Source organism: Nocardia sp. NPDC002869, from assembly GCF_046764065.1.
Taxonomy (GTDB): Bacteria; Actinomycetota; Actinomycetes; order Mycobacteriales; family Mycobacteriaceae; genus Nocardia; species Nocardia rhamnosiphila.
In genome coordinates this window covers 1-54,361 of the sequence record NZ_JBKOOL010000020.1, presented here as the reverse complement: position 1 = coordinate 54,361, position 54,361 = coordinate 1, and the positions used below count along the sequence as shown (strand labels likewise).

61 protein-coding genes and 1 pseudogene are annotated in these 54,361 nt (G+C 68.6%); 36 read left to right on the top strand and 26 right to left on the bottom strand.

Annotated elements, in window-relative coordinates:
- Positions 1-147: 147 nt before the first annotated feature.
- From ACLML9_RS06330 to ACLML9_RS06315, 4 genes and pseudogenes are all read right to left on the bottom strand, one after another.
- On the bottom strand, positions 148-1,812 hold the full coding sequence (locus ACLML9_RS06330) for a pyruvate, phosphate dikinase (protein ID WP_411944594.1): 1,665 nt from the start codon (positions 1,810-1,812) through the stop codon (positions 148-150).
- A gap of 2 nt (positions 1,813-1,814) precedes the next feature.
- Entirely contained in the window at positions 1,815-2,447 is a 633-nt protein-coding gene (locus ACLML9_RS06325; protein WP_411944593.1) for a MarR family transcriptional regulator, read from the bottom strand.
- On the bottom strand, positions 2,444-2,731 hold the full coding sequence (locus ACLML9_RS06320; protein ID WP_411944592.1) for a hypothetical protein: 288 nt from the start codon (positions 2,729-2,731) through the stop codon (positions 2,444-2,446). Before ACLML9_RS06320 ends, ACLML9_RS06325 begins: the two co-directional genes overlap by 4 nt.
- A gap of 212 nt (positions 2,732-2,943) precedes the next feature.
- Positions 2,944-3,650: pseudogene (locus tag ACLML9_RS06315) on the bottom strand (SDR family NAD(P)-dependent oxidoreductase).
- Between the two features lie 111 nt (positions 3,651-3,761).
- Here ACLML9_RS06315 and ACLML9_RS06310 point away from each other — a divergent pair.
- Positions 3,762-3,941, top strand: coding sequence for a hypothetical protein (locus ACLML9_RS06310; RefSeq protein ID WP_411944591.1), 180 nt, complete (start codon positions 3,762-3,764; stop codon positions 3,939-3,941).
- A 28-nt stretch (positions 3,942-3,969) separates the two neighbouring features.
- Here the strand turns inward: ACLML9_RS06310 and ACLML9_RS06305 are convergent, their stop codons facing one another.
- Entirely contained in the window at positions 3,970-4,197 is a 228-nt protein-coding gene (locus ACLML9_RS06305) for a hypothetical protein (protein WP_411944590.1), read from the bottom strand.
- Entirely contained in the window at positions 4,169-4,354 is a 186-nt protein-coding gene (locus tag ACLML9_RS06300; RefSeq protein WP_411944589.1) for a hypothetical protein, read from the bottom strand. Before ACLML9_RS06300 ends, ACLML9_RS06305 begins: the two co-directional genes overlap by 29 nt.
- A gap of 44 nt (positions 4,355-4,398) precedes the next feature.
- Here ACLML9_RS06300 and ACLML9_RS06295 point away from each other — a divergent pair, with 44 nt between their 5' ends.
- Entirely contained in the window at positions 4,399-4,791 is a 393-nt protein-coding gene (locus ACLML9_RS06295) for an iron chaperone (protein ID WP_411944588.1), read from the top strand.
- A 417-nt stretch (positions 4,792-5,208) separates the two neighbouring features.
- Here ACLML9_RS06295 and ACLML9_RS06290 read toward each other — a convergent pair whose 3' ends face one another.
- Positions 5,209-5,781: a TetR/AcrR family transcriptional regulator gene (locus ACLML9_RS06290; RefSeq protein ID WP_411944587.1), complete on the bottom strand. Its 573-nt coding sequence runs from the start codon at positions 5,779-5,781 to the stop codon at positions 5,209-5,211.
- An 88-nt stretch (positions 5,782-5,869) separates the two neighbouring features.
- Between ACLML9_RS06290 and ACLML9_RS06285 the strand changes: the two genes are divergently transcribed.
- From ACLML9_RS06285 to ACLML9_RS06275, 3 genes are read left to right on the top strand one after another with little or no spacing between them, the layout of a single operon-like run.
- Complete coding sequence (locus ACLML9_RS06285) at positions 5,870-6,685, top strand: NAD(P)H-binding protein (protein ID WP_411944586.1); 816 nt, start codon at positions 5,870-5,872, stop codon at positions 6,683-6,685.
- Entirely contained in the window at positions 6,682-6,906 is a 225-nt protein-coding gene (locus tag ACLML9_RS06280; protein WP_411944585.1) for a pyridoxamine 5'-phosphate oxidase family protein, read from the top strand. Before ACLML9_RS06285 ends, ACLML9_RS06280 begins: the two co-directional genes overlap by 4 nt.
- A gap of 9 nt (positions 6,907-6,915) precedes the next feature.
- Positions 6,916-7,281: an alpha/beta fold hydrolase gene (locus ACLML9_RS06275; RefSeq protein WP_411944584.1), complete on the top strand. Its 366-nt coding sequence runs from the start codon at positions 6,916-6,918 to the stop codon at positions 7,279-7,281.
- Here ACLML9_RS06275 and ACLML9_RS06270 read toward each other — a convergent pair.
- Positions 7,270-7,476, bottom strand: coding sequence for a recombinase family protein (locus ACLML9_RS06270; RefSeq protein ID WP_411944583.1), 207 nt, complete (start codon positions 7,474-7,476; stop codon positions 7,270-7,272). The two genes, ACLML9_RS06275 and ACLML9_RS06270, sit on opposite strands and share 12 nt — an antisense overlap.
- Before the next feature lie 379 nt (positions 7,477-7,855).
- Here ACLML9_RS06270 and ACLML9_RS06265 point away from each other — a divergent pair, with 379 nt between their 5' ends.
- On the top strand, positions 7,856-9,181 hold the full coding sequence (locus ACLML9_RS06265; protein ID WP_411944582.1) for a family 1 glycosylhydrolase: 1,326 nt from the start codon (positions 7,856-7,858) through the stop codon (positions 9,179-9,181).
- Positions 9,182-9,585: 404 nt separating this feature from the next.
- Positions 9,586-10,788: an AI-2E family transporter gene (locus tag ACLML9_RS06260; RefSeq protein ID WP_411944581.1), complete on the top strand. Its 1,203-nt coding sequence runs from the start codon at positions 9,586-9,588 to the stop codon at positions 10,786-10,788.
- Between the two features lie 30 nt (positions 10,789-10,818).
- Here the strand turns inward: ACLML9_RS06260 and ACLML9_RS06255 are convergent, their stop codons facing one another.
- Entirely contained in the window at positions 10,819-11,514 is a 696-nt protein-coding gene (locus ACLML9_RS06255; RefSeq protein WP_411944580.1) for a TetR/AcrR family transcriptional regulator, read from the bottom strand.
- 117 nt (positions 11,515-11,631) lie between these two features.
- Between ACLML9_RS06255 and ACLML9_RS06250 the strand changes: the two genes are divergently transcribed.
- The gene (locus ACLML9_RS06250; protein WP_411944579.1) at positions 11,632-13,350 is read left to right on the top strand and encodes a GMC family oxidoreductase N-terminal domain-containing protein; all 1,719 of its coding nucleotides are present in this window, start codon (positions 11,632-11,634) and stop codon (positions 13,348-13,350) included.
- A gap of 10 nt (positions 13,351-13,360) precedes the next feature.
- Here ACLML9_RS06250 and ACLML9_RS06245 read toward each other — a convergent pair whose 3' ends face one another.
- On the bottom strand, positions 13,361-14,200 hold the full coding sequence (locus tag ACLML9_RS06245) for an acyl-CoA thioesterase (protein WP_411944578.1): 840 nt from the start codon (positions 14,198-14,200) through the stop codon (positions 13,361-13,363).
- A 91-nt stretch (positions 14,201-14,291) separates the two neighbouring features.
- Here ACLML9_RS06245 and ACLML9_RS06240 point away from each other — a divergent pair, with 91 nt between their 5' ends.
- Positions 14,292-14,873 carry a TetR/AcrR family transcriptional regulator gene (locus ACLML9_RS06240; RefSeq protein ID WP_411944577.1) on the top strand — a complete coding sequence of 194 codons (582 nt, stop codon included), beginning with the start codon at positions 14,292-14,294 and terminating at the stop codon, positions 14,871-14,873.
- A 5-nt stretch (positions 14,874-14,878) separates the two neighbouring features.
- On the opposite strand, the gene ACLML9_RS06235 is transcribed toward ACLML9_RS06240, so the two are convergent.
- Complete coding sequence (locus tag ACLML9_RS06235) at positions 14,879-15,520, bottom strand: hypothetical protein (protein WP_030519895.1); 642 nt, start codon at positions 15,518-15,520, stop codon at positions 14,879-14,881.
- Between the two features lie 139 nt (positions 15,521-15,659).
- Here ACLML9_RS06235 and ACLML9_RS06230 point away from each other — a divergent pair, with 139 nt between their 5' ends.
- Positions 15,660-17,246, top strand: coding sequence for a GMC family oxidoreductase (locus ACLML9_RS06230; RefSeq protein ID WP_411944576.1), 1,587 nt, complete (start codon positions 15,660-15,662; stop codon positions 17,244-17,246).
- Positions 17,247-17,480: 234 nt separating this feature from the next.
- Here ACLML9_RS06230 and ACLML9_RS06225 read toward each other — a convergent pair whose 3' ends face one another.
- The 3 genes from ACLML9_RS06225 to ACLML9_RS06215 form a co-directional block, all read right to left on the bottom strand.
- Positions 17,481-18,509: an alpha/beta hydrolase gene (locus tag ACLML9_RS06225; RefSeq protein WP_411944575.1), complete on the bottom strand. Its 1,029-nt coding sequence runs from the start codon at positions 18,507-18,509 to the stop codon at positions 17,481-17,483.
- A gap of 40 nt (positions 18,510-18,549) precedes the next feature.
- Entirely contained in the window at positions 18,550-19,575 is a 1,026-nt protein-coding gene (locus ACLML9_RS06220) for a transcriptional regulator (protein ID WP_411944574.1), read from the bottom strand.
- A gap of 186 nt (positions 19,576-19,761) precedes the next feature.
- Complete coding sequence (locus ACLML9_RS06215) at positions 19,762-20,637, bottom strand: helix-turn-helix domain-containing protein (protein WP_411944598.1); 876 nt, start codon at positions 20,635-20,637, stop codon at positions 19,762-19,764.
- Positions 20,638-21,038: 401 nt separating this feature from the next.
- Between ACLML9_RS06215 and ACLML9_RS06210 the strand changes: the two genes are divergently transcribed.
- From ACLML9_RS06210 to ACLML9_RS06195, 4 genes are all read left to right on the top strand, one after another.
- Positions 21,039-21,284, top strand: a complete 246-nt coding sequence (locus ACLML9_RS06210; RefSeq protein WP_411944573.1) for a hypothetical protein — start codon at positions 21,039-21,041, stop codon at positions 21,282-21,284.
- A 137-nt stretch (positions 21,285-21,421) separates the two neighbouring features.
- Positions 21,422-21,928: a DUF2599 domain-containing protein gene (locus tag ACLML9_RS06205; protein WP_411944572.1), complete on the top strand. Its 507-nt coding sequence runs from the start codon at positions 21,422-21,424 to the stop codon at positions 21,926-21,928.
- A 16-nt stretch (positions 21,929-21,944) separates the two neighbouring features.
- Entirely contained in the window at positions 21,945-22,604 is a 660-nt protein-coding gene (locus ACLML9_RS06200) for an SDR family oxidoreductase (protein WP_411944571.1), read from the top strand.
- 122 nt (positions 22,605-22,726) lie between these two features.
- Positions 22,727-23,092, top strand: coding sequence for a hypothetical protein (locus ACLML9_RS06195; protein ID WP_411944570.1), 366 nt, complete (start codon positions 22,727-22,729; stop codon positions 23,090-23,092).
- A gap of 19 nt (positions 23,093-23,111) precedes the next feature.
- Here the strand turns inward: ACLML9_RS06195 and ACLML9_RS06190 are convergent, their stop codons facing one another.
- Both ACLML9_RS06190 and ACLML9_RS06185 read right to left on the bottom strand, forming a co-directional pair.
- Complete coding sequence (locus ACLML9_RS06190; protein ID WP_411944569.1) at positions 23,112-23,999, bottom strand: helix-turn-helix domain-containing protein; 888 nt, start codon at positions 23,997-23,999, stop codon at positions 23,112-23,114.
- 82 nt (positions 24,000-24,081) lie between these two features.
- Complete coding sequence (locus tag ACLML9_RS06185) at positions 24,082-24,300, bottom strand: DUF397 domain-containing protein (RefSeq protein ID WP_030519885.1); 219 nt, start codon at positions 24,298-24,300, stop codon at positions 24,082-24,084.
- 351 nt (positions 24,301-24,651) lie between these two features.
- Between ACLML9_RS06185 and ACLML9_RS06180 the strand changes: the two genes are divergently transcribed.
- From ACLML9_RS06180 to ACLML9_RS06170, 3 genes are all read left to right on the top strand, one after another.
- Positions 24,652-25,449 (top strand): SAM-dependent methyltransferase, encoded by a 798-nt coding sequence (locus ACLML9_RS06180; RefSeq protein WP_411944568.1) that lies wholly within the window; start codon positions 24,652-24,654, stop codon positions 25,447-25,449.
- A gap of 293 nt (positions 25,450-25,742) precedes the next feature.
- Positions 25,743-25,961: a hypothetical protein gene (locus ACLML9_RS06175; RefSeq protein WP_411944567.1), complete on the top strand. Its 219-nt coding sequence runs from the start codon at positions 25,743-25,745 to the stop codon at positions 25,959-25,961.
- 118 nt (positions 25,962-26,079) lie between these two features.
- Positions 26,080-26,514, top strand: a complete 435-nt coding sequence (locus tag ACLML9_RS06170; protein WP_411944597.1) for a CBS domain-containing protein — start codon at positions 26,080-26,082, stop codon at positions 26,512-26,514.
- A 4-nt stretch (positions 26,515-26,518) separates the two neighbouring features.
- Here ACLML9_RS06170 and ACLML9_RS06165 read toward each other — a convergent pair whose 3' ends face one another.
- Positions 26,519-26,938: a pyridoxamine 5'-phosphate oxidase family protein gene (locus ACLML9_RS06165; protein ID WP_356953613.1), complete on the bottom strand. Its 420-nt coding sequence runs from the start codon at positions 26,936-26,938 to the stop codon at positions 26,519-26,521.
- A gap of 158 nt (positions 26,939-27,096) precedes the next feature.
- Here ACLML9_RS06165 and ACLML9_RS06160 point away from each other — a divergent pair, with 158 nt between their 5' ends.
- The 4 genes from ACLML9_RS06160 to ACLML9_RS06145 are packed head-to-tail and all read left to right on the top strand — an operon-like array spanning position 27,097 to position 32,478.
- Positions 27,097-28,395, top strand: coding sequence for an aminotransferase class V-fold PLP-dependent enzyme (locus ACLML9_RS06160; protein ID WP_411944566.1), 1,299 nt, complete (start codon positions 27,097-27,099; stop codon positions 28,393-28,395).
- Positions 28,392-29,669 carry a heavy-metal-associated domain-containing protein gene (locus ACLML9_RS06155; RefSeq protein ID WP_411944565.1) on the top strand — a complete coding sequence of 426 codons (1,278 nt, stop codon included), beginning with the start codon at positions 28,392-28,394 and terminating at the stop codon, positions 29,667-29,669. Before ACLML9_RS06160 ends, ACLML9_RS06155 begins: the two co-directional genes overlap by 4 nt.
- Entirely contained in the window at positions 29,666-31,162 is a 1,497-nt protein-coding gene (locus tag ACLML9_RS06150; RefSeq protein ID WP_411944564.1) for a decarboxylase, read from the top strand. Before ACLML9_RS06155 ends, ACLML9_RS06150 begins: the two co-directional genes overlap by 4 nt.
- Positions 31,159-32,478: a pyridoxal-phosphate dependent enzyme gene (locus tag ACLML9_RS06145; protein ID WP_411944563.1), complete on the top strand. Its 1,320-nt coding sequence runs from the start codon at positions 31,159-31,161 to the stop codon at positions 32,476-32,478. The genes ACLML9_RS06150 and ACLML9_RS06145 overlap by 4 nt, the downstream gene beginning before the upstream one ends.
- A 9-nt stretch (positions 32,479-32,487) precedes the next feature.
- Here the strand turns inward: ACLML9_RS06145 and ACLML9_RS06140 are convergent, their stop codons facing one another.
- Positions 32,488-33,267 (bottom strand): phosphatase PAP2 family protein, encoded by a 780-nt coding sequence (locus ACLML9_RS06140; RefSeq protein WP_411944562.1) that lies wholly within the window; start codon positions 33,265-33,267, stop codon positions 32,488-32,490.
- On the opposite strand from ACLML9_RS06140, the gene ACLML9_RS06135 reads away from it, so the two are divergent.
- From ACLML9_RS06135 to ligD, 7 genes are all read left to right on the top strand, one after another.
- Positions 33,266-33,586: a DUF6191 domain-containing protein gene (locus ACLML9_RS06135; RefSeq protein WP_411944561.1), complete on the top strand. Its 321-nt coding sequence runs from the start codon at positions 33,266-33,268 to the stop codon at positions 33,584-33,586. The genes ACLML9_RS06140 and ACLML9_RS06135 overlap by 2 nt on opposite strands.
- 71 nt (positions 33,587-33,657) lie before the next feature.
- Positions 33,658-34,281: a TetR/AcrR family transcriptional regulator gene (locus tag ACLML9_RS06130; protein WP_265805964.1), complete on the top strand. Its 624-nt coding sequence runs from the start codon at positions 33,658-33,660 to the stop codon at positions 34,279-34,281.
- A 66-nt stretch (positions 34,282-34,347) separates the two neighbouring features.
- Positions 34,348-34,575 (top strand): hypothetical protein, encoded by a 228-nt coding sequence (locus ACLML9_RS06125; protein ID WP_030519873.1) that lies wholly within the window; start codon positions 34,348-34,350, stop codon positions 34,573-34,575.
- Between the two features lie 23 nt (positions 34,576-34,598).
- On the top strand, positions 34,599-35,705 hold the full coding sequence (locus ACLML9_RS06120) for an SPFH domain-containing protein (RefSeq protein ID WP_411944560.1): 1,107 nt from the start codon (positions 34,599-34,601) through the stop codon (positions 35,703-35,705).
- Between the two features lie 26 nt (positions 35,706-35,731).
- On the top strand, positions 35,732-36,115 hold the full coding sequence (locus tag ACLML9_RS06115) for a cold shock domain-containing protein (RefSeq protein WP_411944559.1): 384 nt from the start codon (positions 35,732-35,734) through the stop codon (positions 36,113-36,115).
- A 106-nt stretch (positions 36,116-36,221) separates the two neighbouring features.
- Positions 36,222-37,307, top strand: coding sequence for an ATP-dependent DNA ligase (locus ACLML9_RS06110; RefSeq protein ID WP_411944558.1), 1,086 nt, complete (start codon positions 36,222-36,224; stop codon positions 37,305-37,307).
- Positions 37,304-38,314 (top strand): non-homologous end-joining DNA ligase, encoded by a 1,011-nt coding sequence (gene ligD / locus ACLML9_RS06105; RefSeq protein WP_411944557.1) that lies wholly within the window; start codon positions 37,304-37,306, stop codon positions 38,312-38,314. Before ACLML9_RS06110 ends, ligD begins: the two co-directional genes overlap by 4 nt.
- 26 nt (positions 38,315-38,340) lie before the next feature.
- On the opposite strand, the gene ACLML9_RS06100 is transcribed toward ligD, so the two are convergent.
- The 3 genes from ACLML9_RS06100 to ACLML9_RS06090 all read right to left on the bottom strand — a co-directional run bounded on the left by ACLML9_RS06100 (position 38,341) and on the right by ACLML9_RS06090 (position 41,099).
- Positions 38,341-39,093 carry a DUF4190 domain-containing protein gene (locus tag ACLML9_RS06100; protein WP_411944556.1) on the bottom strand — a complete coding sequence of 251 codons (753 nt, stop codon included), beginning with the start codon at positions 39,091-39,093 and terminating at the stop codon, positions 38,341-38,343.
- A 169-nt stretch (positions 39,094-39,262) separates the two neighbouring features.
- Positions 39,263-39,853, bottom strand: a complete 591-nt coding sequence (locus ACLML9_RS06095) for a TetR/AcrR family transcriptional regulator (RefSeq protein ID WP_411944596.1) — start codon at positions 39,851-39,853, stop codon at positions 39,263-39,265.
- Between the two features lie 100 nt (positions 39,854-39,953).
- On the bottom strand, positions 39,954-41,099 hold the full coding sequence (locus ACLML9_RS06090) for an acyl-CoA dehydrogenase family protein (RefSeq protein WP_411944555.1): 1,146 nt from the start codon (positions 41,097-41,099) through the stop codon (positions 39,954-39,956).
- A 231-nt stretch (positions 41,100-41,330) separates the two neighbouring features.
- On the opposite strand from ACLML9_RS06090, the gene ACLML9_RS06085 reads away from it, so the two are divergent.
- The 3 genes from ACLML9_RS06085 (at position 41,331) to ACLML9_RS06075 (ending at position 44,629) form a co-directional block, all read left to right on the top strand.
- Positions 41,331-42,761 carry an SDR family NAD(P)-dependent oxidoreductase gene (locus ACLML9_RS06085; protein ID WP_411944554.1) on the top strand — a complete coding sequence of 477 codons (1,431 nt, stop codon included), beginning with the start codon at positions 41,331-41,333 and terminating at the stop codon, positions 42,759-42,761.
- A 40-nt stretch (positions 42,762-42,801) separates the two neighbouring features.
- Entirely contained in the window at positions 42,802-43,185 is a 384-nt protein-coding gene (locus ACLML9_RS06080; RefSeq protein WP_411944553.1) for a DUF2784 domain-containing protein, read from the top strand.
- Between the two features lie 97 nt (positions 43,186-43,282).
- Positions 43,283-44,629 (top strand): CoA transferase, encoded by a 1,347-nt coding sequence (locus ACLML9_RS06075; RefSeq protein ID WP_411944595.1) that lies wholly within the window; start codon positions 43,283-43,285, stop codon positions 44,627-44,629.
- A 21-nt stretch (positions 44,630-44,650) separates the two neighbouring features.
- Here the strand turns inward: ACLML9_RS06075 and ACLML9_RS06070 are convergent, their stop codons facing one another.
- The 4 genes from ACLML9_RS06070 to ACLML9_RS06055 all read right to left on the bottom strand — a co-directional run bounded on the left by ACLML9_RS06070 (position 44,651) and on the right by ACLML9_RS06055 (position 48,966).
- Positions 44,651-45,421, bottom strand: coding sequence for a hypothetical protein (locus ACLML9_RS06070; protein WP_411944552.1), 771 nt, complete (start codon positions 45,419-45,421; stop codon positions 44,651-44,653).
- Between the two features lie 500 nt (positions 45,422-45,921).
- Positions 45,922-46,569 (bottom strand): hypothetical protein, encoded by a 648-nt coding sequence (locus ACLML9_RS06065; RefSeq protein WP_411944551.1) that lies wholly within the window; start codon positions 46,567-46,569, stop codon positions 45,922-45,924.
- A gap of 146 nt (positions 46,570-46,715) precedes the next feature.
- Positions 46,716-47,684 carry a transglycosylase SLT domain-containing protein gene (locus tag ACLML9_RS06060; RefSeq protein ID WP_411944550.1) on the bottom strand — a complete coding sequence of 323 codons (969 nt, stop codon included), beginning with the start codon at positions 47,682-47,684 and terminating at the stop codon, positions 46,716-46,718.
- Between the two features lie 262 nt (positions 47,685-47,946).
- Positions 47,947-48,966 carry a phage tail tip lysozyme gene (locus tag ACLML9_RS06055; RefSeq protein WP_411944549.1) on the bottom strand — a complete coding sequence of 340 codons (1,020 nt, stop codon included), beginning with the start codon at positions 48,964-48,966 and terminating at the stop codon, positions 47,947-47,949.
- A gap of 218 nt (positions 48,967-49,184) precedes the next feature.
- Between ACLML9_RS06055 and ACLML9_RS06050 the strand changes: the two genes are divergently transcribed.
- The 3 genes from ACLML9_RS06050 (at position 49,185) to ACLML9_RS06040 (ending at position 50,960) form a co-directional block, all read left to right on the top strand.
- Positions 49,185-49,736: a dihydrofolate reductase family protein gene (locus tag ACLML9_RS06050; protein ID WP_411944548.1), complete on the top strand. Its 552-nt coding sequence runs from the start codon at positions 49,185-49,187 to the stop codon at positions 49,734-49,736.
- Positions 49,737-49,885: 149 nt separating this feature from the next.
- Positions 49,886-50,518, top strand: a complete 633-nt coding sequence (locus tag ACLML9_RS06045; RefSeq protein ID WP_411944547.1) for a fibronectin type III-like domain-contianing protein — start codon at positions 49,886-49,888, stop codon at positions 50,516-50,518.
- Positions 50,519-50,705: 187 nt separating this feature from the next.
- A complete protein-coding gene (locus ACLML9_RS06040) occupies positions 50,706-50,960 on the top strand; it encodes a hypothetical protein (protein WP_411944546.1) in 255 nt (84 codons plus the stop codon).
- 216 nt (positions 50,961-51,176) lie between these two features.
- Here the strand turns inward: ACLML9_RS06040 and ACLML9_RS06035 are convergent, their stop codons facing one another.
- Positions 51,177-51,815, bottom strand: a complete 639-nt coding sequence (locus ACLML9_RS06035; RefSeq protein ID WP_411944545.1) for a hypothetical protein — start codon at positions 51,813-51,815, stop codon at positions 51,177-51,179.
- Between the two features lie 541 nt (positions 51,816-52,356).
- On the opposite strand from ACLML9_RS06035, the gene ACLML9_RS06030 reads away from it, so the two are divergent.
- Both ACLML9_RS06030 and ACLML9_RS06025 read left to right on the top strand, forming a co-directional pair.
- Positions 52,357-53,442, top strand: a complete 1,086-nt coding sequence (locus ACLML9_RS06030; protein ID WP_411944544.1) for an ADP-ribosylglycohydrolase family protein — start codon at positions 52,357-52,359, stop codon at positions 53,440-53,442.
- Positions 53,443-53,571: 129 nt separating this feature from the next.
- Positions 53,572-54,333: an SDR family NAD(P)-dependent oxidoreductase gene (locus ACLML9_RS06025; RefSeq protein ID WP_411944543.1), complete on the top strand. Its 762-nt coding sequence runs from the start codon at positions 53,572-53,574 to the stop codon at positions 54,331-54,333.
- Positions 54,334-54,361: the final 28 nt, after the last annotated feature.

The following is a 54,361-nucleotide window of genomic DNA, read 5'->3' as shown; positions in this document are numbered from 1 at the left end:
GGTGAACTGGCCAGTTCACCGGACCCCGTACTCGTATAGGCGGTGTGTCCCTCCCGCACGGGAGCGGCGGCGAGCGCGACTCGGCGATCAGCCCGACACACGCGCTGCGTTTCGGAATGGAGCGAATCCTCGACGGTGTCGCCGATCTCATCGTCCGGCGCGGAACCGGGACCCCGCAGTAGATTCGACCGATCCGGCGCTGCCGAGGAGCGCGGAGTGCGCGGCGGCGAGGCGTTCGGTGTCCTCACGCCGGGTGTGATCGCCGGATACCCGGTCGGCCCATTCGAGTAATCGATGCAGGTGGGGATCGGTCGCGGGGGTGTGGATGTGCGGGGTACCGGCAGTGACCTCACCGGTGGTTCCGTCGATGGCGATAAGGGTGCCTTCGGGGAAGGTGTTCTCCGGTGTTCGTATCGACGTGGCGTCGACCGAGAGGCCGGTGACCCGCACAACGGCGGGTTTGCCCAGGGCCCGGGCGACGACGGCGGCGTGGCAGGCGGGTCCGCCGCGGGTGGTGAGGATTCCGGCTGCGGCCGCGAGGCCGGGCATATCGTGCGGGGAGGTATCGGGCCGCACCAGGATGACCGGACCGGCGGCAGCCATGCGGACCGCGGCGCCGGAGGAGGTCGCTATGCGGCCGACCGCGACACCCGGGCAGGCGCCCAGTCCGCGGACGAGGAGGTCTTCCGGGCTGTCGAGAACCATTCGCGGGGTACGAGCGTGCCGAAGCTGCTGCGGGGTGATTCGCAACAGCGCCTCCCGCCGGTCGATGAGTCCTTCGCCGGCGAGGTCCACCGCGAGACGGACTGCGGCGCCGGCGGCCACCTTGCCGCGGTGGACCTGCAGGATCCAGAATTCGCCTGCTTCGACGGTGAATTCGAGACAGCACGAGTCGCGGACGTGTGCTTCGACCCGAGCCAGCGCCGCGACCAGACAGGACCATACGGCCGGCTCCCGCGCGGCCAGTTCGTGCAGCGGCAGCGTCGGCGATCGCCCGGCGACCACATCATCGCCCTGACCACCGAACAGAACATCGCCGAAGGGCACCGGTTCGCCGGTGTTGGGGTTGCGGCTGAACGCGACACCGGCACCGCTGTGGTCGTCACGATGCCCGTACACCATCGCCTGCACGGTCACCGCTGTCCCGAGGTCGGACGGGAGATCGTGGATCGCGCGGAATGTCCGCGCTCGCGGTGTGTCCCAGGAAGAACACACCGCGGCGATCGCCAGCTCCAACTGCCGGAACGGACGGTGCAGGACTTGCTGCCCGGCGTGCCGGGAGATGACGTCCTCGGCAGCTCGGATCGCGTGGTGGATGACTGTGAGCCCGCCGGCGTCCTGGTGGATCGCTCGGTCCGCACCGGAGTTCGTTCCGGCTGCACCGGCGATGGCGGACGCGAAGCTCGACAGGAATCGCAGCCGGGTGGCCAGGGCGAACCCGGGATCGCCGGTCTCTGCGGCCAATCCGCATGCGGCCCCGGCGGTGAGTCCGAGGTTGAGCACGGTATCCATCATGCCGGGCATCGACACTGCCGCACCGGAGCGAACAGACACCGTCAGCGGCTTCTCGGTGTCGCCGAGCCGGCGGTGGGTGGCGGCTTCGAGGCCGGCGAGGGCGGCGGCGAGCTCGGAATGGAAGCCGTCGGGAAAGTGTCCGTCACGCAAGAAGGCGCGGCAGACCTCGGTACCGACGACGAAGCCGGCGGGAACGGGCAGACCCAGGCGGCGCAGCTCGATGAGCCCGTGCGCCTTGGCGCCCAGGACTTCCGCCGGTTGTTCGGTCGCCGCGGCCAGCGGGTGGATGTATCGCATCGTCAGAATCTCGGAATGCCCAGGGTCACCAGGAGATCTTCGTGCAGCTGGAACCACACTGTGTGATACGACGAGGTATCGGTCGCCACGTACTCCGTCTCGCCGGCCCGAGCGCGCGCGAGCGCGTCGGCGAGACGGGGACCGTATCGCCGGAATCGGGGCAGAGCCGCCGACAGATGCGCGCAGATGCGCTGCGCGCGCCTGTCCAGGTCGGTCAGCCGATCGAGAATGCGGGCGTCGTAGCCGGGATCGGTGTGGTCGTTCGAGGTCACGATCCCCTGTGCGGAGCGCATCTGCCATGCCGTGCACAGGTCGAGCATTTCCGGGTTGAGGGTGAGAAAGCGGTGGTACGCCGCGGTGACGGCGTCGCCTGTTTTCGTGGTGCCCAGCTCGTGGGCGATCTGTTCGGCGTTCAGCACCCGTCCGGCGTCGGTCGGGCCCCACCCTCCGAAGTCACCACTCGAATGCGTGACGAGGCCGTTCGCGGACAGGGCAATCAGCTCTGCTTCGACCACACGTTCCGGTATCCCCGTCGCTGCCGCGAGCCGGGCGACGCCGGCATGACCGATACAGCGCAGGGAATGAAGTACGAGCCGGCCGGCATCGGCCGGACCTCGTGATGCGGGGGGCGTCATGACGGGGCTCCCCGCATCGGACGAGTGGTTTCCGGATTCTCGCCGGCCCGGTCGGCGAACCGCTGCTGCGCCGCTTGCCTGGATACGCCGAGGTGGGTGCCGATCTCGGCCCACGACAGGCCCGCCCGCCGCGCCCGGCCTACGACATGGTCGAGTAGGCGGTCGGCCACCTGCAACCAGTCCGCCCCGTTCGACGCCGCTTCGGACAGCCGTTCCAGGGCGTCACCGGGGTAGGCCTGGTCGATCGTGGCGACCACGCTACGTAGCGGCAGTTGACTATCCATTCGTCAACTTTAAGTTGACGGAGATCCCGCCGTCAACCGAACGTTGACGAGTGGTTGATTCCGAAATCGGCAATCGAAACAACTCACAATTTCTAATTTGATAATCGTGGCGTGTCGCGGCGCGAGCTGTGGATCAAGTGGTGTGAGTCGACCGACACAAGAGGGCGGCCGGTATCGGCGAGAAAGGCCGAAGTGTCAGCGGCGGACAGGGTTCAGACCATGGGCGCGGGGACCGCGGCGATCAGCCCACCATCCACCAGCACATCCTGGCCGTTGATATAGGACGCCTCGTCCGACGCCAGAAAAGCGACCGCGGCGGCGATATCCGCCGGGGAACCCAACCGTGCCGCGGCCACCGACGAGATCGCGGCGGCCTGCGCCTCCGCCGAGACCTCGGCCCGATACGAAGGAGTGTCGATATAGCCCGGGCTGATCGAATTGACCCGGATCCGGCGCGGGGCCAGTTCGGCGGCCAACGCCTGCGCCAGATTCCGGACAGCCGCCTTGGTCGCCGAATACAGTGCCGCCGCCGGGACACCGCGGTGCACCGCCCACGACGAGTCACCACGATCGCACCGTGATCGGGAACCAACGGCAACGCCTTCTGAACGGTGAAGAAAACACCCTTCAAGTTCGTGCCGATCACACGATCGAAGTAGTCCTCGGTGATGTCGGGCACCGGGCGGAACGCGGCGGTCCCGGCGTTCGCGAACACGACATCGAGCCGGCCGAAGCGGGAACGCGCCGTATCCACGAGCGCATCGAGGTCGGCCGGATCCGCGACATCACCCTGTACGGTGACCAGTCGGTCACCGGCGTCCAGTTCCGCCGCGGCGGCATCGAGGCCCGCCCGGGCGCGGCCGGTGATGATCACCCGCGCGCCCTCGTCGAGCAGTCGGCGCGCGGTCGCCAGACCCATACCGCTGCTACCACCGGTGACGAGCGCGGTCCTACCGTCGAAACGAAAACGAGCACTGGACATCACAGAACCTTTCCCACGGAGCGAATGGTTCGATGAACATCCAACCGGATGGGAACATTCCGGCGCCCACCGCGCCGCTCACGACCCCGCTACGCGAGCCAGTTCCTCACCTCCGCCGCAGGCCGGATGACCGCCGCGGCCATCGACCTCGATGGCCGCGACACCAAACGCTATCCGGACATCGTCGCGCGCATCGCGGATATGGCAGGCGACAACAGCGCACCGTGACAGGCGGTGGCCCGGCCCACCGCCCGCATCAGCGACTCCGGGGCGCAGTGCAGCCGAGTACCGCGAACTCGGCCGCACCCGCCGCGGCGGAACTCCCGCCCGCCAGCACCAGCGTCCGGGCCCGCTGATACCCGCACCGCGCCGCCTCGAAAGCGGCCGCCACCGCCGGCAACAACTCGGAACTGCCCAGCGCAGCGGCGCGGTCGACGATCGCACCCGCCACCGGATCACCGGCCACTGCCGTCCGAGCCGTCACCAGATGCTCCCACGCCGACGGCCTCGGCACGCAACGCGAAATACCAGTGCCGCCACACCCACACGACCCGCTGATCCATCTCGTCCGGGTCGGCCGCCAACCCCGACAGCGCCTCGGCGGCCCGCCCCTCGTGCAGCAACACCACCGCATCGAACACCGCGCGGTAGGCGACCTGCTGCCTCCGCCGAGGAGCGGGCCGCGATGAAGGAGCACGTGCAGGAGCTGAAGACCGCGGCCCGCCGCGGCTCCCGCGCCGCCAAGGCCGACGGCGAAGGCGACGTGCTCGCCAAAATCGCGGAGATGTCGGAGAACGACCGCGCTCTGGCCGAACGGATCCACGCCCTCGTCAAGACCAGCGCACCGGCGCTGTCCCCGAAGCTCTGGTACGGCATGCCGGCCTATGCCAAGGACGGCAAGGTCGTCTGCTTCTTCCAGAGCGCGGCCAAGTTCAAGGCCCGCTACGCCACCCCCGGTTTCAACGACTCGGCCAACCTGGACCACGGGGCCCTGTGGCCGACCGCCTTTGCGCTGACGAGACTCACCCCGGCCGACGAGAGCCGGATCGGTGAACTGCTCGCCAAATCGGTCGGCTGAACTATCCGAGGCCTGACTGTCCCACCGTGGCGGCGGGCCACGGACAACGTGACAGCCCACCCGAGCGCAACACTCGGGTGGGCTCTCCCCCCTGTTCGTTTTTGGGTCGCTTTTTGAGTCAGGTTGGGTGTGATGAATTGGACATGTTTAGATGCGCATATCTACGTATCCTTCTTTAAATGCTGGGATGCGCCGCGGCGAGTGGTTCGTGCCGATGGCTCCGCGTTCAGGTGGTCGGACCCGCATGGTCGGTAGACACGCTAGATGATTGATTCCAAGGGGTGGGACGGTGGTCGAAGGCGGTAGCGCCCCAGTTCGGCCGGTTCGCGGCCTCTTGGACGGCCCACCGGTTGCTATCGGAACATATAGCGCTCCAGCCGTGCGCGAAGCGGACCCGGTATGACTACCAGGAGCGGGTTAGAGGGAGTCGATCCAGCGTTGCAGGCGGCGGCCCTCGGTGGCCATCAGCTCGGGCTCGCGGAAGGTGTTGGTCAGCACCGAGATCCCCTGGTATGCCGCGATCAGCGCGACGGCCAGCTCGCGCGCGTCCTGTCCGTGGCCCATCTCGCGGAACTGCCGTTCGGCCCAGTCGACCAGGCTGCGCATGTGCTCGGCCAGTTTGCGGTCCAGACCGTCGGCGCGCTTGTCCAGCTCCGAGGCCAGCGTGCCGGTGGGGCACCCGTACCGTGCCGCGAGGTCGCGCTGGTCGACCCAGCCGCGGACGAGCGCCTTCAGCCGCTCGCGGGGGGTGGGTAGGGTGTCGAGGTCGGCGAGCAGTGCGCGCAGCGCCTCGCCGTGGGTGCCGATGGCGGCCTCGACCAGTTCGCCCTTGGTCTTGAAGTAGTAGTAGACGTTCCCGATCGGTACGTCGGCGGCGCGCGCGATATCGGCAAGCGTCGTCTTCTCGACCCCCTGCTCGTGCAGGACAGTGGCCGCGGCGGCGGTGAGCCGTTCCCGCTTACCCGGCGTCGACGTTGGTGAGTGAGTCACCTGACTAAGTGTAGACAAGCCAGTGCGGGTCGGCTAGCGTGTCATGGGTAAGTCAGTCAACTAACTAATTGCATGCGAGAGGTACACGATGATCGTGGTAACGGGCGCGACCGGAAATGTCGGCGGCGAGCTGGTTCGGATCCTCACAGCCGCCGGCGAGGACGTAGTCGCCGTATCCCGCCGCCCCGGGCCGCTGCCGGACGGTGTACCGCACCGGTCGGCCGACCTGGGCGACCCACACGGTCTGCGGACCGCGTTCGAGGGAGCCACCGCCTTGTTCCTTCTTGTCGCCGGCGATGATCCGGCGGCGATCCTCGGTGTCGCCGAGGAGAAGGGTGTCCGGCGGGTCGTTTTGGTGTCGTCCCAGGGCGTCGGCACCCGACCGGCGGCGTACGGCCATGCAGCGGCGTTCGAAGCCGCGGTGCGCGACTCCGGGCTGGACTGGACAATCCTGCGCTCCGGCGGCCTCGACTCCAACGCCTACGCGTGGGCCGAGTCCATCCGCGCCAACCTCACCGCCGCCGCGCCGTTCGGCAGCATCGGGCTGCCGACCGTCGATCCCGCCGACGTCGCCGCGGTCGCCGCAGCGACGCTGCGCGAGGACAAACATGCGGGCCGGACCTACGAGCTGACCGGCCCGGAGCTGGTCACCCCACGTGACCGGGCCGCCGCAATCGGCGCCGCGCTCGGCACACCGGTGCGCTACGTCGAACAGACTCGCGACGAGGCGCGTGCCCAGATGCTCACATTCATGCCCGAACCGGTCGTCGACGGCACCCTCGCCATCCTCGGCGACCCGCTGCCCGCCGAACAGCGCATCAGCCCCGACGTGGCACACGTCCTCGGTCGCGCCCCGCACACCTTCGCCGACTGGGCCACCCGCACCGCCGCCGCCTTCCGATGAAACCCACGGTCCAGGCGTTCCTCACCGAGCCGCGGATCGCGACCTTCACCACGATCCGCGCGGACGGCACACCGCACGTCGCACCGGCCCGGCTCACCTGGGACGACCCGGCGAGCACGGCCCGCCGGTACCACCGACGCTATCGCTGTGCCCCGCCCGACCCCGCCGGTCGCGTCGTCATCGAGATCGCGGTCGATCGCATCCTCACCCTCGACCTCTGAAGGATATCCATGCCCGACACCCACATACTCGACTCGACCATGCACCATCGCGAGACCGGCACCGGCGCACCGATCGTGTTCCTGCACGGCAACCCGACCTCGTCGTACCTGTGGCGCAACGTCCTGCCCATCGTCGGCCCCGGACGGCTGCTCGCCCCGGACCTGATCGGCATGGGTGAGTCGGGCAAGCCGCCGATCGACTACACGTTCGCCGACCGCGCGGTACCTGGACGCCTGGTTCGACGCACTCGGGCTCGGCAAGGTCGTGCTCGTCGGACACGATGTGGGGCGGTGCGCTCGCGTTCGACTGGGCAGCCCGCCATCCCAGCCGGGTACGCGGGGTCGCGTTCACCGAGACCATCGTCAAACCGATGAGCTGGGACGAGTTCCCCGAGGCCGGCCGGGACCTGTGGCAGGCCATCCGGACCATCGGCGTCGGCGAGTCCATGTTCCTGGACGACTCGTTCGTCCAGGACGGCCTGCGCGCTTCTTGCACCCGGCCACCTTCAGCGCGCGGGTCTGCCGATCGAGGTTCTGGTCGCGGGTCGAGACGCGGGCGTACCCGATCAAGGCCCCTCCCCCGCCGATCGGATCCAGGGCATCGCCGTCGAGGGAAAGTGGCTCGAGCGCATCGGTCAGGGCAGCAGGCAGTAGTTAGATGCGCATATCTAGATATCGACAGATTAATTAATCGTTGGTGGCAGGCGGGTGTGACGGACACCCCAGCAGTTCCAGTAGCCCGAATCGACCGACGAGACCCGATCTGTTCGCCACCCACGGCACGCGCCTTTCCGGGAGGCACAGGCCCGGCACCTGCCACTCCCCCCTTGCACCCGGCCGAGGCCGCTGGGGCGGGATACGAACGGTCCGGACCGAATCCGATGCCGCGCCGCTAGTCTGGTGCGAACGCCGCGAGACGGAGACGAACAGAGGACAGGAGACCGATCCGATGGGTCCGGTGAACCGTCGACGATTTCTGACCACCAGCGCGGTAGCCGCCGGCGCTGTCGTCCTGGGAACAGGACGAGCCGGTGCGCGCCCCGCGCCCCCGGTCGAGGTCGCCCCGCTGGGTGCCGGCTTCCTGTGGGGGGTCGCCTCTTCGGGATTCCAGTCCGAAGGACATGCGCCGGACAGCAACTGGACCCGTTATATCGCGGCCGGGAAAACCGAGGACCCGTATCTCGACTCGGTCGATTTCTACTCGCGCTACCGGTCCGATATCGCCCTGGCCGAACAACTCGGGGTGCGCGCCTACCGGATCGGTATCGAATGGGCCCGGGTACAACCGCGTCCGGGCGAATGGGACGAGGACGGTTTCCGGTTCTACGACGAGGTCGTCGAGGCCATTCGCGCGGCGGGGATGCGCCCCATGCTCACCCTCGACCATTGGGTCTATCCGGGCTGGCAGGTCGATCGCGGCGGGTGGCGGCGCGCCGGAATGGTCGAGGACTGGCTCACCAACGCCCGCCGGGTCGTCGACCGGTACGCCCGGTTCGAACCGCTGTGGATCACCTTCAACGAGCCCGCCGCCTACCTCATGAACGAGGTGCGTCACGGCGGGATCGGTGTCCCGGATATCCCGGCGATGCAGGACCGGCTGGCCGACGCCCACAATGCGATCTACGACCACATCCACCGAGTACAGCCGGGGGCTATGGTGAGCAGCAATGTCGCTTATATCCCCACCGCCGAAGACGCCGTGAACGGCGCGTTCATCGGCCGGGTCGGCGCGAAACTGGACTACATCGGGATCGACTACTACTACGGGTTCTCCCCCGCCGAGGTTCTCGCCCGGATCCCCGACCCCGGCAAGATGTGGACACTGTCGCTGCAATCGGAGGGTATCTACTACGCGCTCGATCACTATGCGCGGCGCTTCCCGGGCAAACCCCTCTACATCGTGGAGAACGGGATGCCGACCGAGAACGGGCACCCGCGGGCGGACGGCTACCTCCGCGCCGACCTCCTGCGGGACACCGTGTACTGGATACAGCGCGCGGCGGCCGACGGCATAAATGTCATCGGATACAACTACTGGAGCCTCACCGACAACTATGAATGGGGCTCCTACACACCGAGATTCGGGCTGTACACCGTCGACGTACTCGGCGATCCCGCCCTCACCCGGCGGCCCACCGACGCCGTGGCCGCCTACACGGCCCTCACCCGGCGCGGCGGCGTCCCCGGCGATTACCGGCCGACCCGCGCGCCGGCCGCCTGTTCGATCGTGGACGGACTCACCAGCTGCACCGATCAGGTCACCGTGCCGCGCTGATCCGCGCACGGCGACCTGATCGGCCGGGGCGATACCTCGCCGGGTAGTTCGGCCGACCTCGACGGGCCGCGCCGCTGTTCCGTCCGGTTTCGCGGCCGGGTTCGGTCGTCCCGGGCGCGTCGCCGCCGAGCGTTCGCCGGCGAACGCGATCACCGCCGACAGCGCGGACAGGTCGGCGATCGGCGAGAGACCGGTGTCGTCGCCGGCGGTGAGATCCTCGAACCAGCCGAAGAGGCAGGGACCGGCGAATCCGCCGAGATTGCCGACCGTGTCGACCAGGGCGAGACGTGAACTGCGCCGGGCCTTCGACCCCCGCGCCATCCTGAACCCCGGCGTGGTGCTGTGACCCGTTCGGCCCGGACCGGTGCGATGCCGGATCGGGCCGGTCGTGCGAGACTGGCCGGGTGAACGGGGAGAAGGAAGTCCGCGCCGACCGCACTCGCGCCACCAGCACCACGCGACCTCCCGATCGGGGGGACGTCTTCGGCTCCGGCGTGTTGTGGCTGGCCAAATGGGCGTTATGCGTCGTCGCCATTGCGGCGGGCGCCTGGGTACTGGGTTTCCTGGCGGCCCGGCTGTGGGTGGTCCTGCTGCCGGTGCTGCTCGCGATCGTGGTCTCCACGGTGCTCTGGCCGCCCACCCGCCTGCTGGTGAAAGCGGGGTTGCCACCGGCCGCGGCGGCCTCGCTCACGCTCATCGGTTTCATCGGGGTGCTGGCGGGTGGGGTCGCGTTGATCGTGCCCTCGGTGGTGGATCAGGTGCCCGAACTCTCCGACAAGGCCACCACGGGTATCAACACGGTCCGGGACTGGCTGCAGGGCCCACCACTGAACATCCGCGACGAACAGCTCAACTCGGCCGTCGACGCGGTGGTGTCGCGGGTGCAGTCCAGCGCCGAGCAGATCGCCTCCGGTGTCTTCACCGGGGTCAGTACCGCTACCTCCGTGCTGGTCACGATATTCCTGGTGCTGATCCTCAGCTTCTTCTTCGTGAAGGACGGGCCGAAATTCGTCCCGTGGATGCACAAGTTCACCGGCGGGCGCAGCGGCCGGCATTTCGAGGAAGTACTGGTGCGGGTCTGGGATGTGCTCGGCGGATTCATCCGCACCCAGGCGCTGGTCAGCTTTATCGACGCGTTCTTCATCGGGCTCGGGCTGGTCCTGCTCGGCGTGCCGCTGTGGGGTGTGCTGACCGCACTGACATTCCTGGGCGGCTTCATCCCGATGGTGGGCGCGTTCGTCGCCGGTGCGCTGGCGGTGCTCGTGGCGCTGGTCGGTAACGGGTTCACCACCGCGCTCATCGTGCTCGTCATCATCATCGCGGTGCAGCAGCTCGAGGGTAATGTGCTGCAACCGGTGCTGCAGAGCCGCACCATGAAACTGCACGCGGTCGTGGTGCTGCTGGCAGTCACCGGGGGCGGCACCCTGTACGGCATCACGGGAGCGTTCCTGGCGGTACCGGTGGTCGCGGTGGTGGCGGTCGTGGTCCGCTACATCAGCGAACAGATCGACGTGGCCGTGTCCGAAGGGGATCCGGCAGCGAAGGCAGCCGCGGATCCGGTGACACCCGAGGTCGATACCGAAAAGTCCGCGGAACCCGGCCGGTAGCGCCGAGCCCGAGCTACCACGAGATCCGGTTCACGCCACGCCGAGCAGCGTTTCCAGGCCGGCGATATGGGTTTCGAAGACCTGCGTGCGGTCGCGGAAGGTGTCCGCGCCGTACATATCGAAGACATCGAAGTTCACGGCGCCGAACAGCGCGCACCAGACGGTGAGCCCGCGCGCCAGCACCCAGTCCGGCACCTCGAGCCCGAATTCGGCCCGGATCCGGACGAAATCATCGGCGAGCGGCCCGGTGAGCGGCGGCCGGTCCGTCGCCGGAGGCACAAGCAGTCCACGGCGATGGGCCGCGGCAAAAATCCCCATCAGCGTCACGATCACCCGGGTGCCCGGGGTGACCGTGCGATCGGCCGGGGCGGCGTATCCGGGTACCGGAGTGCCGAACAGCAGGCCGTACCAGGCGGGTTCGGCGAGCGCCCAGGCGCGGACGGTGCGCGCGGTGACCCGGAACTGTTCGATCGGATCGTCGGGTGCGGCGGCGAGCGCGGCGTCCACGGCATCGCCCAGCGCGTCGTATCCGTCGACCACCAGCAGGGTCAGCAATTCGTCCCGGCTGCGGACATAGCGGTAGACCGCGGAGGAAACCACGCCCAGGTCACGGGCCACCGCGCGTAACGACAGGGCGGCGGCGCCGTCGGTGGCAAGATGTTCGCGCGCGATCCGCTTGATATCGATCATCGTCTGGGCCCGGGCGCGGGCACGGGGGGTGGTCATAGGACCACCCTGGCCAATTCAGAGAGCACTGTCAACAGTAGTGAGCATTGCTCCACTTCGGCTGTGTTAATGTTACCGCAAGTCACTGCTGACCATCCGAACCCAAGGAGAAGTCCCATGTCCGAGGCGGCCACGGATTTCGATGTTCTCATCGTCGGTTCCGGGTTCGGTGGCAGTGTCACCGCCCTGCGGCTGATCGAAAAGGGCTATACCGTCGGCGTCCTGGAAGCCGGCCGCCGCTACGCCGACGACGAACTGCCCAAGACCAGCTGGGATCTGCGCAAGTTCCTGTGGGCGCCGAAACTCGGCTGCTACGGCATCCAGCGCATCCATCCCCTGCGCAATGTGCTCATCCTCGGCGGCGCGGGGGTCGGTGGCGGATCGCTCAACTACGCCAACACTCTCTACGTCCCGCCGGAGCCGTTCTTCCAGGACCCGCAGTGGCGCGATATCACCGACTGGCGTGGCGAACTCACGCCCTACTACGAGCAGGCGAAGCGCATGCTCGGCGTGGTGCAGAACCCGCATATGACGCCGGCCGACGAAGTCTTCAAACAGGTCGCCGAGGATATGGGCGTCGGCGACACCTTCGTCCGGACCCCGGTCGGCGTGTTCTTCGGTGAACCCGGCGAGACCGTGGACGACCCCTACTTCGGCGGCGTCGGCCCGGCCCGCACCGGGTGCCTGGAATGCGGCGACTGCATGGTCGGATGCAAGTTCGGGGCGAAGAACACCCTCGTCAAGAATTACCTGTACCTGGCCGAACGCGCCGGGGCGCAGGTGGTGCCGATGACGACGGTGACCGAACTGCGGCCGCAACCCGACGGCAGCTGGGTGGTCTCGGCGCAGCGCACCGGCGCCTGGGTGCGCACACAGCGCACCACCTACACCGCCCGCCAGGTCGTGGTCGCCGCCGGCACCCTCGGCACCCAGCGCCTCCTGCACGAGATGCGGGACCGGCGGGTGCTCCCGGAACTGTCCGACCGGCTCGGCCTGCTCACCCGCACCAACTCCGAATCCATCGTCGGCGCCGCCACCAAGAAGCTCGCGCCGGGCCAGGACTTCACCCGGGGCGTCGCGATCACCTCGTCGATCCACCCCACCCCCGACACCCATATCGAGCCGGTGCGATACGGGCGGGGTTCCAACGCGATGGGCTTGCTGCAGACGCTGATGGTCGACGGCGGCGGCCGCCTTCCGCGGTGGCTGCGGTTCCTGGGTACCGCGCTGCGTCACCCCCTGTTGCTGCTCAGCTTCCTGAGCGTCCGCAACTGGAGCGAACGGACCATCATCTCGCTGGTGATGCAGCATCTGGACAACTCCATCACCACCTACACCACCCGCGGACTCTTCGGCCGCAAACTGACCAGCAAGCAGGGGCACGGCGAGCCGAACCCGACCTGGATCCCGGCGGGCAACGAAGCCACCCGCCGGGTCGCCGAGCAGATCGGCGGCACCGCGGGCGGTACCTGGGGCGAAGTGTTCAATATTCCGCTCACCGCGCATTTCCTCGGCGGCGCCGCGATCGGCGCCGACCGCGATACCGGGGTGATCGACGCCTACCACCGGGTCTTCGGCTACCCGACCCTGAGCGTGGTGGACGGCGCCGCGGTCTCGGCGAACCTGGGGGTCAATCCGTCCCTGACCATCACCGCCCAGGCCGAGCGCGCCGCCGCGTACTGGCCGAACAAGGGCGAACAGGATCCCCGGCCCCCGCAGGACGCGCCGTACCGCCGGATCGCGCCGGTGGCACCGAAATCCCCGGTCGTCCCCGAATCGGCGCCGGGCGCGCTGCGGTTGCCGATCACACCGGTGACCGACCCGGCCGCGAGCTGAACCGGCGGTCTCAGCCCTTGAAGTAGACCAGCTGATGGCTGGTCGCCAGCAAGGTGCCGTCGTGACCCCACAGGTGGGCGATCTGATCGAAGTGACCGTGCCCGAAGCGGTTCGCGCGGGCGCGGCCCAGCAGATATTCGGTGCCCTGGGCGGCCAGTTCCTCGGCGGTGGCGTGGAAGTACACGGTGAGTGAGATCGTGCCGGCCGGTAGGTAGCGCCCGCGCCGCAGGAACACGCGGGGATAGAACGCGTCCGACATAGCGGTGAGCGAGGCGAAGTCCACCGGCCGGGCCGGGGTGTCGCGGAGCCACAGGGTGCTCACCGAGTCGGGATTCTCCGGAATCTCGGCGGTGGGCTCGACATCGGGGACGGCGCCGGCGACGAACCGCAGATCATAGTTGCGGCCCCAGGCGATGAAATCCGGGAAAATCTGCGGTTCCACGCCCTCGGCGTCCGGCCCCGGCACCGACGGCATGCTCAGCTCGAGATCCGACCAGGTATCGCGACGGATGCCGAATACCGCGGTCGCGGTGGTGGTGACCGTCCCGTCCTGGGTGAGTTCGAGCTGCCAATGCTGATTCGTGCGATTGGTGCGTACCGGCCGCGCGGTGATCTCGAAGGGCCCGTCGGCGATCGGTCCCGCGTAGTTCACCGTCAGCGACAGCGGATCACCGGCCCGTTCGGGATGCCGTTCGACCGCCCGCAGCAGCGCCGCCGCGGTAACGCCGCCGAACGGGCCGACCATATTGGCGTAATCGGGGCAGGTGTGACCGGCCAGCCGGTGCCCGTCGGTGTATTCCACAGCGATAGCCGTATCGAAAGGATGGGTCGGCGCGTCGATCCCGGTCACGGATCCTCCAGAAAAATCGGGCCGCTGACACGGCGAGACATCGATAAGTATGACAACATGCATAGTAATCACGGGCAAGAGGGAGCAGCGCATGCCACGACCGAAGGATCCCGACGGGCCCCGGGCGGCCATGATCGACAGCGCGATATCACTCATCCGGCGGCGCGGAGTCGCGGCCGTCTCGTTCACCGACGTACTCCAGGCCAGTGGCGCACCGCGCGGATCGGTGTACCACCATTTCCCCGGCGGCCGGGCACAGCTGATGACCGAGGCCACCGGGGCCGCGAGCAGCCGGGTGACCCGCGGAGTCACCAAAGCGCTGACGGCGCCGCGGGCCTCGGCAGCCCTGCGCGCACTCGCCGATATGCTGTCCCGCGGGCTGGACAAACACGACTACGCGCTCGGGTGCCCGATCGCCGCCGCCGCACTCGGCAACGAACCCGGCGCCGTCGCCGCCGCCGGATCGGCGTTCGATACGTTGCGCGAACTCATCGCCGCCAAACTCGTCGAGGACGGGGCCCGGCCGGAGCGGGCCCGTTCCATCGCGCTACTGGTGATCAGCGCACTGGAAGGCGCGCTGATCGTCGCCCGTACCGAACGCGGACCGGCCGCGCTGAATACGGTGGTCGAGGAGTTGAGCGAAATCTGCCGGGCCGCGATCGAGAACCGGTAGCGCGCTCACTCCACCGCGCGGGTCTTGATGGCGTCGCGCGAGATGAACACGTCGTATTCGCCGGGCGTCGCGATCACCGCGTTGCCGTAGGCCGACCGGACGAACGGCGAGGTGAACCAGCGGTTTTCGCTCATATCCTCGAAGAAGTCGCGATCCCCGCCGTTGAGGAAGATGTGGTTCTGCGCGGTGGCCACCCCGTCGAGCCGCTGCCCGTACAGACGCGACACCTTGTACCCGGAATGGAAGCCGAGGGCATTGACCCACGGTTCCAGCTCCACCAACTGCGCCTGCAGGACCCACATATCGCCCTCGACCCGGTGCGTACTGCGCTCGGTGGTACCACCGTCGGTATCGAACAGCGTCAGCTGTACCTCGAGTTGATGCTCCGCGCCGGACACCGGCGCCACCACCACGTGCGCCGCCCGGACCTCCCCCGTCAGGCCGAGGTAGGTCTGGACGAGTGTGGCGATCCACAGCACCAGCGCCGCGGCGGCCAGAAGTAGCGCCCCGCCGGCGCCCCGAGCGATCAGGGCCCGCGGGCCCCTCTTGCGCAATGCGAACAACGCCGAAACCAACAGGGCCACACCGAGGATGATCGCGAGGATCGAACCGGCTTGCAGCACCCCGAAATCCACCGGGTAACTCATGCGCCGGTTATACCCCGGTAGCGCGCGAAGTCACCCGCGAACGAGGTTTTCCGATCGATTCGTACACCGCGGCGAAGATGCCTCGCGTCCGGCTCCACTCTCGTATGTTTGCGGGTACACGAGATCGAAAGGTGCGAAGGTGACAGAAGTCAGTGCGGACTATGTGATCGTCGGGTCGGGATCGGCGGGAGCCGTGCTCGCGAACCGGCTGAGCGCGGACCCGGGCCGTTCGGTGATCCTGCTGGAGGCCGGCCCGGCCGACAAGGACAAATTCATCCACATACCGGCCGCCTTCGCCAAACTCTTCCGTACCCCCTACGACTGGGACTACCTCACCGAACCTCAGCCCCAGCTCGACGATCGGCAGATCTACTGGCCCCGCGGCAAAACCTTCGGCGGCTCGTCCTCGCTCAACGCCCAGATGTGGGTGCGCGGTTTCCGCGCCGACTACGAGGAGTGGTCGGTCGCCGGGGGGCCGGAATGGGGCTTCGACCGGGCGGTCGAGCACTTCCGGGCGATCGAGAACGTCGAGGGCGCCAGCGGTCCCGACCACGGCACCGGCGGCCCCCAGCACATCTCGCATCAGCGCAGCCCGCGTCCGTCGACCGCCGCCTATCTGCGGGCAGTGGCCGAACGCGGTTTCCCCATCGAGGAACCGAACCTGCCCGAACCGCAGGGTTTCACCCAGACCATGGTCACCCAGTACAAGGGGCGACGCTGGAGCACCGCCGACGCGTATCTGCGACCGGCGCTGAAGCGGCGCAATCTCGATGTGTACCCGGAGGCCACCGCCACCCGGGTGTTGTTCGACGGCGACCGCGCCGTCGGTGTCGAATACATGCGCGGCGGCCGCCTCGAGAAGGTGACGGCCCGCACCGAGGTCGTACTCTGCGGCGGCGCGATCAACAGCCCGCAACTGCTCATGCTCTCGGGTATCGGCGATCGCGCCGAACTCGAGCGCCACGGGATCACGGTCCGCCACCACGCGCCCGAGGTCGGCGTCAACCTGCAGGATCATCTCGTCACCGGACTCGGTTACGGGGTCGACACCGATTCGCTGTTCGACGCCGAGAAACCGGCCCAGCTGATCAACTACCTGCTGCGCCATCGCGGCATGCTCACCTCGAACGTCGGTGAAGCGTACGGTTTCGTCCGCAGCCGCCCCGAGCTGGAACACCCCGACCTCGAATTGGTCTACGCGCCCGCGCCCTTCTACCACGAAGGCCTGATCGAGCCGACCGCCCACGGCGTCATCCTGGCGACCGTTCTGGTGCGCCCGCACAGTCGCGGCACGATCACACTGGCCTCCGGTGATCCGCTGGCCAAGCCGGTGATCGATCCGAAGTACCTGTCCGACGAGCAGGGCATCGACCGGGCGGCGCTGATGACCGGCCTGCGGTACTGCGCCGAGATCGCCGATACTGCCGCCATGCGAGAGGTGCTGGGTCCCCTCTGTTATCCGCCGGACGCACCCGCCGACGGAGCGTCGGAAGCCACGCGCGCGCTGACACTCAACGGCTATTCGCACACCCTCTACCATCCGGCCGGCACCTGCCGGATGGGCTCGGACGAGAACAGTGTGGTGGACCCGCAACTGCGGGTACGCGGCGTGCGGGGCCTGCGCGTCGCCGACGCCTCGATCATGCCGGTGCTGGTACGCGGGCACACCCACGCGCCCAGTATGTTCATCGGGGCCCAGGCGGCCGACTTCCTCACCCGCGCATAGATCGCGGTGCCACCGGCCCGGACGCGGTACAGGGCCGGTGGCAACCGGATCGGCCGAGCCCACCGGGTGAACCGAGCGGTGGCCACCCGGTGGGCGTACTGCCGCCGCGCGCGGACGAGGGGATACAGGCCGTGCGGCGGACGACCCGTACGAATCCGCGGCGGCCGTGTGTGCTCCGAGCCGACCGGTGGAGTCGGGCCGGCCGCCGGGGCAGTCACACGGGACTGCGGTAAATCACGAATTCTGCGGTAATTCCAGAGCGGCCCGCAGGGTCGGCCAGCTGCGATGCAATTGCACTTCGAAATCCGGCCAGGAATGCATCCCCGCGGGCAGATAATCCACCACCGCGGGAATGCCGAGTTCGGTGAGACGGGTGGCGAATCGTTGCGTGCACAGGTGCGCGCCCGACTCCAGCAGCGAGCCGCCGCCGAGCAGCACCGCCAGAATCTCGCGGCTGCCACCGATCGACATCAGTGCGGCGTTGCTGGGCGAACCGTTGGCCACCGACACATAGATCCGGGTGCCCCGCAATGTATCCGCACCGAGCAGACTGTCGTGAGCGAGCCACTCCGGCGAAGCAGGCGGGCCGAAAAGATTTTCCGGATTGCCGCCCCGCGAGGCCACCGTCATGGTCGTCACCGCGCGGCCGAGCTGGTCGGAAGTGGAATAGCAGCCACTCATCCCGGCGACGCCCCGGTAGAAACCCTGATGCCGCTGGGTCAGCATCATCGCCGCCTGCGCGCCCATGGACACCCCGGCGATCGCCCGGGATCCGTTGGAGCCCAGATACTTTTCGACAATCGGCGGGAGCTCTTCGGTGAGGAAGGTCTCCCAGCGGTTCATGCCCAGCGCGGTGTCCACCCGGATCCAGTCGGCGTACATACTGGCCGTACCACCGGTGGTCAGCACCACGTCGACCGGTTTGTCGGCGAAGAATTCGGCCGCTCCCCCCTTGGTCAGCCACCCCGAGGTCGGGCCGCCGTCCACGCCGTCGAGCAGATACAGCGTGGGCCGGGGTGCCGGACCGGAACCGACCAGGGTGTCGATCGCGATCTCACGGCCCATGGCGGCCGAACGGATGTGTAACCGGATCCGCCGATCGTCGAGTACCTGGACGCGCAGCAACCGGCCACCGGACTCCTGCGCGCTCGTGGCCGGCGCCGGCGGCGGGTTTCCCGCGGGGTCGGCGGCGGCCGGGGGCATCGCGGTGGCGACTGCGCCCAGTACGGCCAGTGCGGCCAGGAACGGAACGCGTAATTTCATCTCGTACCTCGCAGTAACGCTCGCAGACCCGGCTCACCCATCACGCGGCTCCCGGCGTGCCCCGACCGGCGCGCGGGCCCGGCGCGGCGACGGGACGTGGCAGCCGGTGCATTCGCAGCGCGTCCGCGACCGCGTCGTCCTGTGCCGCGGTGGCGTCGCCGGTTATCCGGTACAGGCCGGGGGGCCGTCCGCTGGTACGGAGCCGGTCCAGTACATCCTGGGTGCGCCCCGCCAGCTCCGGTACGTCCGCGGTGGCGCCCGCGGCGACCGTCGCCGTGGGCCGCACTTCCGCGGCCTCGGCCACCAACTGCAGCACCTCGGCGCTCATCAGCCCCGCCGCCGTGCGACCGACCGGACCGGACCGGTCCGTTTCCAGCGGGATCAGCACAGTTCCGCCGTCGGCACGTAGCAGCGACAGCGACCGCGACCCCAGTGGTGTGCCGAGCGCGGCCTGCACCCGGCGCAGTTTCCGGCGGGCGGCCGAGACCGCTTCGGGGCCGCCCGCGCGCTCCTCGGCGTGCGGTGGGAGCGCCAGCGCCACCACCTGATAGGCCGGCGCCACCCGGAAACCGGACCGTTTTGCCAGTGCGGCCACTCCGTGCCCGCTCAGCAGGGCGGCCACCATCGTCTGCGCCGAGGTCTGATGTTCCCGCGCGACGACCCGGTGCTCGTCCAGATACGCCGCCGCGGCGGCAGTGCTCACCACCTCCACCACCCGGACCAGCAGCCGGGCCCCGTCCACCATCGCCTCGGCTCGCAATGCCGCGGCGGCGATCCGTTCCGCGAGGAATTCCACGGCGTCCCGGGCACATTCGTGGCAGGCGGTGAGCACCGTTTCCAGTGCCACCCCCTCCCGGGCCCAGCGCACCGCCGCGGCCACGACCGCCGGTGGCGCGGCGGCGGGGGCGGCAGGTTCGGGCGCGAGGACTTCGGCGATATCGGCGAGACACCGCCGCACCGTCGTGCCCACCTCCGCGATTCCGCCGAATCGATCGGGGCGCCGCAGATGCGCCACCAGTTCGGTTTCCAGGTCCGTGCTCCCGGAATCGGCTCTACTGCCCACCATAACTACCGAACAGTAACCTCTCTCGCGGCCGGTAGATACGATCCAGCGGTACTCCGGAGAGTTCATCAGTGACCGGCCCGCGGTTTGGGTTCGATCACAAGACGGTAACGAGTTACCCCTTGCGAGTTCAATACTCGGGCAATTCGGCGCGACCGCCGGCGAGCCCTGCGCCGGTCCCGGGGATGATCAGCGACCGGCGCCGCCCTGTTCCCGGCGGGCCGGCTGATCCATGATCCGCGGCTGGCGCCGGCGCAGAGCCGTCAGCAGGCCCGGTGTGTATTCCGGCGGCGCCGCGTGCACCGACAGTTGATTGGCGACCGCGCGGTAGGCGTCCAGGTCCGCCTGCTTGTCGAGATACAGAGCGCCCGTGAGCTGCTGGAGGTAAACGATATCGGGTAGATCCGCCTCGGCGAACCGGAGATAGGTGAACGCGCCGTCGGCCAGCGCCGGACCGCCCACGTGATCGGCCAGGATCTGCACCGTGATGTGCGGCTGCCGGGCAGCGGCCAGCAGCCGGTCGATCTGCGCACCCCATATCCTCGAGCCGCCGATCCGGCGGGTCAGGGCGGCCTCTTCCACGATCAGCCACAGATGCGGCGGATGCGGCCGGTCGAGAATGTGCTGGCGGCGCATCCGCAGCGCCACCCGGCGTTCGATCGCGTCCTCCGGCTCCCCCGGATGCGCCAGCGTCAGTAGGGCGCGCGCATAGTCCGCGGTCTGTAGCAGCTCCGGCACGATACGCGGTTCGTAACAGCGGATCACCTGTGCGGCCTGTTCGAGACCCAGGTACATATCGAACCATTTCGGCAGCCAGTCGTTGTCCCGGTGCCACCACCCGGAGGTATTGGCCTGCCGAGCGAGTTCCTGGAACGCGTCGAGTTCCTCGGTGTCGGTGACCCCGTACAGCCCGAGCAGATCCACCAGATCGCGTTCACGAATACTGGTGCGTCCGAGCTCGAGCCGGCTGATCTTCGAATCCGAACCACGGATATGGTCACCGGCCTGTTCCCGGGACAACCCGCTGGCCTCGCGCAGCCGCCGTAACCGGCCGCCGAGCACCATCCGCAGCACTGTCGGCCCGCCGTCGGCCGCGGCTCGCGCCGTGAACCCCGGGCCGGCCGAGGTCTCCGCCTCCAACGCCGATCGCATTCCAGAAGCACCCATTATTCGAGTTTCGCATGGGAGCCGTGCCGGAGACCAAACGAAACAGTCGAGGCGTAAACGACATTCGCCGGAGGGGGAACCGGGCATCGGGCTCGCCGAACCGAGTCGTTGCGACGCGGTTCATACCCGCCACCCCCGCTACGGGAGCGGGTACGCACCGGTGTGAATCGCCCCGAGACCCCTCCGCGGCACGCTGTGAATTCCCCGAATACGGCGCCGGAACATGTTCTCAGCAATGGCGCGAACCTACTGTGGCACACAACGGCGCCGTCGGGGACGCCTGGAAGGAGACGCGGATCTTGGACGCCACGACACCGGCCACCGCCGAACGCGACGACATCGCCCGCGACCACCTCACCCGCCGGGTCACGGTCTACTTCGACGGCATCACCGCGGACAGCGCCCTCGTCCTGGAATACGCGGCGACCAATGCCGAAGCCTGGGAATTCACCTCCGCGGCAATGCACGCCGGGCTCACCGTAACGGTGGACAGCAAGATCAGGCCCGGTCTGCGCCGGCTACCCTGTCACAGCCTGTGGCGTTGAGCGACCGGCCGGGCGCGGCGCGCGCACTCCGGCGCGCGCCACACTCACCGGCAGATCCGCACCGCAGCGGCGCGACCCTCTAGGCTCGGAAGCAGCCGGCGCGACGGGCGGGCCGGCTCCGAGGCGCAGGAGCGAGTATGCCGATCGATTCCGCGGCCCGCGCGGCCGGGGTATTGGCGATTCTCTCGGCCCTGGCCACCACCGGCTGCGCGAGTTCGGACTCCGATATCAGGTCCGGCAGGGCGCCCGCGGCCACCACGTCGCCCACGATCACGGCGCCGGCGACCGCCGTCACCCGCACCCCCCGCCCCACTCCCACGGTCGATCCGTACGCCGGGCAGCTCCTGATCGATCACCTGGAATGGACCGAGAACGCCGACGGCCCACGACTGAAGATCCACCCGACCCGGGCGGGCCGCGACACCACCTATCCCGGATCCGACCTCCGCGCCTGGCAGGAGATTCGTACCGCCGATCCGGCCGCCGACACCCCGGGCATGTGGGACCAGTTCCGCTGCCACTGGGACTGGGCACGTCTCATCGCCCCCGACAAACCCACCTGGAATCTCGAACCGTGGCGGCCGCCGGTGGGCTATGACGCGACCGTCGACGCCGCCTGCAATCCCGGCGGACCCGAACGCTGACCACGAAAGGACCCGTATGCGCATCGTCATCGCCGGTGGACACGGCAAGATCGCCCTCCTGCTCGCCGAACTCCTCACCGGCCGTGGCCACAGCGTCATCGCGTTGATCCGCAACTCCGCGCATGCGCCGGAGGTCTACGCGACCGGCGCCGAATCCGTGGTCCTGGATCTGGAGCAGGCGGTGGTGACCGACCTGGCCGCGACCGTCCAGGGTGCGGACGCGGTGGTTTTCGCGGCCGGCGCCGGGCCGGGCAGCGGGGTGGCCCGCAAGTACACCGTCGACCGCGACGGCTCCGTCCTGCTGGCCGAGGCCGCCGAACGGGTGGGGACCCGTCGCTTCCTGCAGATCTCGGCGATGGGTGCGGGTCTGGCCCCGGCCGCCGGCACCGACGAGGTGTGGGCCGCCTATATCGACGCCAAGACCCAGGCCGAGGACGATCTGCGCGGCCGCGACCTCGACTGGACCATCCTGCGGCCCGGTCGCCTGCTCGACTCCCCCGGCACCGGTTCGGTCACCCTGGCGCCGCCGCGGCTCGACCGGGGGGATATTCCCCGCGCGGACGTGGCCGCGGTGTGCGCCGCTCTGCTCGAAGCGGACCATACCGCCGGCCGCACCCTGGATCTGGTCGCCGGCAGCACGCCTATCGAGGCCGCGGTCGCCGCGTTGGCACACTGATTCCGGCATTGAAAACTGTTCGGACGCAAAGAATCGATCGTGCAGATGTACTTGCATTTGAAAGCACCAGCGACCTAGACTCTTCCCACAACGCTATACAGGGGAAAACAAGGGGAGGCCGCGTGAGTGAGCCGACGACACCATTCGCCAGTGGTTTACTGCCGCACCTGCGGGAGAGTCCGGCGGATCCGACCCGATTCGCAACTACTCCAGCAAGAATCGATCCCGCCCCGATCGGCAAGCCGGCGAACGGTATTGATATGACAACATTCGGCCTCCACAGCGGCCACCCGCTCGGCGATTCGACGCGCGAAAGCGCCGTGGAATTCGTTATCGACGCAATCGAATCCACTGGTGCGGCGACTCGGGACGATTTCGATATCGACCAGATCGTCACCACCGCGCACGCCCTGGCGGACGACTGGGACTTCCGGTCGTTGCAGCCGGACACCTTCTGGCGCGTCGCGTCGACCTTCATCCGGGCCTGACGCGCAACTCGACTCGACCTCACAGGCCTTTCGTATAGTCCGCGATGATCCTGCGCGACTCTTCCGGCGGCGCCGCCTGCACGCTCAACCGGTCCATCACCGACAGGTACAGCGCCAGATCCTCACGCCGGTCCAGATACAGCGCGCTGGTCAGCTGCTCGAGGTAGACGATATCGGGCAGCTCGGTCTCGGCGAAGCGGAGAATGGTGAAAGAGCTTCCCGCAGCGGCATGTTCACCCGCGGAGAAGGGGACCACCTGGATGGTCACATTCGGCAGCCGGGTCAGATCCAGCAGATGTTCCATCTGCGCCCGGTGCACATCCCGGCCACCGACCGGACGGTGCAGTGCCGCTTCGTCGAGTACCGCCCAGACGACCGGCGGATCGGCACGATGCAGTATTTCCTGCCGGCGCTGGCGGAATGCCACGCGGCGATCGGTATCGGAATCCTCGTAGCCGAGCGTCACCACCGCCCGGGCGTAATCCGGTGTCTGCAGCAGGCCGGGCACCAGGTGCGATTCGTAGGTACGGATCTTGCTGGCGGCCTGCTCCAGACCCAGATACGTGCCGAACCAGGGTGGCAGCAGATCGCCGTAGCGGTGCCACCATCCTGGTTCGTTCGCTTTACGCGCGAGTTCGAGAAAGCTCTCCTGCTCGCCCGGATCGTCGACGCCGTACAGCGTCAGCAGATCCCGGATATCACGCTCTTTGAAACTCGTCCGGCCCAGTTCGAGCCGACTGATCTTGGCGTGGGAGCCGCGGATGGCGTCACCCGCGGCTTCTCGGGTGATCTTCTTGCTCTCGCGCAGTTTTCGTAACTGGCCACCCAGAGCGATACGTAGAACCGTGGGGCCACGTTCCGCCTCGACGGATTGCGCGCCACCACGGTTCTCAGGCTCTGCGATCATGGAGTCGTCTCCGATTTCGGGCTAACCCACGGTACGCCGCTCATCGGATCGGGCGCACCACGCCGACGGCCCATGTTACCTCTCAACCCGCCAGATCGTCGAACTCTCCAGCTTTGGCACCCTGCAGGAAAGCCTCGATCTCCGGGCGCGTGTAAAAGATCACCCCACCGTCGGGGAAGCGCGAATTACGCATGGCCACCAGATTGTTGGCCGCCTCGGCGAACTCGACACAGTTCCCGCTCGGGTTGCTGAAGGTGCTCTTCCGCCAGGCTCCGATCACCTGGTTCGTTACTTCCGACATAGGACCCACTCCTTGCTCATGGTCGCTGACGCCACTGTCGCATACCGTCGGTCCTTACAGATGCAAACGCAGGTGTTCTTGCATCTGCACCGACATCAGGACGATAGCACGAAGTTCGCCACACCGCGTTCACCGGCCCCCGTGCCCGCGCACGGCCCCGGCGGGCACCGGTGACCACGCCCGCGGCACGCCCTCGAAGGCAGCGCCGGAGTCGAATCCGACCGCGCCGACCACCGGATCGGCTGCGTCGAGTCTTGTACTGTCGCAGTGGACATCGGTTTCACCAGCCGTCGGGCCCACCGCCGGTCTCCGTGCCGGCGCGTTCCGACCATGACCGCCCAGGAGTCCGCCATGTCCGAAGAGCACCGCCCCGCGATCCGCACCGATATCCCGCACTCCGCCCGCATCTGGAACTACTGGATGGGCGGCACGGACTACTACGAGGTCGATCGCATCGCCGGTGACGCGGGGATCGCGGTCGATCCGGAGATCACCACCATGGCCGTCCAGTCACGGCAGTTCCTCATCCGGGCGGTGCGATTCCTGGCCGCGGAGAAGGGGATCCGCCAATTCCTCGATATCGGCACCGGCCTGCCGACCATGCAGAACACCCACGAGGTGGCCCAGCGCGTCGCGCCCGAATCCAAGATCGTCTACGTCGACAACGATCCGCTCGTCCTCGCCCACGCCCGCGCGCTGCTGGCCGATACCACCGACGCGGGTGTCACCGTTTACCTGGACTCCGACTATCACCGGCCCGAACTCATCGTCTCCGACGCGCGGCACGTCCTCGATTTCACCGAGCCGGTGGCGGTGATGTTCATGGGCGTGCTCGGCCACGCGGAATCCTTCGCGGAGATGCGGCGGATCGTGCACACCGTGCTCGAGGCCACCCCGTCCGGCAGCTATCTGGTCCTGTGGGATGGTACGGACGACAGTGCGGCCTACGTGACGCTGTGCAGGAACTACACCGATACCGGGGGCGTGCCCTACACCCCCCGCCCCCAGTCGGAGATCCGGGCCGTATTCGACGGATTGACACTGGTGGAACCGGGCGTCGTCCCGATCGACCGGTGGCGCCCGGACACCCCCGGCGGCGAATCCCGGCCGGCGATCTCCGCGTACGGCGGCGTGGGCCGCACACCATAGAACCCGTGCCGCCCGCCCGGACGAGGACGGTGGGCTCGATGTCGCGGAAGGCGCAGTGTCACAGCGCCGGTCGCCCCGTGAAAAACACCGGCAGTAGGGTTCGTGCGATTTCGTCTGTTGTTTGCAGATGTACTTGCATTTGTAAGCGACGGCGGCTTAGACTCAGGCGCACAGGAGGGGCGATACACAGCATTTTTCTCGGCGGATTCAGTAGCCGGAGGTGTCGCCCCGCAACGTCGCATGTGAGGGGCAACCGAATGATCCAACCATTCCGAAGTCCCCATCGGAACGCCGTGGGCACCGCCGCCGGCGGTCATTCGCTCGGGCACCACCCGGACCCGCTACGCCGCTACGCGGCCCCCGAAGCCGGTACGGACTGCAATTCCGAACCGCCGGTACTCACCTATCGCCAGGCACGCGAAATCCTGCACATCCACGATGTGCACGGCCCGCAGTGCCGCCAGTGGCTGGCCGCCGCCGCCTATCTCTCCGCGGGCCTCGACGACGAGTAGCCGATCGACGGCTCCGCTCACCGTACGACTTCGAAAAAAGCCGTCGATGCCGATTCGTGCTGGCGTCGACGGGTCGGGCGCGAGATTCTGGAATCCCGCGCCCGAGTGGATGGTGACCATGCGAATCGCCGAGATACTGCACAACAAGGGCAGCGCCGTAACGACCGCGCGTCCGGATCTGGATATCCGCGCGCTGCTCGCGCTGCTGGCCGAACACAACATCGGAGCCGTCGTTGTCTCCCCGGACGGCCGCCGGATCGCCGGAATCGTCTCCGAACGCGATATCGTCCGCGCCCTGTACCGGCACGGCGCGGCACTACTCGATTCCCCGGTCTCGCGGATCATGTCCGCCGACGTCCGGACCTGCGCCCCCGAGGATCATGTCGAGGGGCTGCGCCGGATCATGACCGATCTCCGGGTCCGGCATCTGCCGGTGGTGTCCGACGGTGAACTGGTCGGCATCGTGAGCATCGGCGACGTGGTCAAGAGCGCCATCTCCGAACTCGCCACCGAACGCGAGCAGCTCGTCGAATATCTGCAGGGCGGCTACTGATCACTCAGCCGAGATCGGCGGACAACCATCGCTGCGGGCGCATGAACACGACCACATGCTCACCCAGCTCGGCCGCGGCGAAGGACAGGTACTCCTCCACTCGTCCGGGCGGCAGGTAGCGCGCCACCATCTCGCGATGCCGCTCGTCGGTCAGCGGCTCGACCCGGGTCACCGGACCCTCCACGCTGACATAGCGGACGGTCGGCTCGACCCGCTCGGCCAGCAGGCTGAACCGTCCCGCCGCCCGGATCCGGCGCATCTTCTCCGATTCCGGGCCGGTGAGCACCCAGAGCTCACCGCCCGGCTCGTACTGGTACCAGATGGGCACGGTGAGGGGACCCCGCTCCGGACCCGCCGATACCGAGAGCGCGCCGATATGCGGCTCGGCCAGAAACGCCTGACGTTCGTCGAGTGTGAGTGGCATACCGGCACCATAACGCCGGACACCGACATCTCCGAACCTCTCGTCACCCGGCGCTCTGCGCCGGCGAGACCGTATGCGCACCAAGCGCACTGGGCGAACTTTCCGATGATGAGTATCGTTGTTCGCAGTCCGGACGGATCGGCGGAAGGAGCGATCACATGGGATCACCCCTGCGCCGACCGGATCATCCGTCCCCCTCCGCCGGGGCTCCCGCACCGGTCCGCCCGGCCCCCGGACTGCTTCCGCCGGAGATCCGCGCGTCCTTTCCGGCCCTGGTCGGCAGCCGGGAGACCTATCTGGACAGCGCCGCCACAACGCAGAAGCCGCGGGCGGTGATCGACACCGTCCGCGACTACCACTCGACCGCCACCGCCAACGCCGCCCGCGGCACCTACCCCTGGTCCACGGCGCTCACTCAGCGCATCGCCGCGGTCCGGGCCGCGACCGCCCGCTTCGTGGGTGCCGCCCGGCCCGACGAGATCGTCTTCACCGGTGGCGCGACCGCGGCGCTCAACGCCGTCGCGCTGTCCTGGGGTCTCACGGCGCTCGCGGACGGGGACGAGATCCTCTACAGCCCGCGCGACCACGCCGCCAATATCTCGCCCTGGTTCCTGCTGCGGGACACCCTCGCGCGCTTCGGGCGCCGGATCGAACTCGTTCCCTACCGGGTCACCCCGGCGGGACAGGCCGACACCGCCGATATCGCCGCGAAACTGGGTCCGCGTACCCGGCTGCTCACCGTGACCCACCTGCATCATGTATTCGGCGCCCGCACCACCCTCGCCGAACTGCGCGACCGGATTCCCCCACGGGTCCGCCTGTGCTTCGACTGCAGCCAGAGCGGCGGCCACCTCCCGGTGGACGTCACCGCGCTCGGGGCCGATTTCGCGGCCTTCGCGGCCCATAAGATGTTCGCGGCGCCGGGCACCGGAATCCTCTACTGCCGGCAGCGGACACACTCGCAACTGCGGCCGTTCCTGCCCGGCGGCGGTACCGACGCGGTACTGACCGCCGGGGGGGTCGGCACCGGCGTCATGCCGGGCCTGCTGGAGGGCGGTACCGCCAATATTCCCGGCATCCTCTCGCTGGGCACCGCGCTGGAGGTTCTCGAGGAATACGGTATGCCCGCCGTCGCGGCGCACAACCGAGCGCTGACCCGGCGGTTGATCAGCGGCTTGCGGGCGGTGCCGGGGTTGACGTTCCTGCCGGGGCCCGCCCACGCGCGGGACGGCAGCGGGTACGGCATCGTCTCGTTCACCCTCGACGGTATTTCGGCGGCCGACCTGGGGTTCGTCCTCGCCGAATACGGTTTCCTCGTCCGCACCGGCGCCCACTGTATGCCCGAGACCGGGGGCGATCCCGAATCGGTGCGGGTCAGCACCCACGTCTACACCTGCCTCGACGATATCGACCGCTTCGTCGACTGCGTCCGGACCCTCGCCGAGGAGCTGCTATGAGCACAGACATCAGCGCATCCACCGACACCGTCACCCGGTACGACCGGCGGGCCGCCGCGCGGATCCTCGCCGAGCTCGCCCGGCCGGGACTGTTCGCCGACCAGCCGCCGGCGGGAGCGGTCCGCTTCGAGTACACCGCGACCGAACTGCGCCCCGAACCCGGCAGCCATCTCACGTTCTCGCAACGGCTGTACCTGGAACGGTTCATGCGCCCCTGCCCCGCCGACGCGGTGACCCCCGCCACCCACCGGATGACCTGGACCGATAGCGCCGGGATACCCAATACCGGGTTCTACCGGGCCGATGGACCGGGCCCGCTCGTGCCGATCGCCACCCGGGAAGCCGTGCTCGCGCTCTGGCGCTCGATCGACGAAAATGCCGGTCTCGCCGATCGGATAGCGCATCTGGACGTGGCGGCGCTCGGGGTGCTGGCCGGAACCACCACCGATCACGAACCCATCGATATCTTCCGGGTGGGGGTCGAGTCCGCGGGCCGGGCGCTGGCCCAGCACGCGCTCATCGCGCGGCAGACGCCGTACCGGACCCCGGGTGAATTCGCCCGCGGACTGCGCGATTCGGGGATCTTCACCGCGGTCGCCACCCGGTGGTTCTGGGAACTGCAGGCATCGACCTATCGACGGGGCATGATTCCGGTGAGCCTGCGCCCCGAATCCGGCGGATCGGTGCGTTACACCGCCAAGTCGATCGCCACGTTGCGGGCGATGAAGGACGCGACCATTGCCGACGCGCACCGGGTGATGGACCGGGCGACCACCGAGGAGGGGCTGACCGTACCCGCGGCGATCGCCCGGTACCACGACGATCTGGATCTCATCTCCCGGCAGTACGCCCTGTTACCGCGCGGGGAACAACCCTCCTGCCCGGCCGCGGTCGTACACCGCGACGGGGGTGCGAACTCCAGCGTGCTGGCCGAGGTGGTGCACCGCTTCGTCGAGGTGTTCACCGATTTCGCCCGGCGCTGCGAACCGGTGGCGGCGCCGGCGGGGGAGGACCTCGGCACCGGCCCGGCCACGGTGGAGGACCGGATCTTCTACGTACCCGATATGACCTGCAAGCACTGTGTTCGCACGATCGGCGGAGTGCTGGAGTCGATGGACATCCGCGTCGTGGACATCGACCTCGACAGCAAGCGGGTCGTGGCGGAATTCCGGAGTCCACGCAATCGGGTCCGCGCCTTCGAGGCGTTGCGCGACGGCGGCTACAACCCGGTCGGCGAGCGGCCCGAACCGCTACGCCCGGGAAGCCTCGGATGACCGTGCGGATGCGCCCGGACCGTCCGGAACCCATCGAGCACACCGGGTCACCTGCCCTACCGGCACACTGGGATCGACAAGTCGCGGCTTTCCTCGCCGATCGCGGCGCATTCGACGAGGTGCTGCACCGCTTCGGGACACCGCTGCATCTGCTGTTCCCGCAGGTGTTCGCGCGCAATATCGACCGGCTCACCGCGGTACTCGACGCGGCGCATACCGGCTATCGCCTCTGCTACGCGCACAAGGTGAACCGGTCCCGGGCCTTCGTACGCACTGCCGCGGCGCACGGGATCAGTATCGACGTGGCATCGGCCGGTGAACTGGAATCGGCGCTGACGGCCGGATTCGACGCCGGCCGGATCGAGGCGACCGGCCCCAAAGGCGAAGCGTTCCTCCGGGAACTGGTGCGCACCGGGGTGACCGTGAACGTCGACAACGAATGGGAACTGGGCACCCTCGCCGACCTCGCCGAGCCGGCCGCGCCGGTCCCGGTGCTGCTCCGGGTCAGTGGTTTTCCGGGTTCGCAGGTGAGTCGCTTCGGGATCCCGGTGCCCCGGATGCAGCGCGCGCTCGAGCTGCTGGCGCGGCACCGGGATCGGCTCCTGTTCCGCGGTACGGCATTTCACCTGGACACCGGCGATACCGCCGAACGGGTACGCGCCGCCGACACGTGTTTCGCGCTACTCGAACAGGCGTACTCCGCCGGACTCGCACCGTCGGTCCTCGACATCGGCGGCGGACTGCGCCAGGTGTTCACCGCCGACGGCGCCCGGTTCGACGATTACGTGCACCGGTTGCGTGCCGCACTCGCCGGCCACGGCGCCGCGATGAGCTGGGGTAACAACACCTTCGGTTATCAGGTCGACGGCGGCACGGTACGCGGGACACCGGTCTTCCACAAATACGCGAACACCGTGACCGCCGCCGAGATGCTGGCGGGTTTCCTGGCCGCCCCGCTCACCCACCACGGCGGCCGCAGTGTCGCCCGGGTGGCCGCCGACAACCTCCTCGACATCTGGCTGGAACCGGGTAAAGCGCTCGCCGACCACGCCGGGATCACCGTGGCCCGGGTCGAATTCGTGAAAGAGGCCTCCGACGGCAGTCTGCTCGTCCACCTGGACCTCAGCCGGGACACAGTGACACCGGCCGATCAGGAAGTGATGGCCGATCCCCTTCTGCTGCCGGGTGACGGGACCGAACCGGCCAGGCATCCGGTCGGTGTCTTCCTGGCCGGCCGGCTCTGCCTCGAACGAGATCTCGTCACCACACATACGGTCTGGCTGCCGTGGCTGCCGCGGCCGGGAGACCTGATCGTTTTCCCCAATACGGCGGGCTATCACATGGATCTGTCGGCGGCCGCGGCCGCCATGCATCCCCCGGCCGAGAAAGTGGCGGTGGCCGGCCATGACGGGCGCTTCCTGGCGACACCCGACGCGGACTACCGGCCACCGGCCTCCCCCGCCGCCTACTCCGACGCACCCGAGGTTCCGTGACGATCCACCAGCACATCACCGAGTTGATCGGTGACACCCCCCTGCTCCGCCTGGACCCGGCCGTGCACGGCCTCGACCGGGTGGACCTGTACGCCAAACTCGAATCGCACAATCCGTTCGGTTCGGTCAAGGACCGGGTCGCCTGGGCGATGCTGCGCGACGAACTCGATACGCTGCGCGCACAGCGGCAGACGCTGATCGAGGCATCCAGCGGAAACACCGCCAAAGCGCTACGCCTCCTCGGTGCGATCCACGGTATCGGGTTGCGGGCCATGACCAACCGGATCAAGGTCGGCGAGGTACGCGATCTGCTCCGGTTGATCGGCACCGAGATCGTCGAGCTCCCCGGCCTGTCCGAATGTCCGGACCCCACCACACCCAACGATGTGTACTCGGCGATCGACGCGGCCATGGCCGCCGAGCCCGGCAGATTCCGGCATCTGTCCCAGTACACCAGCGAGAAGAACATCGCCGCCCATCACGACGGCACCGGCCGGGAGATCCACGAGGATCTCACCGCCGCCGGGATCGAGCGGATCGACTATCTGTTCGGTGGACTGGGCACCACCGGGTCGAGCCGCGGCGCAGGCAGCTACCTGCGCAAGTTCCATCCGGAATTGCGGACGGTCGCGGTGGTCTCCGAACGCGAGGACTTCATTCCCGGGATCCGGTCGGAACGGGAGATGTGGGAGGTGGGCCTGTTCCAGCCCGATTTCTACGACGAGATCCGGACTGTGGGATCGGGCCCGGCGATCGAGGCCACGCTCGAACTCGCCACCGGATACGGGGTCCTGGCCGGACCCACCAGCGGCGCCGCCTACGCCGCCGCGCGCGAGGTGCTCGGAGGCGGCGACCGCGGTGGCGAACGCACCGTCGGAGTGATCATCGTCTGCGACCGGCTCGAACCGTACCTGTCCTATATCGCACAGCGCCGGCCGGAACTGTTCGGCCGCGACGCCGGCCCACGTCCACCGGACCCGGCCGAGATCGCCGCCGCACCACGGCTCACCCCCACCGATATGGCCGAACTGCTCCGTACGGCGCGACCGGTGATCGTCGACACCCGCGGCGCCATGGCATACCGGGTAGCCCATATCCCGGGCGCGATCAATATCCCCGACGACCGGCTCACCGACCTGTTCGCGCACGGGACACCGTTCTCCCGGGCCGAACCGGTGATCTTCACCTGTCCTACCGGCGATATCTCCCGGCAGTTCGCCGCGACCGCACGCCGGACCGGCCACACCGCCTACAGCCTGGACGGTGGTATCGCGGGCTGGCGGGCCGCGGGCCTGGATCTGGAACGCGGCGCCTGAACGACCCGGTCAGCGGCGGGTGTCCCGCACCGCCGGGTCCGCGGTCACGGAGCCGGCGGTGGTTGCGGAACGGTCCGGGCCCGCCGGCGTGTCCTCGGCCCGGGTCCGCACCACCACCCCGATCGCGACCAACAGGCCACCGAGCGCCCAGCCGGCGAGTACATCCGTGGGCCAGTGCACCCCCAGGTAGATCCGTGAAAGCCCCACGAGCAGCACGAAAACGGTCGCCGAAGCCGCGACGATCACCCTGGCGACGCGATGCGCGGTCCGCAGACAGAACAGTGCGGCGAGTACGCCCACCACGGCGGCGGAACCGACACTGTGCCCCGAGGGGAAGGCCGGATTGCTCACCTCCACCAGCTGTCCGGCCACCGGCGGCCGCGACCGGCCGATCAGCTGCTTCGATACGGGCACCAGAACCGCCGAGGCCGCGCCCACTCCGGCCACGAGCAGCAGATCCGCGTACGCGCCGCGCCGCAGCAGCACCGCGCAGACCAGCAGCGCCAGTGTCCACATGGCCACCGATCCGCCGAGATGGGTGATCACCGTGGCGGCCGCGGTCAGTGGATCGGTGCGCAGGGTCAGCGCCCACTCGTGCAGCGGGCAGTCCACCTGGGTCGTGGCATCGCCCGCGACGACGTAACCGGTCGTCGCGGCGACCACGGCGAACAGCAGCACAGCGAGCACGACCACGCGTTTCAGCCTAGTCGCCCACCGCTCGCCGGCTCCGGCCCGGCGTGGCCGGGAACGGGCGGGCGCCACCCGCTCCGCCGCTACCCTGAGATCCATGGATGTCCTCTTCCTCGGCGCGCCCATCGCCATGCTGCTGCTGGGGGCCGCCGCCGCGCTGCGCTGGGTGTACACCCGGTTCCCGAAGACCGGACACTCGACCGGCGACCACACCTCCACCCGGCTCGCGGCCGCGGGGGTGGAGGAGATCACCGCCTTCTGGTACGGGAGCAAACGCGACCAGCTGGATCACCGCGCCGCGCAGACCATGTTGCGCGACGAGGAATCCGACGGGGCACCGCCGCGGGACCGGATCGATCTCACCGCCGGCCGGGCGGTGCTCGTGGCCCGCCCGCCACACCGCGACGCCGCGAGCTGACCCGCGGCACCGCGGTGCGGCACCGTGACCACCCGGCACGGCCCACGACGCGAGCCCACTACTGTGGACGGGTGCATTCAGATCAGCGATCGGACGACAGCGGACCCCGGATCTGGGGTGGCACCACGCTTTCCGAGCGGAAGCAGGCACGGCGCAGCGCACTGCTCGAGGCCGCACTGGATCTGATCGGTGAATCCGGCGCCGCCGGCGTCACCATGCGTGCGGTCTGCCGCCGCGCCAACCTCACCGATCGATATTTCTACGAGAGTTTCGCCAGCCGGGACGAACTGCTCGATGTCCTGTACCGGCAGATCGCCGACGACTTCCTCGATCCGATGACCGCCTTCGCGGTCGCCGACGACGCCTCGCGTGACCGGGCCCTGTCCGAGGCCCTGGTGGACAAGGTGCTCGAGGACCCCCGCAAATCGCGCCTGTTCCTGGTGGAGCCGTACTCCAGCACCGGTCTCGGCCAGACCACCATCGCCGTCATGCCCGCTTTCACGCGGCTCATCCAGGACCATCTCTTTTCCCAGATCGACGATCCGGTCCGCCGCCGCCTCGCGGCCGTCACCATGGCGAGCGGGAACGCGGGAATGTTCTCGGCCTGGCTGAACGGATCGTTGCGCGCCACCCGGACGGAGATCGTCGATCACCTCGTCGCCATGCTGGGCGCCTACCGCCGGCTCTATCGGTAGACCGGGGTCCGGCGGCGAAACGGTCGGTGCCCGGAAATCACCGCCGGGCAGGGAGGTTCGAGAGAATTGCACGACGAAGCCGTCGGATCGACCGGTAAGCTGATCTCGCCGATCCGAGGCCCCGGGACGCTGGGTGAGGTCCTGGTGGCCGTACGTGGGGGGACCGAAGGGTATATCGCGCGCGCCGCCGAAACGATCCCGGCCGGGAGCACCGTGCTGGTCGTCGCTGTCGATTCCGGTCGTATCGCCGATGTGGTGCCCTGGATACCCCTCACACCGGACCCGGCGCCGTAGGAACACGACGCGAGGAGTCATCCGTGCTGGGTTATCACGTGCCCGATCCCGACGAGGCGATGCTGGTCAGCGGCGCCAAGAGCAGCGACGCCACACCCTTCCGGGTGATCATCGGCCGCGGTACGTGGGTGATGCCGTTCTTCCGCAAGGTCCGGTACCTGTCGCTGGCGATGTTCGAGGCCGAGATCAGCGAACGCTGCGTCACCAAACAGGCCATCGTGCTGCAGGTGCGGGCGGTCATCGCTTTCAAGGTCGCCAACGACACGGCGTCGATCGTCAACGCGGCCCAGCGATTCCTCTCCGAACAGGCGCAGGAGATGTCGGTGCTGACCGGCCGGATCTTCTCCGGTCATCTGCGGTCCATCGTCGGCTCCATGACGGTCGAGGAGATCATCCGGGAGCGGCAGCGGCTGGCCGACGAGGTCCTCGTCGCGTCGAAAGTGGAGATGAGCAATATCGGCCTGTGGGTCGACTCGTTCCAGATCCAGTCCATCGACGACGGCAATCTCGGCTATATCACCGCCCTGGCCGCGCCGCACAACGCCGCGGTACACCGGGACGCACAGATCGCCGAATCGCAAGCCGCGCAGCGCTCCGCCGAGGCCGAACAGGAATCCCTGCGCAAACAGGCCGAGTACGCCCGGGAGACGGCGATCCTGAAGGCCGGTTACCAGCGCGATATCGACAAGGCCCAGGCGGAGGCCGCGGCCGCTGGGCCGCTCGCCGCCGCGCTCGCCCAGCAGGAAGTGCTGGGCGCCCAGGCCGCCCAGGCCCGAAAGGAAGCCGAACTGCGTGAACAGCAGTTGCAGGCCGAGGTGGTGAAACCGGCGCAGGCCGAGGCCGAGCGGGTGCGGATCCTCGCCGAGGCCGAGGCCGGCCGCACCCGGATCCAGGCCGAGGCGGCGGCCTCCCACAACCGCATCGCGCTCGATCAGATGCTCATCGAGCAGTTGCCTCTCATCGTGGAGCAGGCGGCGCGCGGACTGTCCAACGCCAATCTGACCGTTCTCAACGGGCCGGACGGGGTGGGTGAACTGCTCAACGGCATGGTCGGGCAGGGGCTCACCGTATTCAATTCGCTACAAAAGGCGCTTTCGGCCACCGATGAGGAAAAACCGGATATAGAGTGACCGGCAGAACTGCGGCGAGGAGCGGTGTGGTGGCCAGCGGGAAATTGGTGTCGTTCGACGGATCGCGGGGTTTCGGTTTCATCCGGCCCGAGGACGGTGGACCCGACGTGTTCGTACACGTCAACGATATCGGCCTCGACGAGGACGAACTCCGGCAGGGCCGGGTGTTCGAATTCGACGTCACCGAGGGCGATCGGGGCCCCAAGGCGATCAACCTACGGTCCCCGCGCGGCCAGCACCCACGACCCAAACCGGTCGCCGACGGCGCCCGGCTGACCGCCGAGGAACACACCCGGCTGGTCACCGAACTTCTACTGGATGCCTCCCCGGCGCTGACCGCCGGGGAGATCGTGGCCATCCGGAAGCGGCTCACCGATTTCGCGGTCGAACAGGGCTGGATCGACAGCTGACGGCCGGATCAGGCCATCTGTCGGTTCGAACTCCTATCATCGGGGGCGATGATTCGGCGTCGGCCGCGGCGTCGATACGGGTGAGGATCGACCCGAGGAGGATCGTGTGGATCTACCGGTGATGCCACCCGTCCGGCCCATGCTGGCCAAGTCCGCCCCCGACATACCCCCGGGGCCCGGCCTGAGCTACGAACCCAAATGGGACGGGTTCCGCTGCGTGGTGTTCCGCGACGGCGCGGAGGTGGAGCTGGGGTCCCGTAACGATCGACCCCTCACCAGGTACTTTCCCGAGGTCGCCGAGCTGCTGCGCGCCGCGCTGCCGGATCGGTGCGTCGTGGACGGGGAGATCATCGTGGTCACCGAATACGGTCTCGACTTCGATGTCCTGCAGCAGCGGCTGCATCCGGCGGCGTCCCGGGTCGCCAAACTGTCCGCGGAGACGCCGGCGAGTTTCGTGGCCTTCGACCTGCTCGCCCTCGGTGACCGCGATCTGACCGAGGCGCCGTTCGCCGAACGCCGCCGGTTGCTCGAAACCATCCTGCGGACCGAGCCCGGCCGGGTCCAGCTGACCCCGCTCACCGGGGATTCGTCGGTCGCCCGCGACTGGTTCGCCCGCTTCGAGGGCGCGGGCTTCGACGGGGTGATGGTCAAGGCCGACGATCAGCCGTATCAGCAGAACAAGCGGGTGATGCTCAAGGTCAAGCACGAGCGCACCGCCGACTGCGTGGTCGCGGGTTTCCGCTGGCACAAGGACGGTCAGGGGGTGGGTTCCCTGCTACTCGGCCTGTACGACGAGGAGGGCCGGCTGCACCATGTGGGGGTGGCGAGCAGTTTCACTGCCGCGCGGCGCACCGAGTTGATCGGCGAACTCGCCCCGTACCGGGAGAACGCCCTGCAGGACCATCCGTGGCGGGAATGGGCCGATGCCGTGGCCCAGGCCGAGTCCGGCGGCTCCATGCCCGGCGGGGTCAGTCGCTGGAGTGGTGGTAAGGACCTGTCCTGGGAGGCGCTGCGGGCCGAGCTGGTGGCCGAGGTGCGATACGAGCATCTCCAGTCCGGCCGGTTCCGGCACGGTGGACGGCTGGTCCGGTTCCGCGCCGACCGCACCCCCGAGTCGTGCACCTACGCCCAGCTCGAAGAGGCCGCGCCCGCCGAGTTGCGCGAAATCTTCGGGACGGCGGTGGCGAAATGAGCGAATCGGTGGAGATAGAGGCCGCCGGCCGGGTACTCACCATCACCAACCCCGCGAAGGTGTACTTCTCTCGGCGGGGCGAAACCAAATTGGATCTGGTGCGCTTTTACGAGAGCGTCGCCGAACCGTTCCTCCGGGTCAACGGCGGGCGGCCGCTGCTGCTGGAGCGGTACCCGGACGGCGCGTCCGGTAAGTCCTGGTTCCAGAAGCGGGTGCCGAAATCCGCCCCGGACTGGTTGCACACCGTGGAGGTCACCACGCCGAACGGGACCACCAGCGACGCGCTGGTGGCGCACGATCTGGCGCATGTGCTGTGGGCGGTGAACCAGGGTTGCCTCGGCTTCCACGTCTGGCCCAATACCGTGCCGGATCTGCGGATCGCCGATCAGCTCCGGATCGACCTCGATCCCTCGCCCGGTATCGGTTTCGACGAACTACGGACCGCGGCCCTGCGGACCCGGGAGCTGTGCGGTGAGCTCGGTATCGAGACGTGGGTGAAAACCTCCGGTTCGCGCGGCCTGCACCTCTATATCGCGCTGGAACCGCACTGGGACGGGTATGAGGTCCGCGCCGCGGCCGTGGCCTTGGCGCGCGAACTGGAACGCCGGCACCCCGACGACATCACCGCGCACTGGTGGAAAGAGGAACGCGGCCGGCGAGTTTTCGTGGACTACAACCAGAACGCTCCGCACAAGACCGTGTTCGGTGCCTGGTGCGTACGTCCCAAGGTCGGCGCGCAGGTATCCACTCCGCTGACCTGGGACGAACTGGATGCCGTGGTCCCCGAGGACCTGACGATCGCAACGGTACCGGCCCGTCTCGCCGAGTTCGGCGATCCGTGGGAGAACCGCACACCGCAGAGTATCGAGCCGCTGCTGCGGATGTCCGAACGTGATCTCGCCTCCGGTCTCATGGACGCGCCGTGGCCGCCGCAGTATCCGAAGATGCCGAACGAACCGCCCCGGGTGCAGCCCAGCCGCGCTCGCAAAACCGCCACGGAGGGCTGAACACGCCGACCGGCTACCGGCCCGGTTCAGGAGCTCCACAGCGTCCAGGTCCCGTTTTCACAGACCAGGGCGTATCCCGCGGCGGTTCGGGCGGTGGCGGCGCCGGTACAGCTCGCGTCTTCGGCGCGGACGGTTTCGGCCACCCGGTAGGGGCCCGACCACTGATAACCGGTGACCGAGGCCGAATCGGTGAGGCACAGCAGGGTGCCGCCGTCGGCGGCGACACCGAGCAGTGCCGGTTCGGGACAGGCGGTGTCGACCTCGGCGGCCGGCGGGGCCGCGGCAGCCCCGCTCGCCGGCACCGAGGGTGGGGGCGGCGCGCTCCGGCCGGGTGACGAGGTTTGTGTGCTCTCGGAGGTGCCGGAGGTGGGCGAGACCGGGGGCTCGGCCGTCCGCTGCCCGCCGGTGACCTCGCCCACCGCGTCGCCGACCCGGGAGAACACCCCGCCGGGCGTATTCCGCGGCGACAGGACCAGCGCCGCCAGCAGTGCCACCTCGGCGACGCCGAGCAATATTGCGGTACCGGCCAGGAAACGACCGCGGGGATGCCCGAACGCGATCAGCCCGAAAACGATCGCCACCGGGAAGACCAGGATGAGCGCGGCCACCAGTGCGACGATCGCGTAGGGATTGACGATCGGACGTTCGTCGTGGGGAGGGGGCTCCTCGGACCAGTCGTCGTATTCGTCGCGCCGCCGGCCGGTGCGCGGCGGTTCCTCGTCCCGGTCCGGTGGAACTTCCGGCCAGCGCTCCCCCGCCCAGCGCTGTGTATATGCCATGACCGATCCCTTCGAGCCGCCGTCGGCGCATCCTGGAGCAGTGACTGTGCCCGGCATCGGAAAGAATAAGCCGCCACCGGCCGGCTGTTCCGGTAAATCCCCCTGGCCGGGGTGCGACTGGTCACCACCCGGAACACCCGGCCTGCCCGCTGTGGCGGGCCACAGCGGCTCAGTTCCCGCGGCGCACCCGCGGCAGTGATTCGGTGACCAGAGTGCTCAGCATGTCCACCAGCAGCGCGTGGACCTGATCGCGGGTCATGGTGCCGCGGGTCAGCCACTCCCGGCCGGCGACCTTCACCAGGCCGCCGTAGGCGCGGACCATCGCTCGCCGCGGCTCCTCCGACGCCGCACCGTCGGCGAGGCCGATCATCACCAGCAACCGCTGCGCGGCCGCGTCGTCGGCCGCGTCGAGGATCTGCTGCACCTCCGGGTCGTCGCCGACCCCCTCATGGCTGGTCACCTTGACCCAGGTGCTGCCGTGCTCGGAGATCGTGTCCAGCAACCAGCGCACACTGGCTTCGACCCGTTCCCGGGTGGTACCCGTGGGCACCGCCAACTCGTCGGCGCGCGGCAGGGTCACCATCCGGCGGACCACCGCGAGATAGAGGTCGCGTTTATTGCCGAAATAGTGGTTGATCAGGCCGCGGGCCACACCGGCACGCTGCGCCAGTTCGGCCGTGGACACCGCCGCGTACGGACGTTCGCCGAACATCTCGATGGCCTGGGCGAGGATCTGGGCGCGGCGCTCGTCCGGCTCCAGCCGGCGGCGCCGCGGCTGCTCGTCCGGGCCGTTTCCGCCGGCGACGGCCGATCCGGGGACGGCGGGAAGGCCGGTGACGGCGGCTGGTGGCGGTTCGAGGTCAGAGCCCACGCGCGATGAGATCTTTCATCACCTCGTTGCTGCCCGCGAGAATGCGCAGCACCCGGGCCCCCGTGTACAGCTGGGAGATGGGGTACTCGGTCATATAGCCGTAGCCGCCGAAGAGCTGCAGGCAGCGGTCCACGACCACACCGAGCTGATCGGTGGACCAGTACTTCGACATGGCGGCCGACTGGATATCGAGTTCCCCGCGCAGATGCCGGCTGATGCAGTCGTCGAGGAAGACCCGGTTGATCCGGGCGATGGTCGCGCATTCGGCCAGTTCGAACTTGGTGTTCTGCATGGCGAACAGCGGTTTACCGAATGCCTCGCGGCCCTTGGTGTATTCGACGGTCAGTTCGACCGCGCGTTCCATCATCGCCACCGCCATGATGGCGGTGACCAGCCGCTCCTGGGCCAGCAGCTGCATCATCTGGTAGAAGCCCTGGCCCTCGGCGCCGCCGAGCAGATTCGTCGCGGGCACCCGCAGGCCGTCGAAGAACAGTTCCGCGGTGTCCTGGCCCTTGCCGCCGATCTTGGACAGGATGCGGCCGCGGGTGAAGCCGGGAGTATCGTCGCCGACCTCGGCGAAGAGCAGCGAGACACCGGCGGCGCCCTTCTCCGGGTCGGTTTTCGCGGCGATGATGATGCCGTCGCAGAGCCAGCCGTTGGAGATGAAGATCTTCGAACCGGTGATCACGTACTCGTCGCCCTCCCGGACGGCACGGGTCTTGATCGCCTGCAGGTCCGATCCGGTGCCCGGCTCGGTCATCCCGATGGACAGCACCATCTCGCCACTGCTCGCCTTGGGCAGGATCCGCTTCTTCAGCTCCGCGGAGCCGAATTCGGCCAGATAGGGCGCGATGATCGAACTGTGCACCGGAATGCCGAGGGCCCCGTCACCGGCGCGCACCTGTTCCTCGATGATCGCGGCCTCGTGAGCGAAGCTGCCGCCCCCACCGCCGAACTCCTCCGGGACCGCCGGGCACAGCAGGCCGAGATCCCCGGCGCGCCGGTAGAGCGCCTTGTCCGGATGGCCCTGCTCGATGAACTTCTCCTCGTGCGGGACCACTTCCTTCTCGAAGTAGTTGCGCGCGAGTTCCCGTACCGCCTCGACCTCGTCGTCGCTCCATGCGGGGCGTGCCATATCCGCGTCCTCTGTTCGTGATCACCCAGCCCGGCGCCGGCGCACCGGATCGTTCGGCAACGACTTTCCCGCACTATTGGCGTGATGTCAACGAGGCCCGTTCCCACTTGTGGCGACGCGGCCGGAGCCCGTGCCCGGCGGTCCCGGTGGCCCGGCTCCGGTCGCACCGCGGCGGTTTTGCCACAATGGTGCGCACGCTTTCCCAGCTCACGAAGGACTTCCTCCGCACCGATGGCCGCGCCCAGTATCGACCCGAACGACCTCGCCACCTGTTTGCGCGTTCTCGACCAGGCAGGACAGCTGGACCCCGGCCATCCGGATTCGACCACCGTGCAGCGCGCGGTGGGCCGGATGTTCAAAGAGCTCAAACGACAGCGGCGCGTCACCGCCCGGCAGGCAAAACTCGCCGCGGACCGCGCGGTGGTCGCCGCCACGGCCACCGGTTCGCCGAACCGGATCGATGACGAGACCGCCGGTATCCCGATCAGTTCCCGCACCTCCGGCGCGTCGGCCGGCACGCTCCTGCGCCCCCGCGGCTGCTACATCTGCAAGGAGAAGTACACCCGCGTCGACGCGTTCTACCATCAGCTGTGCCCGGACTGCGCGGCCATGAGCCACAGTCGCCGCGAGGCCCGCACCGACCTGACCGGTCGTCGCGCGCTGCTCACCGGCGGGCGCGCCAAGATCGGGATGTACATCGCGTTGCGGCTGCTGCGCGACGGCGCCCACACGACCATCACCACCCGCTTTCCCAACGACGCGATCCGCCGGTTCGCCGGCCAACCCGACAGCGCCGACTGGCTGCACCGGCTGCGGATCGTCGGTATCGACCTGCGGGATCCCGCCCAGGTGGTGGCGTTGGCCGACGATGTCGCGGCCCAGGGACCGCTCGATGTCCTCATCAACAACGCCGCGCAGACCGTACGCCGCTCCCCCGGCGCCTACGGCGCCCTGGCCGCCGCCGAGGACGGGCCGCTGCCGTCGGGCCAGTTGCCCGAAAAGGTCACCTTCGGGCAGACCACCCGCGCCCATCCGACCGCGCTGACCGCCTCGCTGACCCCCACCTTGGCCGGCGCCGACGTGGCCGAACTGGCACTGGTGGCAGGGTCGGCCACCCCCGAACGCATCGCCCGCGGAGTGGCGATCGACGCCGGGGGCCTGGTGCCCGACCTTGCGCACACCAACAGCTGGGTGCATACCGTGGGCGAAGTGGACCCCACCGAACTGCTGGAAGTCCAGCTGTGCAATTCGGTCGCCCCGTTCATCCTCGTCTCCCGGTTGCGGCCCGCGCTGGCCGCGGCCCCCGCACGCCGGAAATACGTGGTGAACGTCTCGGCGATGGAAGGCCAGTTCTCCCGTGGTTACAAGGGGCCGGGGCATCCGCACACCAATATGGCCAAGGCGGCGCTGAACATGCTGACCCGGACCAGTGCCAAGGAAATGCTGGAAACCGACGGCATCCTGATGACCGCGGTGGACACCGGCTGGATCACCGACGAACGACCGCACTACACCAAGATCAGGCTCGCCGATGAGGGTTTCCACGCCCCCCTGGACCTGGTGGACGGCGCGGCCCGGGTCTACGACCCGATCGTGCGCGGCGAAGCCGGCGAGGACCTCTACGGATGTTTCCTGAAGGACTACCGCCCCTCGCCGTGGTAAACCCGGTGCCCCGACCCATCCGAGGACATACCCTGGAAGGGTGTGGTACCGGCTGATCGCGGATCTGTTCGCCGCCCTGCATCTGCTGTTCATCGGCTACGTGGTGGCGGGCGGATTCCTGGCGTGGCGTTTCCCGCGCACGATCTGGTGGCACGGGGCCGCCGCCGCCTGGGGTTTCGGCACGGTGCTGGTCGGCTACGACTGCCCGCTCACCTACGCGGAGAACTGGGCCCGGCACCGCGCCGGGGTCGCGGGGTTGCCGCCGGAGGGCTTCATCGACCATTACCTGACCGGCGTGATCTATCCGGAGAGCATGCTCACCGAGGTGCAGCTACTGGTCGCGGCCTGTGTCCTGGTGTCGTGGGCCGGACTGTGGTGGCGCGCCCGCCATCCGCACGGTCCGGGCGCGCGGGTCGCCGGCTGATCCGTACCCGCCGGTGACGCTGTGATGAAAATCGCTGTGCCATCGGATGACCGAGCGTTCGCCGTGCCCACGGCCCAGTACTCTCGGTGCGGTGGACGTGGGCGCACGGCTGGTCCGTGATTACGAAGACGGGGCAGGCGTCGCCGAGTCGAATCCGGTGGACTGGCCGGACCCGGGGCAGTACCTCGCCGCCACCCTCCCCGTGTGGGGGCTGGCCGCGGGATCGATCCAGGCGTTCGTCGCGGCCGCCGATCGGTACCGGCAGGCCACCGGCACCACACCCATCCGGCACCGGCTGAACCCCGAACGGATCGCGGCGTCCTTCGCCAGTGACCGGTTGCTGCGGATCGGCGGTGCCCCCGTCGACGGATTCGCCGACCTGTCCGGTTTCTTTCCGACATTCGACGGCTGGGTGCGCACCCATGCCAACTACCCGCATCACCGTGCCCGGCTGCTGGCCGCGCTCGAACTTCCCCCGGACGCGCCGCGCGAACTGGCCGAGGCCCAGATGGCGATGATCCGCGCCGCCGATCTCGAAGAGCTGGCCGCGGCCCGGGGCGCCATCGTGGCGCAGGTACGCGACGAAGCGCAGTGGCGGGCCGGACCCCAAGCCGCGGCGGCCGGGGCGGGCCCGCTCGTCGCACTGGTGGAACGCGATGACCGGCGCCGGTACACGCTGGCGGTATCGGGAACCCCGTACCGGCCGCTCCAGGGCGTACGGGTACTGGATCTGACCCGGGTGATCGCCGGTCCGGTGGCAACCCGGGCGCTGGCACTGCTCGGGGCCGAAGTCCTGCGGGTCGACCCGCCGGATCTGCCGGAGATCTCCTGGCAGTACACCGACACCTGCCAGGGAAAATATTCGGCCCTGCTGGACCTGGGGTCGGTGGCCGCGGCCCGGGAGGCACTGCTGGACTCCGCCGACGTGCTGGTGACCGGATATCGACCGGGCGCACTGGAACGGCTCGGCCTCACCGGACGGCCGGGGCTCGTCCACGCCCGGGTGAGTGCCTGGGGATTCACCGGACCGTGGGCGGGCCGGCGCGGGTTCGACAGCATTGTGCAGGCCGCGACCGGAATCGCGGTGATCGAGGGAGCGTCCGCCCTACCGGGCGCGCTACCCGCGCAGGCGCTCGACCATGCTTCCGGCTACCTGCTGGCCGCTGGAATCATCGACGCGCTCGCCGCCCGCGCGGGCGACGGCCGCGGCCGGGATGTGCGGGTGTCGCTGGCCCGCACCGCGACCTGGTTGCTCTCCGAACGAGGCCGCACACCCGACCATGCGGCGCCGGCGGTACCCGGCCCGGGGAACACCGTGACCCACGGGCATGTGGTCAGCGCGGCGCCGGCCCTGGCCGAATTCCCGGACTACCCCTTCCCGGCGCCGGGTTATGGGCGCGCCGAGCCCCGCTGGGTGGAGCGGCGGGTGCCCGAGCACCACTGAGCTCGCAGAATGCGCGAGGGCTCATAGGCCGGTGGCGAGCCGCACCACGACCGTGTCCTGGGTGACCTCCTGCACCGTAAGGTTCAGCCCCTGCACCGAACCGGACTCCCCTATGGGCACGGTGACCGGCTGGCCCGCCACCGACAGGGTGACGAGATCGCCTTGGACCGAAGTGAGTTCGGTATCCACGCCCAGCACGCTGATCTTCGCCTGCACACCGCGCTCGAATGTCACGGTGCAGCCGCTGACCTCGCATTCGCTCCGCGCCCCCGGGCCCGTGGCGGTGCAGGCCGAGATCCCCAGCGACGCGGCGGCAGTGAGCAGGAGGGCGGCGATCAGCCGTCGAACAGACATGCGGACAGTGTAGGGATCACCCCGCTCATCGCCACCGGAACCGGACGAATCGCCTTTACCAGGGGAGGCGGTGAGCGCGGATCTCGGCCAGGGACAGGCCGCGCCGGCGGCGGGCGAGGGCACCCAATGCGCTGGCGTTGACGTATCCGACCTCGCGGGCGACCGAGCCCACGGTGAGCCCGCCGGACCGCAGCGGCCGCGTGGCCCGATCGAGCCGGATATCGTCGGCGAATCCTTCGGTGACATGCCGAGTGCGGCGCGGGTCGCCCGTTGCAGGCTGCGTTCGGTGACACCGAGTTCACGCGCGGCAGTGGCGATCAGGAACTGTTCCGACAGATGGTCACGCATCCAGCGTTCGTAGCCGGCGATCAGCGAACTCCCGCGGGCCACCACCTCGGGTATCGCATAGGGCGCCTGGCCGGCCCGCGGTCCGATCACCCGCATTGTGTCGCAAACAGAGCGTTTCCTGTCGCATGAGCCCCTCTGACCCTGCTGCCGAAGCCCGTAGGCTCGGAGAGACAGACGGTGCCGGTCGCCTTCGCGCGACCGGCACCGTTCGTGTGTCGCCACCGAACACACCGGTGACCGCGGCTCCGCCGGATCGCGATCTCCGTCCGTGGACGACGACCCGGTACCGAACGAGAGCGCCGCTGCGCCTCCGGCGCGCCGCGGATCTCGCCGGTCACCGTCGGGCCGGGCTTCCGCCGCCGACGGCAACGAACCGCACGGCAGCCGCTCGGGGCCGACCCAGCGTGTGGGAATGCATGGCTGCGGCGCTGCGGGGTGCGCCGCAGCCTTCCATTCCCATACGCCTGCCGGGCGGCGCGGGGCGTCGCTCCCGCCGGGCGATCCACGGAGACGAGCCGCCGCGCCACAGCGGAACTCGGCGACGGGACCGCCCCGCGTCGCCGGGTTCCGCCGGAGTATCGAGCCGGGGCCTAGCGGCCGCCCGGACCGAAGCCCGAATCGTCCATCTCGATGTCCGGATCGAGGATGCCGCAGACCTTCCAGCCACCGTCCTCTTCGACCAGGTCGTAGGTCATGGTGGTGGTGGCCGAGGTGCCCATCACCTCCATGGACATCTCCATGGTGAACGTGCCCTTATCGCTGCCTGCGGGGACGTCGACGCTCTTCAGCGTGGTCGTCGACTCCGGAAGGTCCACATCGGGCACATCGGTCGGCTTGGTCGGGTTCTGCTGCTCGTACTGTGAGATCTCGTCCAGATCGGCCGCGCAGACCAGATCCTCCGAGGCGCCCTTCCGGTCCACCCAGGCCTGGGCGACACCGCGGGGGTCGTCGTAGCCGCCACCCACGACCGAACCACCGCCACCGCTGAACAGGAAGAAGGCACCCACCCCGACAGCGATCAGGATTACCGCGACACCACCGACGATGAGCGCGATCTTGCCGCCGTTCCCACCGGAACGCGGGGGCGGGGCTCCATCACCGCCGGGGGCTCCGTACTGCGGCCGACCCGGCGGGTAGGGCTGGCCGTCCTGCGCGGGGTAAGGCTGCTGTCCCGGCACGGGTTGTCCCGGGTACGGCTGCTGGTGCTGATACGGATTGGGCTGTTGCGGATGACCCATACGGAAGTCCTGTGATCCTTGCTCTCCTGCGCGTCACCGGAGTGGCACCGCGTCCGAACTCTGATTCCCCCACGACGAGCCGGCGTCAACATCGACTCCCGGCGACGCCGGTGATCCGGAATCCCCTCGTACCCGGCAAGTTACGATCAATACCCCACGTAGCCGGCACCATGGGACATATTGACGATTCCGGGCACGTTCTCGAGCGACCCGTACCGTTCGATGGCGTAGGCGGTGCCCGCGCAGATGTTGTCGACCGGATTCCAGATATCGGTGTGACCGGGCAGGGCGTGGGCATTGAACGTGGGATCGATGGTCTGCATCAAGCCCTTGGACGGAGTGCCCGCCTCCGCGTTGCTGTCCCACAGATTGATTGCGTTCGGATCGCCGCTGGACTCCTTCTCGATCATCGTCGCGATAATGGCGGCGTCCGAGTCCGTGACGTCGTACCCGTTCTGCTGGAGTATCTCGATCGCCTGATCGATCCACTGCGCCAGATCGCCGGTCGGCATCTTGGTCGGTCTGCCGGAGGTACCGGTGATCTCGCCGCCGGACCCGGAATCGTCGGATCCGGAGTCACCACCGCCCGCGGATTGCCCGCCCATGAGCGGACTCATCGGGGAGCCGGTGCTCCCCGGAGAGCCACTGGTACCTCCGGACCGGTCCTGCGGCACCTGCAGGGACTTGTTCTCCAGTTCGTTGTGCGCGGACTGCATCTTGCGGACGGTGGCGCCGATGGTGTTGTCTATCGCGACGACCGCGTCGAACTGCTGTCGTGAGGTGGGGTTGTCCGGCACGCCGTCGGTGATCTCGACGACCGCGTCGCGGAGATCCTCGAAATAGCCGCTGACACCGTTGGCGTCGTCGGCGGCCAGGGCGGCGAGTTCGGCGATCTGGTTGTCGAGGGTGTTCCAGTCCTCGATGTAGGCCGCGACCTGCTGATCCAACAGCTCGTACTTGTCCGCGAGATCACCGTCGCCGGGCCGCTCGCCGGCCAGGCGGGCGAACTGCTGGGCGGTGAGGCTCGCCGCGGTACGGTCACCCAGGCTGTTCTGCAGTTTCTTGAGAACCTTCTCGGCATAGTCGATATAGGGGTTCAGGAGCGGAGCGTTCAACGGACGACGGAGTGTCCAGCTCTTTGCGACGACCATCGCCCTCCGTCCCGCGCCCAGTACACCACCACTTTCTCAACAGAGTTCCATCCGACGCGTTGCCGAACATCCCCGCTGATGAGAAGTTTGCACCGATAGCTCGACGAAAACTGCACGGAGACACGGTGGCGGGCCTGGACGAGCCGACGTCGGCGGTTCCGCGCCCTTGCCGCTCTGCGCGTAAGCCGGTTCGGCTCGGCGTCATGCGGATCGAATGTGCGCCGCGTTATGCCATGGTAGGAGTCGAGTTCGCCATACTGTTCGCGATGCTCTGGGCATTGGCGATCCGCTGCCCGCGTGCCTCCCCGGAGCTTCGTTCGTAGTACTGGTCGAAGACCGCCGCCGCGTCGCCGGCGGTCGTGGTGCCCTTCAGTCTGCTCATGGCCCCCGATTCACCGTGGTCCAGCTCATGCACCATGAAGTCGATCTGTGTCTTCCAATCCGTCACCGGCTTGCCCTGAGCCGCCGCGAACGCCTCCAGGTTCGCCCGGCGGCCGCCCAGCCACTGGGCCAGACCGATAGCGCCTTCGCCCGAGTTGTACGCGCCGGTGTCGAAGCCCGATTCCACTTGGAGGTTCCCGAGAATACCTGCCGCCTGCGCCGGGGTGAAGCCCTTCTCGAGCAGGTATTTGTACATCTCGTCCACCTTCGCCTTCTTGCCCTGGCCGATGGGCTGGGCCGAGGCGCCGCTGTAGGCACCGCTGGTGTTGGTGAGGCCGGGAACGTACGGCGCGGCCCCACCGTTGCCCGACCACTGCTGTGCGGGAACCTCGGTGGACTTGCCCTCCAGCTTCGCGTGGGCACGCAGGATCGCCTCATAGGCGACGCCGACCGCATTGTCCAGCGCGTTCACGGCGTCGATCTGACGGGCCGGAGTGGGATTGTCCGGTACCGCCGCGGAGATGTCGACGGCACTGTCGCGGAGTTCGCCGAACTCCCGGCTCACCGTGTTGGCATCTTCGGCCGCGAAGCCGGCGATGAAACCGATCTGGTCGTCGAGGGACTCCCAGTCCTCCTGATAGCCGTCGACCTGCTTCATGTTGAGGTCGTACTGTTTCCGCAACGCGCTCTCGCCGGGGCGCTCGACCGCCTTCTTCACCAGCTTCCCCGCGTTCAGCGTTTGCGCGGTCTTGTCCCCCAGCCCGGCTTCCAGCGCCTTCAGTACCTTTTCGATATATGTGATATAGGGATTGAGGATCGGAGCGTTTTTCGGACGATGTAGCGCCCATTCCTTCGTCGGAGCCATCGTCCACCTTCCTCGACCCGTACCGCCACCTGCATAACAGAATTCCATCCCGCGACCCGGCGTCACCCTCCCGCTGCTGAGAATTCACGCCGGAGCGGGATCGGCGCGGCACCGATGAGAAAGCCTGTCGTGTCACGTCTACCCGAACAAGACCGACAAGCCCAGCGGCCGACCAGACCGATGGCACACACCGAGCCGCTGCCAGAAAGGACATCACCATGGGAACCATCGCCGTGCACGAGTTCGTCTCCCTCGACGGGTCGTACGAGGACCCGTCGTTCACCTTCGAGTTCGGGTTCGATCCGCGGATGGGTGAAACCCTCGCCGCGATCACCGGCGAGGCGAAGGCGATCCTGCTCGGTCGCAATACTTTCGAGATGTTCGCACCGGCGTGGTCCGCCCGTACCGTCGAGGACGATCCGGGCGCACCGTTCTTCAACGACACCGTCAAATACGTGGTGGGCGCGCAGCAGCCGCGGGCCGAATGGGCCAACAGCACCTCCCTCGGCGCCTACGATCCCGATAAGATCCGCACGCTCGAGGACGAGATCGACGGGACCATCTATATCAGCGGTAGCGGCACCCTGGTCCGGGCGTTGCTCGCCGACGGACTGGTCGACGATCTGCATCTGTTCGTGTATCCGATCGCCCTGGGCAAAGGGGAGAAACTGTTCACCGACGGGCTCGACACCACGAAGTTCGTCCTCAAAGGCCATGACGTATACGCCAACGGGGTGGTGCACCTGGACTACGGACCGGCCGCGTCCTGACACGGTGGCCGGTACCGGGCCGGCGGGGCCGGTACCGGCGATCCTGCCGGCTGCCCGCCTACGACAATTTCCCGGGTGAGCAGGGCCATGTCCGGTACGGGGAAGGTATTTTCGTCGGCTACCGCTGGTACGACCGCCGTGAACTCGAGGTGAGTTTCCCGTTCGGGCACGGACTGACCTATACGACCTTTGCCTACGCCGAACCGCACGCGGCCTCCGACGCCGACAGCGTCACAGTGACGGTACGGGTGGCCAATACCGGTGCACGAGCGGGCCGGGAGGTCGTCCAGGTCTATACGAGCCCGGTGACCTCGTCGATGCTGCGCCCGCCGCGGGAGCTCGGTGGATTCGCGACGGTGGAGCTGGAACCCGGTGCCGCGGACGAGGTCACCGTCCGGATACCCCGGCGGGAATTCGCCCGCTGGCACGAACCCGCCGGTCGCTGGATCGTCGAAGGCGGCGAATACATTCTGTTCATCGGGCGTTCCAGCCGGGATCTGCCGGTGCGCGCGACCGTCCGGGTCGACGGGGACGAGGTTCGGGTGCCGCTCACCCGGGAGTCGGCGTTCGCCGAGGTCATGGCGAATCCGGTGGCGGGGCCGGAACTCGGCGCGAAACTGGGGCCACTGGTCGGTGAGCCCGGAAGTTCGGCGGGTACCGATCTGGGGGTGGATATGGCGCGCATGATCGGGTCCATCCCCATCGGGCGAATCGCGCTGAACCTCGGCGGGCTGATGACCGCCGAGGAACTCGACGATCTGCTGGCCCGCGCGAACGGCTGAAACACGAGGCGGGATTCGCGGCGCCGCCGCTGCCGGTCGGGGCGCGCCGGGAATACGTCCAGGGCCCGAACTGTGAATTCGGAATGCCGGCAAGCGGATTACCCCCGTTTGCCATGATCTTTGCATGAACAGAAATGCTATTTCCGCCGGGCGCGGGAAACTGCGGCGCTTCGCCTGATCGCGCGCGGTGCCGGCCGTATTCGCGGTCGTCGTATCCCTCGGCCTCACGGCGAGCCCCGCCCACGCCGAACCCGCGACCCCAGCTCCGCTCCCCTCGGCGGGCTGTTCGGTACCGCAGCCGCGACCCGGTACCGAAGCGGTACTGTTCAGTTCCCGCGGGATCTCCGGTGTCTACGGCCGGGATATTCCCGCGGGCACGGACCGCCCCCTGCCGGTGGTCCTGGACCTGCACGGATATCTCGAACCCGCGTTCATCCAGTAGACGAGCACCGAACTCGGCGCCTACGGACGCAGCCACGGCTTCGTCACCGTCACCCCGCAACTGTTGCGCCCCGGCCTGCCCCGCTGGGACTTCGGCCCCGGTTCGGCCGATATCGGCTATTTGGCGGACCTGCTCACCGAGGCGGAATCCACACTCTGCGTGGACACCCGGCGTATCTACGCCACCGGGCTGTCCATGGGCGGCTTCACCACGTCGTCACTGGGCTGCCGGCCGGCCGATCGGATCGCCGCCATCGCGCCGGTCGCGGGCCTGGCCGATTTCGCATGGTGCACGCCGGCCCGGCCGATGCCGGTCATCGCCCTGCACGGCACCGCGGACCCCATCGTCGCATACGAGGGCGGCACCGGCCCGAACGCGCGGCTGCTCCCTGCGCCGGACGGAACCGGTTCGGCCGACCCCGCTCATCGGGCACCCGACGTGAAAGGCCCGGGCCCGCATTCGGTTCCGGAGAATGCGACCGCCTGGGCCGGTGCGCGAGGTGACGTAGGCGGTGGCGGTGTCCGAACACCAGCGGATCACCCCCGCCGCCTCCACGGCCGACAGCGCCACGACGACCGCGACGGCCCGCTCGGTATCGAGCGCGACCGGTGTGTCGACGGCGACCGAGGTGAACTGGATCTTCCCGATATCGCGGCCCGGGTCGGCCCCGTCCTGCACCTCGACCTCGAGCCCCGCGGCCATCCGGTCGACGACGAACCACCTGGTCTCCGCGCCGGACGCGGCGGCTACCACGAACAGTTCGGCCGACGCGGCCCCCAGCACCGGCCCGGTGGCACCGTCGAGCCGCACGGTATCGCCGGAGCCGCCGTCCACCGTGATCGCGTGCTCGGGCACGACGACCGCTCCGGTCGTCGAGGGCGCCGCCCTGTCCGCCGATCGATTCCGGCAGATGGACCCCGGTCAGGCCGAGCGCCACCAGGTCGGGCCAGAAATCCGGCCGCGCACCCGCTTTCAGGCGTTCGGTGTTCTCGCGGAGGTGTCCGCGACCGGCGCGGCGGTCGGCGAATCCGGTCACGGTTCCGGCCAGTGCCGCCTGGTCGGCGGTCAGCGCTACAGGCACGGTTCTCATTCCGGTCGAGGGGCACGGTCTCGTTCCCGGTCGGGTACGGGAATCTTGGATTAGAACCTGTTCTACTCACGGCGGAGCTATTCGCACAACCCGGACCCGGCCCCGCGCCACTTCCGCCGCTGTGGTCGGGGCTGCTACAGCGCTACATCCAGAACGCTTCCGCGACACGGGAGTACTTCGCGGCCACCCGCGACGATCCCGTCGAACGCTTCGTCGCCGAGGCCGAGCGGCACCCCGTCTTCGAACTCCTCGACCCCGGCATCGGTTGTTGTGCCGGAAGGAATCGTGCTGCGAGGATCGCTGACCGTGCACGAATACCAAATCCTCGTCGACCGGATCCGTGGAACCCTCGTGGGCGGTGCGGTCGGTGATGCGCTCGGCCGGCCGATCGAGTTCCTGTCCCTGGACAACATCCGTGCCCGCTACGGACCGGACGGGGTCGCCGGCTTCCTACCCGGTCCGGATCAGGAGTCGCCGCAGGCGATCACCGACGACACCCAGATGACGCTGTACACCGCCGAGGGGCTGCTGCGCTGCCCGCCCGGCGGTGATCCGGCGCCGCCCCTGCGCCGGGCCTATCTTCGCTGGCTGCGTACGCAGCAGGAGCCGGGGCCGGAGAGCAGGCCGGACGGTTGGCTGGCCGGACTGCCGTTCCTCTACGCGGTCCGCGCGCCGGGCAACGCCTGTATGAGTGGATTGCGACGTCAGGCGACGGGCTATCTGCCCCCGGGTCCCGTCGGCGAACCCGGGCCCGTGAACCCGCATTCCAAAGGGTGCGGGACGGTGATGCGGTCAGCGCCCTTCGGCCTGACCGGTGCGGGGGCCGGCACCGCCTGCACGACCGCGGCACGCTGCGCCCAGCTCACCCACGGTCATCCGACCGGCTGCACGGCGGCGGGCGCGTTCGCCGCCCTGATCGACCGGCTCGTCGCCGGGGCCGCCTTCCCCACGGCACTCGACGAGGTGCTGGCGCTCCTGACAACCCTCGCCGGCTCGGACGAAACGATCGCAGCGCTCTCCCGCGCCGTATCGCTCGCCACCGAGCGTGCGACACCCGAGGGAGTGGAACGGATCGGCCAGGGCTGGGTCGCCGAGGAATGTCTCGCGATCGCGGCGTACTGCGCGCTCCATGCCGAACGGACCGGGGATCTGCGCGGCGCTCTGCTGCTGGCGGTGAACCATTCCGGCGACTCCGATTCCACCGGGGCCGTGGCCGGCAACCTCCTCGGGGCCCGATATGGGCTGTCCGCGTTCCCGGCGGAATGGGTGCGGACAGTGGAGGGCCGCGATGTGCTGATCCAGGTGGCCGACGACCTCGTGGTGACCTTCCACTACGGCAACCGGGATCGGACCGGCCAACGCTACCCGCTCGACACGGCCGAACGATTCTGAACATATGACCAGCACTATCACCGAGACTTCTATGAAAAGACTGGTCCGGTCACACCCCGCCGCTATAACGTAGGCCGGTATACGTTCGGCGTGCGGCGACCGGGCATCACACCGAGAAGGACAGGAACAATGGAGATTCAGGGAACACGTGCAGTCGTCGTCGGAGGCGCCTCCGGGATGGGGCGGGCCAGTGCCGAGCTCCTGGCCGCGCGCGGGGCGAAGGTTGTGATCGTCGACCGGACCGCCAGTGAGGGCAACAAGGTCGCGGCCGATCTCGGTGGTTCCTTCTTCGAGGCCGATGTCACCGACCACGCGGGAGTCGAAGCCGTGCTGGCCGACGCGGTGGCCGAACTGGGCGGCCTCGATATCGCCGTCAACACCGCGGGCGGCGGGATCGCCAAACGCACGCTGTCCAAAACGGGCCCGCACGATCTGGAATCGTTCACCCAGATCATCAATCTGAACCTGATCGCCACCTTCAACCTCAACCGGTTGCAGGCCTGGCATATGAGCCAGGGCGAACCCAACGCCGACGGCGAACGCGGCGTCATCGTCAATACCGCCTCCATCGCCGCCTTCGAGGGCCAGATCGGGCAGGTCGCCTACACCGCCGCCAAGGCCGGTATCGCCGGCATGGCGTTGACCATGGCGCGCGACCTCGGCTCGGTCGGTGTCCGGGTGCTGGCCATCGCACCCTCGCTCTTCGATACCGGCATCCTCGCCGGAGTGCCCGAGGAGATGGTCACCCCGCTGGTCGCCGGCAATGCCTTCCCCAAGCGGATGGGACGCCCGGAGGAGTACGCGAAGCTGGCCGCCGCCATTGTCGAGAACGGCATGCTCAACGGCCAGTGTCTGCGCCTGGACGCCGGAATGCGCTTCGCGCCCAAGTGAATCACCGCGAACCGGGGCACTGCCGGCC

Bases quoted from the DNA above. Each gene is read 5' to 3' on its own strand.
- ACLML9_RS06330 (WP_411944594.1), bottom strand. From the start codon at position 1,812: ATGCGATACATCCACCCGCTGGCCGCGGCGACCGAACAACCGGCGGAA.
- ACLML9_RS06325 (WP_411944593.1), bottom strand. From the start codon at position 2,447: ATGACGCCCCCCGCATCACGAGGTCCGGCCGATGCCGGCCGGCTCGTA.
- ACLML9_RS06320 (WP_411944592.1), bottom strand. From the start codon at position 2,731: ATGGATAGTCAACTGCCGCTACGTAGCGTGGTCGCCACGATCGACCAG.
- ACLML9_RS06310 (WP_411944591.1), top strand. From the start codon at position 3,762: ATGGGAACATTCCGGCGCCCACCGCGCCGCTCACGACCCCGCTACGCG.
- ACLML9_RS06295 (WP_411944588.1), top strand. From the start codon at position 4,399: ATGAAGGAGCACGTGCAGGAGCTGAAGACCGCGGCCCGCCGCGGCTCC.
- ACLML9_RS06285 (WP_411944586.1), top strand. From the start codon at position 5,870: ATGATCGTGGTAACGGGCGCGACCGGAAATGTCGGCGGCGAGCTGGTT.
- ACLML9_RS06280 (WP_411944585.1), top strand. From the start codon at position 6,682: ATGAAACCCACGGTCCAGGCGTTCCTCACCGAGCCGCGGATCGCGACC.
- ACLML9_RS06275 (WP_411944584.1), top strand. From the start codon at position 6,916: ATGCCCGACACCCACATACTCGACTCGACCATGCACCATCGCGAGACC.
- ACLML9_RS06265 (WP_411944582.1), top strand. From the start codon at position 7,856: ATGGGTCCGGTGAACCGTCGACGATTTCTGACCACCAGCGCGGTAGCC.
- ACLML9_RS06255 (WP_411944580.1), bottom strand. From the start codon at position 11,514: ATGACCACCCCCCGTGCCCGCGCCCGGGCCCAGACGATGATCGATATC.
- ACLML9_RS06250 (WP_411944579.1), top strand. From the start codon at position 11,632: ATGTCCGAGGCGGCCACGGATTTCGATGTTCTCATCGTCGGTTCCGGG.
- ACLML9_RS06240 (WP_411944577.1), top strand. From the start codon at position 14,292: ATGCCACGACCGAAGGATCCCGACGGGCCCCGGGCGGCCATGATCGAC.
- ACLML9_RS06235 (WP_030519895.1), bottom strand. From the start codon at position 15,520: ATGAGTTACCCGGTGGATTTCGGGGTGCTGCAAGCCGGTTCGATCCTC.
- ACLML9_RS06225 (WP_411944575.1), bottom strand. From the start codon at position 18,509: ATGAAATTACGCGTTCCGTTCCTGGCCGCACTGGCCGTACTGGGCGCA.
- ACLML9_RS06220 (WP_411944574.1), bottom strand. From the start codon at position 19,575: ATGGTGGGCAGTAGAGCCGATTCCGGGAGCACGGACCTGGAAACCGAA.
- ACLML9_RS06215 (WP_411944598.1), bottom strand. From the start codon at position 20,637: ATGGTGCTCGGCGGCCGGTTACGGCGGCTGCGCGAGGCCAGCGGGTTG.
- ACLML9_RS06205 (WP_411944572.1), top strand. From the start codon at position 21,422: ATGCCGATCGATTCCGCGGCCCGCGCGGCCGGGGTATTGGCGATTCTC.
- ACLML9_RS06200 (WP_411944571.1), top strand. From the start codon at position 21,945: ATGCGCATCGTCATCGCCGGTGGACACGGCAAGATCGCCCTCCTGCTC.
- ACLML9_RS06190 (WP_411944569.1), bottom strand. From the start codon at position 23,999: ATGATCGCAGAGCCTGAGAACCGTGGTGGCGCGCAATCCGTCGAGGCG.
- ACLML9_RS06185 (WP_030519885.1), bottom strand. From the start codon at position 24,300: ATGTCGGAAGTAACGAACCAGGTGATCGGAGCCTGGCGGAAGAGCACC.
- ACLML9_RS06180 (WP_411944568.1), top strand. From the start codon at position 24,652: ATGTCCGAAGAGCACCGCCCCGCGATCCGCACCGATATCCCGCACTCC.
- ACLML9_RS06170 (WP_411944597.1), top strand. From the start codon at position 26,080: ATGCGAATCGCCGAGATACTGCACAACAAGGGCAGCGCCGTAACGACC.
- ACLML9_RS06165 (WP_356953613.1), bottom strand. From the start codon at position 26,938: ATGCCACTCACACTCGACGAACGTCAGGCGTTTCTGGCCGAGCCGCAT.
- ACLML9_RS06160 (WP_411944566.1), top strand. From the start codon at position 27,097: ATGGGATCACCCCTGCGCCGACCGGATCATCCGTCCCCCTCCGCCGGG.
- ACLML9_RS06155 (WP_411944565.1), top strand. From the start codon at position 28,392: ATGAGCACAGACATCAGCGCATCCACCGACACCGTCACCCGGTACGAC.
- ACLML9_RS06150 (WP_411944564.1), top strand. From the start codon at position 29,666: ATGACCGTGCGGATGCGCCCGGACCGTCCGGAACCCATCGAGCACACC.
- ACLML9_RS06135 (WP_411944561.1), top strand. From the start codon at position 33,266: ATGGATGTCCTCTTCCTCGGCGCGCCCATCGCCATGCTGCTGCTGGGG.
- ACLML9_RS06140 (WP_411944562.1), bottom strand. From the start codon at position 33,267: ATGGATCTCAGGGTAGCGGCGGAGCGGGTGGCGCCCGCCCGTTCCCGG.
- ligD (WP_411944557.1), top strand. From the start codon at position 37,304: ATGAGCGAATCGGTGGAGATAGAGGCCGCCGGCCGGGTACTCACCATC.
- ACLML9_RS06100 (WP_411944556.1), bottom strand. From the start codon at position 39,093: ATGGCATATACACAGCGCTGGGCGGGGGAGCGCTGGCCGGAAGTTCCA.
- ACLML9_RS06090 (WP_411944555.1), bottom strand. From the start codon at position 41,099: ATGGCACGCCCCGCATGGAGCGACGACGAGGTCGAGGCGGTACGGGAA.
- ACLML9_RS06085 (WP_411944554.1), top strand. From the start codon at position 41,331: ATGGCCGCGCCCAGTATCGACCCGAACGACCTCGCCACCTGTTTGCGC.
- ACLML9_RS06065 (WP_411944551.1), bottom strand. From the start codon at position 46,569: ATGGGTCATCCGCAACAGCCCAATCCGTATCAGCACCAGCAGCCGTAC.
- ACLML9_RS06055 (WP_411944549.1), bottom strand. From the start codon at position 48,966: ATGGCTCCGACGAAGGAATGGGCGCTACATCGTCCGAAAAACGCTCCG.
- ACLML9_RS06050 (WP_411944548.1), top strand. From the start codon at position 49,185: ATGGGAACCATCGCCGTGCACGAGTTCGTCTCCCTCGACGGGTCGTAC.
- ACLML9_RS06025 (WP_411944543.1), top strand. From the start codon at position 53,572: ATGGAGATTCAGGGAACACGTGCAGTCGTCGTCGGAGGCGCCTCCGGG.